44 protein-coding genes are annotated in these 49162 nt (G+C 45.8%); 24 read left to right on the top strand and 20 right to left on the bottom strand.

The genetic code is table 11. From position 1 onward, the window contains the following. A partial coding sequence (locus IEW88_RS13240; RefSeq protein WP_188713510.1) for a transposase domain-containing protein occupies nt 1-390 on the bottom strand: 390 nt, incomplete at its 3' end. A gap of 234 nt (nt 391-624) precedes the next feature. Between IEW88_RS13240 and IEW88_RS13235 the strand changes: the two genes are divergently transcribed. Both IEW88_RS13235 and IEW88_RS13230 read left to right on the top strand, forming a co-directional pair. Then, nucleotides 625-1164 carry a cytochrome b gene (locus tag IEW88_RS13235; protein WP_147905451.1) on the top strand — a complete coding sequence of 180 codons (540 nt, stop codon included), beginning with the start codon at nt 625-627 and terminating at the stop codon, nt 1162-1164. Between the two features lie 17 nt (nt 1165-1181). Then, a complete protein-coding gene (locus IEW88_RS13230; protein ID WP_147905452.1) occupies nt 1182-1757 on the top strand; it encodes a YceI family protein in 576 nt (191 codons plus the stop codon). A gap of 48 nt (nt 1758-1805) precedes the next feature. Here IEW88_RS13230 and yfaE read toward each other — a convergent pair whose 3' ends face one another. From yfaE to ubiG, 5 genes are all read right to left on the bottom strand, one after another. Next, nucleotides 1806-2060 carry a class I ribonucleotide reductase maintenance protein YfaE gene (yfaE, locus tag IEW88_RS13225; protein ID WP_053425898.1) on the bottom strand — a complete coding sequence of 85 codons (255 nt, stop codon included), beginning with the start codon at nt 2058-2060 and terminating at the stop codon, nt 1806-1808. Nucleotides 2061-2075: 15 nt separating this feature from the next. Beyond that, nucleotides 2076-3206, bottom strand: a complete 1131-nt coding sequence (nrdB, locus tag IEW88_RS13220; protein ID WP_053425905.1) for a class Ia ribonucleoside-diphosphate reductase subunit beta — start codon at nt 3204-3206, stop codon at nt 2076-2078. Between the two features lie 63 nt (nt 3207-3269). Next, nucleotides 3270-5555 (bottom strand): class 1a ribonucleoside-diphosphate reductase subunit alpha, encoded by a 2286-nt coding sequence (gene nrdA, locus IEW88_RS13215; RefSeq protein WP_147905453.1) that lies wholly within the window; start codon nt 5553-5555, stop codon nt 3270-3272. A 370-nt stretch (nt 5556-5925) separates the two neighbouring features. Continuing rightward, nucleotides 5926-6594: an HAD-IA family hydrolase gene (locus tag IEW88_RS13210; protein WP_147905454.1), complete on the bottom strand. Its 669-nt coding sequence runs from the start codon at nt 6592-6594 to the stop codon at nt 5926-5928. Beyond that, entirely contained in the window at nt 6591-7301 is a 711-nt protein-coding gene (gene ubiG, locus IEW88_RS13205) for a bifunctional 2-polyprenyl-6-hydroxyphenol methylase/3-demethylubiquinol 3-O-methyltransferase UbiG (RefSeq protein ID WP_147905455.1), read from the bottom strand. The genes IEW88_RS13210 and ubiG overlap by 4 nt, the downstream gene beginning before the upstream one ends. A 177-nt stretch (nt 7302-7478) precedes the next feature. Here ubiG and gyrA point away from each other — a divergent pair, with 177 nt between their 5' ends. The 11 genes from gyrA to IEW88_RS13150 all read left to right on the top strand — a co-directional run bounded on the left by gyrA (nt 7479) and on the right by IEW88_RS13150 (nt 20739). Next, on the top strand, nt 7479-10103 hold the full coding sequence (gene gyrA / locus IEW88_RS13200) for a DNA topoisomerase (ATP-hydrolyzing) subunit A (protein ID WP_147905456.1): 2625 nt from the start codon (nt 7479-7481) through the stop codon (nt 10101-10103). 236 nt (nt 10104-10339) lie between these two features. Beyond that, on the top strand, nt 10340-11419 hold the full coding sequence (gene serC / locus IEW88_RS13195) for a 3-phosphoserine/phosphohydroxythreonine transaminase (protein WP_147905457.1): 1080 nt from the start codon (nt 10340-10342) through the stop codon (nt 11417-11419). Beyond that, entirely contained in the window at nt 11419-12705 is a 1287-nt protein-coding gene (aroA, locus tag IEW88_RS13190) for a 3-phosphoshikimate 1-carboxyvinyltransferase (protein ID WP_147905458.1), read from the top strand. The genes serC and aroA overlap by 1 nt, the downstream gene beginning before the upstream one ends. A gap of 115 nt (nt 12706-12820) precedes the next feature. After that, entirely contained in the window at nt 12821-13501 is a 681-nt protein-coding gene (gene cmk, locus IEW88_RS13185) for a (d)CMP kinase (protein WP_147905459.1), read from the top strand. Nucleotides 13502-13602: 101 nt separating this feature from the next. Then, a complete protein-coding gene (gene rpsA / locus IEW88_RS13180; protein WP_147905460.1) occupies nt 13603-15279 on the top strand; it encodes a 30S ribosomal protein S1 in 1677 nt (558 codons plus the stop codon). Nucleotides 15280-15347: 68 nt separating this feature from the next. Continuing rightward, nucleotides 15348-15632: an integration host factor subunit beta gene (gene ihfB / locus IEW88_RS13175; RefSeq protein WP_008899011.1), complete on the top strand. Its 285-nt coding sequence runs from the start codon at nt 15348-15350 to the stop codon at nt 15630-15632. Between the two features lie 35 nt (nt 15633-15667). Then, nucleotides 15668-15910 (top strand): LapA family protein, encoded by a 243-nt coding sequence (locus tag IEW88_RS13170; RefSeq protein WP_147905461.1) that lies wholly within the window; start codon nt 15668-15670, stop codon nt 15908-15910. Nucleotides 15911-15915: 5 nt separating this feature from the next. Further along, nucleotides 15916-17046 carry a tetratricopeptide repeat protein gene (locus tag IEW88_RS13165; RefSeq protein WP_147905462.1) on the top strand — a complete coding sequence of 377 codons (1131 nt, stop codon included), beginning with the start codon at nt 15916-15918 and terminating at the stop codon, nt 17044-17046. 21 nt (nt 17047-17067) lie between these two features. Further along, the gene (gene pyrF / locus IEW88_RS13160; protein WP_147905463.1) at nt 17068-17775 is read left to right on the top strand and encodes an orotidine-5'-phosphate decarboxylase; all 708 of its coding nucleotides are present in this window, start codon (nt 17068-17070) and stop codon (nt 17773-17775) included. 27 nt (nt 17776-17802) lie between these two features. Beyond that, entirely contained in the window at nt 17803-19515 is a 1713-nt protein-coding gene (locus IEW88_RS13155; RefSeq protein ID WP_229670501.1) for a potassium/proton antiporter, read from the top strand. A 468-nt stretch (nt 19516-19983) separates the two neighbouring features. After that, nucleotides 19984-20739, top strand: a complete 756-nt coding sequence (locus IEW88_RS13150; protein ID WP_147905465.1) for a hypothetical protein — start codon at nt 19984-19986, stop codon at nt 20737-20739. Between the two features lie 124 nt (nt 20740-20863). On the opposite strand, the gene IEW88_RS13145 is transcribed toward IEW88_RS13150, so the two are convergent. From IEW88_RS13145 to IEW88_RS13135, 3 genes are all read right to left on the bottom strand, one after another. Further along, the gene (locus tag IEW88_RS13145) at nt 20864-21445 is read right to left on the bottom strand and encodes a hypothetical protein (protein ID WP_147905466.1); all 582 of its coding nucleotides are present in this window, start codon (nt 21443-21445) and stop codon (nt 20864-20866) included. 159 nt (nt 21446-21604) lie between these two features. Beyond that, nucleotides 21605-23293, bottom strand: coding sequence for an NAD-dependent malic enzyme (locus IEW88_RS13140; protein WP_053425877.1), 1689 nt, complete (start codon nt 23291-23293; stop codon nt 21605-21607). A gap of 144 nt (nt 23294-23437) precedes the next feature. Further along, nucleotides 23438-23866: an Lrp/AsnC family transcriptional regulator gene (locus IEW88_RS13135; protein WP_147905467.1), complete on the bottom strand. Its 429-nt coding sequence runs from the start codon at nt 23864-23866 to the stop codon at nt 23438-23440. Between the two features lie 154 nt (nt 23867-24020). Between IEW88_RS13135 and IEW88_RS13130 the strand changes: the two genes are divergently transcribed. The 4 genes from IEW88_RS13130 (at nt 24021) to IEW88_RS13115 (ending at nt 28723) form a co-directional block, all read left to right on the top strand. Further along, complete coding sequence (locus IEW88_RS13130) at nt 24021-25226, top strand: aspartate aminotransferase family protein (protein WP_147905468.1); 1206 nt, start codon at nt 24021-24023, stop codon at nt 25224-25226. Between the two features lie 84 nt (nt 25227-25310). Continuing rightward, nucleotides 25311-26342 (top strand): arginine N-succinyltransferase, encoded by a 1032-nt coding sequence (astA, locus tag IEW88_RS13125; RefSeq protein ID WP_147905469.1) that lies wholly within the window; start codon nt 25311-25313, stop codon nt 26340-26342. Further along, on the top strand, nt 26339-27835 hold the full coding sequence (gene astD / locus IEW88_RS13120; RefSeq protein ID WP_147905470.1) for a succinylglutamate-semialdehyde dehydrogenase: 1497 nt from the start codon (nt 26339-26341) through the stop codon (nt 27833-27835). Before astA ends, astD begins: the two co-directional genes overlap by 4 nt. Nucleotides 27836-27919: 84 nt before the next feature. Then, nucleotides 27920-28723: a DUF1338 domain-containing protein gene (locus IEW88_RS13115; protein ID WP_147905471.1), complete on the top strand. Its 804-nt coding sequence runs from the start codon at nt 27920-27922 to the stop codon at nt 28721-28723. A gap of 23 nt (nt 28724-28746) precedes the next feature. Here IEW88_RS13115 and IEW88_RS13110 read toward each other — a convergent pair whose 3' ends face one another. Next, nucleotides 28747-29301 (bottom strand): dienelactone hydrolase family protein, encoded by a 555-nt coding sequence (locus IEW88_RS13110; protein ID WP_147905472.1) that lies wholly within the window; start codon nt 29299-29301, stop codon nt 28747-28749. 11 nt (nt 29302-29312) lie between these two features. Further along, a complete protein-coding gene (locus tag IEW88_RS13105) occupies nt 29313-30179 on the bottom strand; it encodes an MBL fold metallo-hydrolase (RefSeq protein WP_147905473.1) in 867 nt (288 codons plus the stop codon). 204 nt (nt 30180-30383) lie between these two features. Here IEW88_RS13105 and IEW88_RS13100 point away from each other — a divergent pair, with 204 nt between their 5' ends. Beyond that, nucleotides 30384-32690, top strand: a complete 2307-nt coding sequence (locus IEW88_RS13100) for a methyl-accepting chemotaxis protein (protein WP_147905474.1) — start codon at nt 30384-30386, stop codon at nt 32688-32690. 56 nt (nt 32691-32746) lie between these two features. Here the strand turns inward: IEW88_RS13100 and IEW88_RS13095 are convergent, their stop codons facing one another. The 5 genes from IEW88_RS13095 to IEW88_RS13075 all read right to left on the bottom strand — a co-directional run bounded on the left by IEW88_RS13095 (nt 32747) and on the right by IEW88_RS13075 (nt 38869). Beyond that, nucleotides 32747-34057: a hemolysin family protein gene (locus IEW88_RS13095; protein ID WP_147905475.1), complete on the bottom strand. Its 1311-nt coding sequence runs from the start codon at nt 34055-34057 to the stop codon at nt 32747-32749. A gap of 220 nt (nt 34058-34277) precedes the next feature. After that, nucleotides 34278-35162, bottom strand: a complete 885-nt coding sequence (gene htpX, locus IEW88_RS13090; RefSeq protein WP_147905476.1) for a protease HtpX — start codon at nt 35160-35162, stop codon at nt 34278-34280. Between the two features lie 351 nt (nt 35163-35513). Next, nucleotides 35514-35981 (bottom strand): Dps family protein, encoded by a 468-nt coding sequence (locus tag IEW88_RS13085; RefSeq protein ID WP_147905477.1) that lies wholly within the window; start codon nt 35979-35981, stop codon nt 35514-35516. Nucleotides 35982-36199: 218 nt separating this feature from the next. Further along, nucleotides 36200-37813, bottom strand: a complete 1614-nt coding sequence (locus IEW88_RS13080) for an ABC-F family ATPase (protein ID WP_147905478.1) — start codon at nt 37811-37813, stop codon at nt 36200-36202. Nucleotides 37814-37960: 147 nt separating this feature from the next. After that, nucleotides 37961-38869 carry a DMT family transporter gene (locus IEW88_RS13075; protein WP_147905479.1) on the bottom strand — a complete coding sequence of 303 codons (909 nt, stop codon included), beginning with the start codon at nt 38867-38869 and terminating at the stop codon, nt 37961-37963. Between the two features lie 121 nt (nt 38870-38990). Between IEW88_RS13075 and IEW88_RS13070 the strand changes: the two genes are divergently transcribed. The 6 genes from IEW88_RS13070 (at nt 38991) to IEW88_RS13045 (ending at nt 46970) form a co-directional block, all read left to right on the top strand. Then, nucleotides 38991-40433 carry an aminotransferase-like domain-containing protein gene (locus tag IEW88_RS13070; protein ID WP_147905480.1) on the top strand — a complete coding sequence of 481 codons (1443 nt, stop codon included), beginning with the start codon at nt 38991-38993 and terminating at the stop codon, nt 40431-40433. 53 nt (nt 40434-40486) lie between these two features. Beyond that, nucleotides 40487-42349: a GNAT family N-acetyltransferase gene (locus IEW88_RS13065; RefSeq protein WP_053425863.1), complete on the top strand. Its 1863-nt coding sequence runs from the start codon at nt 40487-40489 to the stop codon at nt 42347-42349. A gap of 3 nt (nt 42350-42352) precedes the next feature. Continuing rightward, entirely contained in the window at nt 42353-43270 is a 918-nt protein-coding gene (locus IEW88_RS13060) for a histone deacetylase family protein (protein WP_053425862.1), read from the top strand. Nucleotides 43271-43493: 223 nt separating this feature from the next. Then, entirely contained in the window at nt 43494-44978 is a 1485-nt protein-coding gene (locus IEW88_RS13055) for a TrkH family potassium uptake protein (RefSeq protein WP_147905481.1), read from the top strand. A gap of 1 nt (nt 44979) precedes the next feature. Beyond that, nucleotides 44980-46287, top strand: a complete 1308-nt coding sequence (locus IEW88_RS13050) for a sensor histidine kinase (RefSeq protein WP_147905482.1) — start codon at nt 44980-44982, stop codon at nt 46285-46287. Further along, nucleotides 46281-46970, top strand: a complete 690-nt coding sequence (locus tag IEW88_RS13045; RefSeq protein ID WP_147905483.1) for a response regulator transcription factor — start codon at nt 46281-46283, stop codon at nt 46968-46970. The genes IEW88_RS13050 and IEW88_RS13045 overlap by 7 nt, the downstream gene beginning before the upstream one ends. Nucleotides 46971-46996: 26 nt before the next feature. On the opposite strand, the gene IEW88_RS13040 is transcribed toward IEW88_RS13045, so the two are convergent. The 4 genes from IEW88_RS13040 to IEW88_RS13025 all read right to left on the bottom strand — a co-directional run bounded on the left by IEW88_RS13040 (nt 46997) and on the right by IEW88_RS13025 (nt 49017). Further along, nucleotides 46997-47308, bottom strand: a complete 312-nt coding sequence (locus tag IEW88_RS13040; protein WP_185148661.1) for a hypothetical protein — start codon at nt 47306-47308, stop codon at nt 46997-46999. Nucleotides 47309-47552: 244 nt separating this feature from the next. Next, nucleotides 47553-47942 (bottom strand): hypothetical protein, encoded by a 390-nt coding sequence (locus tag IEW88_RS13035; protein ID WP_147905485.1) that lies wholly within the window; start codon nt 47940-47942, stop codon nt 47553-47555. Between the two features lie 282 nt (nt 47943-48224). Next, complete coding sequence (locus IEW88_RS13030) at nt 48225-48476, bottom strand: hypothetical protein (RefSeq protein ID WP_147905486.1); 252 nt, start codon at nt 48474-48476, stop codon at nt 48225-48227. Nucleotides 48477-48591: 115 nt separating this feature from the next. Beyond that, on the bottom strand, nt 48592-49017 hold the full coding sequence (locus tag IEW88_RS13025) for a hypothetical protein (RefSeq protein WP_147905487.1): 426 nt from the start codon (nt 49015-49017) through the stop codon (nt 48592-48594). Nucleotides 49018-49162 lie beyond the last annotated feature (145 nt).

The raw sequence follows: 49162 nt of genomic DNA, 5'->3' as shown, positions 1-49162 counted from the left end.
AAGCAACTGTAAACCGCACCAACGTGGGTGCTCTGCAGCTTGATGCCATAGCTGTTGAGTCTGTAAAAAGACCTGCTGAATAGCCTCATCACCCAAGCGTTGACGTCCCTGATGGACAGCGCTGGGAGCCGTTAATACTCGCTTTCCTGGCAGGGCCAGCTGCATGGTGTTGGCTATCGACCAGACATCCATTTTGCGATAAAGCGCCATGCCAATCAGTAGCATGACTAAAGACTTGAGCGGTAAACGCCGCCGACGAATAGTCGTGACTCCGGCTTGTTCAAGACATTGTCCAAGGAATTCAGGGGGAAGCAATTGAGCTAAAGTGCCGGAGCCAACAACGTGTGGAGCGTGACGATTGGCAAGGGTTAAAGCGGTGACTAACTGCATAGAAAAAGGCCTGCGACATCTCTGTTGCAGGCCTTTATACATCAACCACTGGATCGGTCAACCGATCTGAAAAATGCTTATCTGATCGGCATTAGCCTTCATGGCTCTTTTTTTATGTCTGAAGTTCGCAGTTAAATGGACTAACCTTCTATTAAATAGAACAAAATGTGCTTATTTTTGTTATTTTAAACTATCTTCTGGAAAGATAAGCTGTTTCTATTAAGAGGAGAACCTATGGCAACAGAAAATAGCGGATACAGTTGGACCAGTATAGTGCTGCACTGGCTGGTCGCTGTGGTGGTGATCGGACTTTTTGCATCAGGCTTTTGGATGGTGGATTTAAGCTACTACAGTAGCTGGTATAAAACTGCACCTTTTTGGCATAAGAGTGTCGGAGTGTTATTGCTATTGATGATGGGCTACAGAGTGTTGTGGCGTGTGTTAAATGGAACTGCCACACCTTTAGCCAGTCACAGTAAAGCCGTACAAAGAGCGAGTCATTTCACACACCTGACATTGTACGCACTTATATTTTTGATTATTTGCAGTGGTTACCTGATTTCTACTGCGGATGGCCGGCCAATAGAGGTATTTGGGCTGTTTGATTTACCTTCGGCAGGTGAGTTGTTTGCTGAACAAGCAGATAAAGCAGGTTTGGTACATAAATTTGCGGCTTATGGCCTGATTACGCTGGTGGTATTACATGCCTTCGCTGCATTGAAACATCACTTTTTCGATAAAGACAATACGTTAAAACGCATGCTTAAACCTTAATTTAAAAGGAGATTGGAATGAAGAAGTTATTAGTAGCCAGTTTGATGGCATCTATGTTAGCAGCGCCGGCGTTACAAGCTGCTGAATACGAGATTGACACCCAAGGCGCGCACGCTTTTGTTCAATTTAAGATCAGCCACTTAGGCTACAGCTGGTTATATGGCCGCTTTAATACCTTTAAAGGTAACTTCAGCTATGACGCTGCCAAGTTAGCAGACTCTAAAATCCAGCTGGAGATCGATACTAAAAGTATCGATTCTAACCATGCTGAGCGCGACAAGCACTTACGCAGCCCGGATTTCCTCAACGTAGACAAAAACAGCAAAGCTACTTTTGTTAGTACAAAGATAGTACCAAAAGCAGGTGCTGATTTTGATGTAGTAGGTAACTTCACCTTAAACGGTGTGACGAAAGAAATCGTGATTAACGCCACTAAGCTGGGTGAAGGTGCTGATCCATGGGGTGGCTACCGCGCTGGTTTTGCTGGCACAACCAGCATTAACTTAGAAGATTTCGCTATTAAAAACATTCTTGGCCCAGCATCTGCCACTGTGCATCTGGATCTGAGCGTGGAAGGCATCAAGAAGTCTTAATGTAACACCTGGCCTCTAAGAAATTGCCCTGTAGTATCCTTGCGATACTCAGGGCAATTCTATTTCTATATCTGTGATGGGAATACTGCAGCAGGGTAAAATTTCGCCTTTGCGGACAAAAGCCAAGGGTTCATTCAGATAACTAACAGAACCAGACAACAACTTACAACGACAAGCGCCACAATACCCTTCACGACATTGATAGTTCACTTGCTGTTGTTTCGCCTCCAATGCATCAAGCAGGGTGCGTTGCTCAGGCTCAAACTCAAGACTGAGCACATCCTTCACCACTACTTTTACCATATCAGTAGTCGCAGCTTAGAGATCAAAATCGCCGAAGTCAGCGCCATCCATTTCGTTGTCGATTTGACCGACTAAATAAGAGCTGATTTCAGATTCCTGCGGAGCTACCTGCACATTATCAGACACCAACCAGGCATTGATCCATGGAATAGGATTTTGTGTTGTGCCAAAAATTGGTTTTAAGCCCACAGCCTGCATTCTGTTATTGGTAATGTATTCAACGTACTGGCACAAAATATCTTTATTTAAACCAATCATCGAACCATCTTTAAACAAGAACTCAGCCCAGTCTTTTTCTTGCTCAGCTGCTTTGCGGAATATGGCGTAGGCTTCGTCTTCGCACTCTTTCGCTATCTCCGCCATTTCCGGGTCGTCTTCACCTGCGGCCATAATATTCAACATATGCTGAGTGCCTGTTAAATGCAGAGCTTCATCGCGGGCGATCAGTTTGATAATTTTTGCATTGCCTTCCATCAGCTCACGCTCAGCAAAGGCAAAACTACAGGCAAAGCTGACATAGAAACGAATAGCTTCGAGCACGTTGACTGACAAAATACAGACATAAAGCTTACGTTTCAGATCGCGTAAGCTGATAGTGTGGGTTTGACCATCGACCACATGAGTGCCTTCACCACATAAGTGATAGAGGTTCACTGAATGAATTAAGTCGTCATAGTAACGCGTAACATCATCAGCGCGCTCAATGATGCGTTCATTGAGCAATATATCGTCAAATACTTTGTGCGGTTCATTGGTAATGTTACGCACAATATGAGTGTAGCTACGGCTATGGATGGTCTCACTAAAGGCCCAGGTTTCAATCCAGGTTTCCAGCTCTGGCAAAGAGACGATAGGTAGCAAAGCTACGTTCGGGGAGCGGCCTTGCACTGAATCAAGTAAAGTTTGATACTTTAAGTTACTGATAAAAATATGCTTTTCATGTTCGGGCAGCTGCTGAAAATCGATACGATCTTTACTGACATCTACTTCTTCAGGGCGCCAGAAAAAGCTCAATTGTTTTTCAATCAGTTTTTCAAAGATACCGTATTTTTGTTGATCATAGCGGGACACGTTCACCGGGTTGCCGAAAAACATCGGCTCTTTCATTTGATCATTGTTCGTACGGCTAAAGGTGGTGTAACTCATCAGCAACATCCAGTTTATTGTTTGTTATGCATACAAAAAGAGGGCTGCAATGCAGCCCCTGACTTAAATTTTACAGGCGCCACCGGCACAACCATCGTCTTCCGGCGTCGCTTTGATGTCTTCTTGTATATCAGAAGCGCCATCACGGGTGTTGTGGTAGTACATGGTTTTAACACCCAGCTTATAAGCCGTCAGTAAGTCTTTTAACAAGATCTTCATTGGCACTTTGCCGCCTTCGAACTTGCCTGGATCGTAGTTGGTATTGGCAGAAATCGTCTGATCAACAAACTTCTGCATAATAGCCACTAAGCTGATATAACCGTCGTTGTTAGGCATATCCCATAACAACTCATACTGGTTTTTCAGGCGCTCATACTCAGGCACAACCTGCTTTAAAATGCCGTCTTTACTCGCCTTTATACTGATGTGACCACGTGGTGGTTCAATACCATTAGTCGCATTTGAAATTTGCGAAGAGGTCTCAGATGGCATCAGGGCAGATAAAGTGGAGTTACGTAAACCGTGCTCAACCACATCTTTACGCAGCTGGTCCCAGTCATAATGCAATGGTTCAGCACAAACTTTATCCAGATCCTTTTTATAGGTATCAATAGGCATAATGCCTTCTGAATAGGTGGTTTCGTTAAATTTAGGGCAAGGACCAAATTCCTGAGCCAGCTTGTTCGAGGCTTTCATCAGGTAATATTGAATAGCTTCAAAAGTACGGTGTGTTAAGCCATTGGCAGAACCATCGGAGTACTTGACGCCATTTTTCGCCAGGTAATACGCATAGTTAATCACGCCTATACCCAAAGTACGGCGGTTCATACTGGCATGGTAAGCAGCAAGAATAGGGTAGTCCTGATAATCCAGTAAGCTATCTAAAGCACGTACTGCCAGTTCAGCTAATTCTTCCAGCTCATCTAAATGTTCAATAGCACCTAAGTTAAAGGCCGACAGTGTACAAAGAGCTATTTCACCGTTTGGATCGTTGATGTCATTCAATGGCTTAGTTGGCAGCGCAATTTCTAAACACAAGTTACTCTGACGCACTGCAGCAAACTTCGGATTAAACGGGCTATGTGTATTGCAATGATCAACGTTCTGTAAATAGATACGACCTGTGCTGGCACGTTCCTGCATAAAGAGGGTAAACAGCTCAACCGCTTTAATACGCTTTTTACGGATAGAAGCATCTGCTTCGTATTGAACATAGAGCGCTTCAAACTTTTCCTGATCTTCAAAGAATGCGTCATACAAGCCTGGTACGTCAGAAGGACTGAACAAGGTGATCATTTCATCTTTAATCAGGCGTGTGTACATCAGGCGGTTAAACTGCACACCGTAATCTAAGTGACGTACACGGTTTTCTTCCACACCCCTGTTGTTTTTCAGCACCAGTAAGGATTCCACTTCTAAATGCCACAGCGGATAAAACAATGTTGCTGCGCCACCACGAACACCACCTTGAGAGCAGCTTTTTACTGCAGTCTGGAAGTGCTTGTAAAAAGGAATACACCCTGTATGGAAAGCTTCACCGTTACGGATAGGACTACCCAAAGCACGAATACGGCCTGCATTAATACCGATACCGGCACGTTGACTGACATATTTCACGATCGCGCTGCTGGTCGCATTAATAGAATCTAAGCTGTCACCACACTCAATCAACACACAAGAGCTGAACTGACGGGTTGGGGTACGTACACCGGACATAATAGGTGTAGGTAACGAAATCTTAAACATAGATACAGCATCGTAAAAACGACGCACGTAGCTCAAGCGGCTATCTTTTGGATAATTCGCAAATAAACAGGCTGCAACCAATATGTAAAGGAACTGGGCGCTTTCGTAAATCTGACCTGTCACCCGGTTTTGTACCAGGTATTTACCTTCTAACTGTTTAACCGCAGCGTAACTGAAATCTAAATCGCGGCTGTGGACGATGAAACTATCTAACTGCTCTAATTCTTCTTTACTGTAGTCAGCCAGAATATGAGCGTCATAACGCTTTTCTTCCACCATTTTGACCACATGATCATACAGCTTTGGTGGCTCGAACTGACCATAGGCTTTTTTACGTAAATGAAATACAGCCAAGCGAGCAGCCATATATTGATAATCCGGCGTCTCTTTTGAGATTAAATCGGCAGCGGCTTTGATGATGGTTTCATGGATGTCGGCGGTCTTGATGCCGTCGTAAAACTGAATGTGCGAACGTAACTCAACCTGAGACACTGATACGTTTTGTAACCCCTCAGCAGCCCAATCTATCACACGGTGGATTTTGTCTAAGTCTAATGGTTCGCGCTGACCATCTCTTTTGGTTACGTATAATGTTTGAGTCATATTTTTCCGCCGAAAATTCCATCTCAATTGTTATTATTGTGTGCACAGAATTTCTGCTGTGCAGCGAATTCACCCGCCTTTGGCTTCATTAGGTCGAACTCAACAGAGCGACACAACATCTAGGGGTGAAAGAAGAACGGATCACAAGATAGAGTGGATCAATAGCAATTGCAACCCCTGCCAGCGGGCGAAAAAAACAGCATGTTAGTGTCCGCTAACGTGCGAAATAGGCGTTTAAAAACCTCTGCAGGGAAGCAATAGTTTTTCAGTAAAAAATCTATTTTGTCTGTTCGGCTAAAATTTAAGTCACTAAAAAAAATCACCTGCAAAGAGGTGATTTTTAATTGAACAAAATATGAAAAAACTGAACTTAATCGAGGTATTGGATCAGGTCTGTGAAGTGGGATATATGTAAATCTGCGCCCCAGAGTTCAGTTTTATCATCTGGCCCAATATAGCCAAAATCGCACATCACGGTTTGCATGCCTGCCCGACGTCCTGCTTCTATATCTCGTTCTGCATCTCCTATATACCAACACTGGTTTGCAGGAACCTGCATAGAGTGAGCAGTCATCCATAAAGGAGTCGGGTCGGGTTTACGTTGTGCCAGACTGTCGCCGCCTACTAACAAACGGCTTTTAAGTAAAGCGGGTAACTGACGTTGTACTTTGGCCGCCAGCTTATAAGGTTTATTGGTTACTATGGCCCAAGGGATGTTGCGTGCCTGAAGTGCCGCGAATAACTCTTCAGCGCCTGGAAACAAGCAACTGTGCACACCGCTGTGCTCGTGGTAATAATCCAGCAGGCTTTGGCGTGCTTTGCCAAAATCAATCTCTTTTATCGCTTCACCAAAACCAAGTTGGAGCAAACCTTTAGCACCATGAGAGGCCATAGGGCGATATTCTTCATAGCTTTTTTCAGCCATACCATGCTGTCGCAGCACAAAATTCAGTGCTGCACCTAAATCCTCTGCGGTATCCACTAGAGTGCCGTCTAAATCAAATAAAACAGCAGCAGGCTTGGTTAGTATCTTATTCATACCGGCTTTTTCGCTACCACAAAATAATTCACATCCAGCCCAGGGCCAGTGCGGAAAGACTGATTAATAGGGTTATAGTGGAGGCCTGTGGCATCGACTAGCTGTAAACCTGCATCATCAATAAAACGCATCAGATCAGAAGGGCGGATAAATTTCTCAAATTCGTGCGTACCTTTAGGCACTAGTTTGAGGACTTGCTCAGCGCCAACTATGGCCATCAGATAAGCTTTCCAGGTTTTATTTAAGGTCGAAAACACCAGTGTCGCGCCTGGTTTGGCTAAATCAGCACAAGCCTTCACTACAAAAGCTGGCTCTGGCACATGCTCCAGCATTTCCATACAGGTCACTAAATCGAAGCTGCCTTGATTGGCAGCAGCAAAATCTTCCGCTGTGCTTTGTTGATACTGAACTGAGACCTTAGACTCCAATGCATGTAATTTAGCCACTGTTAAAGCTTCATCGGCCATATCAATGCCTGTAACTTCTGCACCAGCTTTCGCCATCGCCTCAGCCAGAATACCGCCACCGCAGCCAACATCGACGGCTTTTTTACCAAATAAGCCTTGCACCTGATCGCTGATAAAGGCCAGACGACAAGGGTTTAATTGGTGTAATGGTTTGAATTCGCCAGTTGGATCCCACCAGCGGGACGCGATTTCATTAAACTTGGCAATTTCGGCCGGATCAACATTGGAAGCAGGGTTCATAAGCATATCCATTTAAAATTTTGGCTATTATAAGGCCTTGATCTGTTTGAGCAATGCTGTACAAAGCACAACAGAACTGGCAAGGTATTTTTTCTGTGGTAGAATCCGCCTTTGTCCCGCGACCCATTACAGTAAAAAACGCGGGTATCTTGTTGATTTAAGGGAAAAAAGCTTTTTATGACAAATTTGGCCAAAGAAATTGTTCCCATTAATATCGAAGAAGAATTAAAGAATTCTTATCTCGATTATGCAATGAGCGTTATTGTGGGACGTGCCTTACCGGACGTAAGGGACGGTTTAAAGCCAGTTCACCGTCGCGTGTTGTTTGCGATGAAAGAGTTAGGCAACGACTGGAACAAAGCCTACAAAAAATCTGCCCGTGTTGTCGGTGACGTGATAGGTAAATACCATCCGCACGGCGACAGCGCTGTGTACGATACCATAGTTCGTATGGCCCAGCCTTTCTCCTTACGCTACATGCTGGTCGACGGTCAGGGTAACTTCGGTTCAGTCGACGGCGACTCTGCAGCAGCAATGCGTTATACCGAAGTGCGTATGTCGCGCATTGCCGGTGAGCTGTTAGCCGATCTGGACAAAGAAACAGTCGATTATGTGCCTAACTATGACGGCACCGAGATGATCCCGGCTGTATTACCAACGAAGATCCCAAACCTGCTGGTCAACGGCTCTTCTGGTATTGCAGTAGGTATGGCGACCAATATTCCGCCCCACAATTTAAATGAAGTGATTGATGCCTGTCTGGCCTTGATTGCTAATCCGGATATCAGCATTCCTGAGTTAATGGAACTGATGCCAGGACCAGATTTCCCGACTGCCGCTATTATCAATGGCCGTCGTGGCATTGAAGAAGCTTACCGTACTGGTCGGGGCAAGGTGTATATCCGCGCCAGAACTCATATCGAAACCGACGAAAAAACCGGTCGTGAGACTATTGTTGTCGATGAAATTCCTTATCAGGTCAACAAAGCCCGTTTGATTGAAAAAATCGCCGAGCTGGTCAAAGAAAAACGCATCGAAGGTATTTCAGCATTACGCGACGAGTCTGATAAAGACGGTATGCGTATTGTCATTGAAGTCAAACGCGGCGAATCGTCAGACGTTTTAATCAACCACTTGTATACCCAAACTCAGATGCAAACTGTGTTTGGTATCAACATGGTAGCTCTGGATCAGGGCCAGCCGAAGTTGATGGGCTTAAAACATATGCTGCAATGTTTTGTGTTGCACCGCCGTGAAGTGGTGACACGCAGAACAGTCTATGATTTACGTAAAGCCCGTGACCGCGCTCATATCTTAGAAGGTTTGGCCATCGCTCTTGCCAACATTGATGAAATTATTGATTTAATCAAAAACTCATCAAGCCCGGCCGATGCAAAACAAGGTTTAGTTGCGCGTGGCTGGCAGTTAGGTGATGTTAGCGCCATGTTAGAGCGTGCCGGTGAAAACGCCGCCCGTCCTGAGTGGCTGGAAGAACATTTTGGTATCCGTAATGGCGAGTATTTCCTGACTGAACAACAAGCTCAGGCCATCCTTGATTTACGTTTACACAAACTGACGGGTCTGGAACATGAAAAGATTCTGGACGAGTACAAAGAGTTATTAGTGCTGATTGCTGAACTGTTACACATTCTGGGGAGCCCGGAGCGTTTAATGGAAGTGATCTGTGAAGAGTTAGAAGCTGCCAAAGCCCAATATGGTGATGCCCGTCGTACCGAAATTCAGGATAACGCGATGGATATCAACATGGAAGACTTGATCACCGAAGAAGACGTCGTCGTGACTTTATCGCATTTAGGCTACGCCAAGTACCAGGCTCTGTCTGACTATGAAGCTCAGCGTCGTGGTGGTCGTGGTAAAGCGGCAACTACAGTCAAAGATGAAGACTTTGTTGACCAGTTGCTGATCGCAAGCACCCACGATACGATTCTGTGTTTCTCTAACCGTGGTCGTCTGTACTGGATGAAGGTGTATCAATTACCGCTGGCCTCCCGTCAGGCGCGTGGTAAGCCGATAGTGAACTTACTGCCACTGGAAGAAAACGAGCGTATCACCGCTATTCTGCCGGTTCGTGAATACGAAGAAGGCAAGTATGTGTTTATGGCGACAGCTAACGGTACTGTGAAGAAAACCTCACTGACTGAATACTCTCGTCCACGTAGCAACGGTATTATCGCTGTGAACCTGAACGAAGGCGATCAGCTGATTGGTGTCGATATCACAGACGGCAACAGCCAGATCATGTTGTTCTCGGACGACGGTAAAGTAGTGCGCTTTAAAGAAGATCAGGTCCGTCCAATGGGTCGTGGAGCTACAGGTGTTCGTGGTATTAAATTACGCGAAAACGGCTCTGTGGTGTCCTTGATTGTTCCGAAGAGCGAAGGCGCTATTCTGACGGTGACTGAAAACGGCTACGGTAAACGTACCGCATTGCAGGAATACCCAGAGAAGAGCCGTGCGACTCAAGGTGTGGTCTCGATTAAAGTCTCCGAACGTAATGGTCTGGTGGTAGGTGCAGTCCAAGTGAATGCGCTGGATGAAATCATGCTGATTTCTGACAAAGGCACACTGGTCCGGACCCGCGTCAGCGAAGTTTCACAAGTAGGCCGTAACACTGCTGGTGTTATTTTGATCCGCACCATCGAAGGTGAAAAAGTAGTAGGTGTACAACGCATCGACGAAATTCAGGATCAGGAAGAAGTAGCAGCCGCAGAAGCGGAAGCTGCAGCATTAGCCGCACAAAATCCGACTGAGGATACTGTAGCGGACGGCGAAGAAGAGTAAGACTGTTAAGAAGGGGCCAGATCACATTACTTAAAAAATAATGTGATCTGGCCCCTTTTTTATTTCTGTCTTTTGCAAAGTGCGCTAAAGTAGCGACTGTTTAGAAAGAGCCGTCCAGACGTCGACCTTTTCAATAAACAACCCAAGGCCACAACAATCAAGATCATCCAAAGATGACCAAAATCAGTTTTCTAATTTATTTTTCATTCGATAATGCGTTGTAACAGGAGCAAGAGATGACCACCTATAACTTTTGTGCTGGCCCGGCTATGTTGCCGGTGGAAGTAATGCAACAGGCACAGGAAGAGTTGATCAACTGGCATGGTCGCGGCTGCTCCATTATGGAGATGAGTCACAGAGGCAAAGATTTTATGCAGGTTGCGGCTCAGGCAGAGCAGGACCTGCGCGATTTACTGAGCATACCGGCAAACTACAAAGTGCTGTTTATGCACGGTGGCGGCCGGGGTCAGTTTTCCGCTGTGCCACTTAATTTAGCCAAAACCGGTGTCAGTGCAGATTATATAGTCTCAGGCGCCTGGTCTAAGGCTGCGGTTGAAGAAGCTGAAAAATTCACCGCGTTAAAAGCTCAGACTATTCAGTTTAAGCAAGATGGTCTTCGTACTTTAGTGCCAGCTTCAGATTGGCAGCTCAATGACAACGCCAGCTTTGTGCATTTTTGCCCGAACGAAACTGTGGATGGCATGGAGTTTATCGACTTACCCAGCACCAAAGCGCCTTTAGTGGCCGATCTGTCATCCACCATCTTATCGCGTCAGATTGATGTCAGCCGGTACGGTGTGATTTACGCCGGTGCCCAGAAGAATATTGGGCCTTCAGGTTTAACCCTTGCCATAGTGCGTGAAGACTTGTTACCCGCCAAAGGCAGTAGCATTCCGAGCGTTCTGGATTATCGTTTGGCTGCTGACAACGACAGTATGTTTAATACACCGCCTACTTATGCCTGGTATCTGGCAGGACTGGTGTTCCAGTGGCTGAAACGTCAGGGAGGTGTTGAGGCGATGCAACAGCGTAATGCCCTCAAAGCACAAACCTTGTATGGTTATATCGACCAAAGCGATTTTTATCGCAATGACGTGGCGCCACAGTTCCGTTCATCAATGAACGTGCCGTTTTTATTGGCTGACGAAACTCTGAACGACTTGTTTGTCAACGAAGCCGAAGCCAATGGTTTGTTGGCATTAAAAGGCCATCGTATGGTCGGCGGTATGCGCGCCAGTATCTACAATGCGATGCCATTAGAAGGCGTACAAACGTTAGTCACCTTTATGAAAGAATTTGAGCGGGTACACGGCTGATGAAAACTTTAACCTTAGAACCTATCGCTAAAGTGGAAGGCGTGGTGCATTTACCTGGTTCAAAAAGTATCTCCAATCGTGCTTTGTTGCTGGCCGCTTTAGCCAAAGGCACAACTCGTATTACCAATTTGCTCGATAGCGACGATGTCAGCCATATGCTCAATGCCTTAACAGCGCTTGGCGTACAGTTTTCGTTATCTGCTGATAAAACAGTGTGCGAAATCAAAGGTGTGGCGGGCGTATTTCAACACAAAGAACCTCTTGAGCTGTTTTTAGGCAATGCTGGCACAGCAATGCGGCCCTTAACTGCCGCTTTAGCTGTATCCAATGTCGATGTAACCTTAACAGGTGAACCTCGGATGTACGAACGTCCTATTGGTCATCTGGTGGATGCCTTGCTACAGTGGAACGCCGATATTGAGTACCTGCAGCACAAAGACTATCCGCCGCTTCGTATTCGCGGTAAAGCTCTGGCTGGCGGTAAAATCAGTATTGATGGCTCAGTCTCCAGTCAGTTTTTAACTGCTGTGCTGATGGCTGCACCTTTATTATCCGGTGACAGCGAAATTGTCATTAGCGGCGAATTGGTGTCTAAACCTTATATTGATATTACGTTGGCCTTGATGGCGCGTTTTGGCGTAGTGGTCGATAACAACAACTATCAAAGCTTTGTTGTCAAAGGCAATCAGCAGTATCAGTCACCAGGTGATTTTCTGGTGGAGGGAGACGCATCTTCTGCCTCTTATTTCCTCGCTGCTGCGGCTATCAAAGGCGGCACCATTAAAGTCACAGGCATTGGCAAAAATGCAGTGCAGGGTGATATTCACTTTGCCGACGCTTTAGAAGCCATGGGAGCGACAGTAGACTGGGGTTATGACTACATTTCGGTTACTCGTAACCAATTAAAAGGCATAGACCGTGATTACAACGCTATTCCTGATGCAGCCATGACCATTGCGACTACAGCTTTATTTGCACAAGGCCCAACGGCTATCCGCAATGTCTACAACTGGCGCGTCAAGGAAACCGACCGTCTGAATGCTATGGCGACAGAACTGCGTAAAGTAGGAGCTGAAGTGGAAGAAGGTGAAGATTACATTTTAATCACGCCACCAACGACACTGAAACATGCCAGTATAGCCACCTATAACGATCACCGTATGGCCATGTGTTTCTCTTTGGTTGCATTAAGTAACACTGCAGTAACTATTGAAGACCCGGATTGTACCCGCAAAACATTTCCTCAATACTTTGAAGTATTTAGCTCACTCAGCACTTTAGCTTAGAAAATCACGCGTAACCTAAGTGGTTACGCGATCCCTTTGATTAAACCGCGCTTTTTGTCATTTATTTCTGTATAATGCCGCATCTTTTTGTGTGTTCGACTGTTTTGGAGGCAGAATGCAACAAGCGCCGGTAATTACCATTGATGGACCAGGTGGCTCAGGGAAAGGCACGATTTGCCGTTTAGTTTCCCAAAAACTGGGCTGGCATCTGCTGGATAGCGGAGCGATTTATCGTGTGTTAGCGTTAGCTGCTATCCATCACCAGATTGCCCCTTCTGACGAAGAAGCCTTACAGCCATTGGCTGCTCACCTTGATGTACAGTTTACCTGCGACGAGCAAGGCAATACCCGCATTACGCTGGAAGGCGAAAATGTCACTCATACCATCCGTACTGAAGAAGTAGGGTCAGTGGCCTCTAAAATTGCCTCTTTACCACGGGTACGCGAAGCTTTGTTACGCCGTCAACGCGCCTTTAAAGAAGCGCCGGGTTTAGTGGCTGATGGCCGTGATATGGGCACTGTGGTGTTTCCACAGGCAGAAGTTAAAATCTTTTTAACGGCCGACGCGTCAGAGCGCGCCAGACGGCGTTATTTAGAGTTGAAAGAAAAGGGCCATGATGTTAACATCGGCGACCTTTTGAGCGAAATACAGGCCCGTGACGAACGGGATATGAATCGCGCGGTAGCGCCTTTAAAGCCTGCAAGCGATGCATACATGCTGGATTCGACCAATAAAACCATTGAACAAGTGTTGGACGAGGTTCTCAACGTCTGTAAAAAGTTGAACCAGGCCTAGACCTTCACGTTGGACAGCTTGTCGCAAGGATGATGACAAGTTAACTTAGCAACCCCATGACACAGGACTGTGCGTGGAGCACTTAAACTGAAAAAGTGAATATGACTGAAAATTTTGCACTACTGTTTGAGGAAAGCCTCAAGACTATCGAAACTCGCCCTGGTTCTATCGTTAAAGGAACCATCGTTGCTATTCATAAAGACGTAGTACTGGTTGACGCCGGTCTGAAATCTGAAGCAGCAATCCCGGTTGAACAATTCAAAAACCTGGCTGGCGAGATTGAAGTGAGCGTTGGTGACATCATCGACGTAGCTCTGGACGCGGTAGAAGACGGTTTCGGTGAAACCTTATTATCCCGTGAAAAAGCTAAACGCCATGAATCCTGGGTTCGCCTGGAAAAAGCTTGTGAAGATAAAGTTACTGTTATCGGTATCATCACTGGCAAAGTTAAAGGCGGTTTCACTGTCGAAGTTGATGGTATCCGTGCATTCCTGCCTGGTTCATTAGTTGACGTGCGTCCGGTACGTGACACATTACACTTAGAACACAAAGAACTTGAGTTCAAAGTAATCAAATTGGATCAGAAGCGCAACAACGTGGTTGTATCACGTCGTGCTGTGATCGAATCTGAAAGCAGTGCTGAGCGCGATACACTGTTACAAAACTTAGAAGAAGGCATGGAAGTTAAAGGTATCGTTAAGAACCTGACTGACTACGGTGCATTCGTAGATTTAGGTGGCGTTGACGGTTTACTGCACATCACTGACATGGCTTGGAAACGTGTTAAACACCCAAGCGAAATCGTCAATGTTGGCGACGAAATTCCAGTTAAGGTTCTGAAGTTTGACCGTGAGAAACAACGTGTTTCTTTAGGTCTGAAGCAAATGGGTGAAGATCCATGGGCCGCTATCGCTTCACGTTACCCAGAAGGTGCTCGCATCACTGGTCGCGTAACTAACCTGACTGATTACGGCTGCTTCGTAGAAATCGAAGAAGGCGTTGAAGGTTTAGTACACGTTTCAGAAATGGACTGGACTAACAAAAACATCCACCCATCTAAAGTTGTTAACTTAGGTGATTCAGTGGAAGTTATGGTTCTGGAAATCGACGAAGAACGTCGTCGTATTTCTTTAGGTCTGAAACAATGTAAAGCCAACCCATGGGAAGAGTTCGCTAAGGGCTTCAACAAGGGTGACCGCGTATCTGGTAAGATCAAGTCAATCACTGACTTCGGTATCTTCATCGGTTTAGACGGTGGCATCGACGGTTTAGTACACCTGTCAGACATCAGCTGGAATTCAACTGGCGAAGACGCTGTGCGTGAATTCAAGAAAGGCGACGAAGTCCACGCAGTTGTGTTACAAGTTGACCCAGAGCGCGAGCGTATCTCTTTAGGCATCAAGCAATTAGACGAAGACCCGTTCAACGGCTACCTTGCTGATAACAAAAAAGGTGCTATCGTTAAAGGCAACGTAACTGCAGTTGACGCGAAAGGCGCTACTGTAATGCTGGAAGGTGGTGTTGAAGGTTACGTTCGCGTATCTGACATCGCTCGTGAGCGTATCGAAGACGCTACTACAGTATTAAAAGTTGGTGAAGAAGTAGAAGCTCGCCTGATGGGTGTTGACCGCAAAAACCGCGTAATCAGCCTGTCAATCAAAGCGAAATTCGAAGCTGAAGAAAAAGAAGCTATGGACACTATCAAAAAGCAGGATGATGCTGACTTTGGTGGTAACGCTATGGCCGAAGCATTCAAAGCTGCTCAAAAAGCTGACTAATTGATGCTTGTATAGAAGGACCGGAGCTTTGCTCTGGTCCTTCATTCTACTGATACTGCGGAGGGTCCATGACCAAATCTGAATTGATCGAAAAACTGTCTACTGATTTTTCTCATGTCCAGGTGAAAGACATCGAATCTTCAGTCAAAGAAATTCTGGAACAAATGGCCACTTCACTGGCGAATAACGAGCGTATCGAAATTCGTGGTTTTGGTAGTTTTTCTCTGCATTACCGCGCACCTCGTGTAGGTCGCAATCCAAAAACCGGCGATAAAGTGGAATTAGACGGCAAATACGTGCCTCATTTCAAACCGGGTAAAGAATTACGTGACCGGGTGAAAACGAACACCTGATCTCTTTTCAGCTAAAAAACGGGGTTGACGGAGTTTTGACCAGATTTTTTTATGTTGTATTTATTATTGCCCTGATTATTTTCGGGCTTATTCTGGGTTCCCTCAATCAGCAAGTTGCTGAATTTGATTATCTTATTGCAAAAACAGAACTCAGAGTGGTGGATATCGCCGCTCTGTTTTTAGTCTCTGGTTTTCTGCTTGGCCTGAGTGTGTCTATGGCCTTTATCCTGAAGGCAAAAACCAAAGGTTGGTTTGCTAAATCTTCAGATAAAACCTGATCCCTATGCTGGAACTGTTATTTCTGTTACTTCCTGTCGCCGCCGCTTACGGTTGGTTTATGGGACGAAACAGCGAAAAACAAAAAGAGCTTAAGGGCAGGGCTTCTGTCACTAAAAACTTATCCTCTGGCTTAAATTTCCTGCTGACTGATCAAGAAGACAAAGCTATTGAGCAATTACTGCAATTGCTTGATGTCGAAGCCGCGACTATTGATACCTATCTGGCATTAGCCAACCTGTTCCGTCGCCGTGGTGATTGGGATAAAGCCATTCGTATCCATGAAAAATTGCATCAGCTCAAACTGCCAAAACAGCAGGCACAAAAAATACAGTTTGAGCTGGCCAAAGATTACTTTAGTGCGGGTTTATACGATAGAGCAGAACCTTTATTAAGCGCTTTGGTGCAGGCTGAAAGCATTCGCGAAGCTGTATTAAAACAACTATTTAGCTTATTTACCGCCACACACGAATGGCAAAAAGCCATGGATTTCCGTGCTGTAGTAGAGCAAACAGATTCTCGTTCCTTGCGTATTGGTGTGGCGAATTTTAGCTGTGAAGCCTGGCGTAAAGAGCCAGTGCCAAGCGACGCGTACCGGCAGCTAATCCAACGGTATCCGGTGTCTTTGCGGCCCAAGTACGAGCTGGCAAAAAAGCTGATTGCCGAAGAAGAATTTATCGAAGCCCGTGAGCTATTGCTGGCCATACTGCAGCAACGGCCACAATGGGCCGCTGAGTTGTTGCCTTTAGTGCAACAAACAAAGCCAGAACCGGCAGAGTGGCAAACACTACTGACGGAACTGAGCCGCAAACATAAAAACATCAGTGCTATCGCAGAGCTGGCACAATTTTATGCACAAGGCGAGAATCTGCAACAAGCTGAAAATTTACTAACAGATAAATTGAAGCAGCAGCCGAATATCCGCTTATTTTTAAAGTTTATTCAAATCAGACGGTTACAGAACCCGTCTGAGCCGCATTTGGCTGAAATAGAGCAGATGGTACAGGCTTATCTGGATACCAAAGTGCTGTATCATTGCCGCAATTGTGGCTTTAAAACCAAGCAACCTTATTGGCTCTGTCCGTCTTGTCAGCAGTGGGAAACGGTAGAGCCAATGACCGGCATAGACGGTCGCTGATCTGACAAAGAAGAGAACCTGATGAATAACACCAGTCCTATAGTGGTCGCCTTAGACTTTGAGCAAAAATCCGCAGCATTAAATTTAGTCAGCCAACTTGACCCGTCGTTGTGCCGTTTAAAAGTCGGTAAAGAGATGTTTACTCACTTTGGTCCGGACTTTGTCAAAGAGCTGCAGCAGCGCAAGTTTGATGTGTTTTTAGATCTGAAGTTTCACGATATTCCAAACACAGTCGCCAAAGCTGTCAAAGCATCGGCCGACTTAGGTGTCTGGATGGTAAACGTCCATGCCTGCGGCGGTAGCCGTATGATGATTGCTGCCCGCGAAGCCCTAGAAAGCTTTGGCAAAGAAAAACCACTGCTGATTGCTGTGACTGTATTGACCAGTATGGAGCAAAGTGATTTAGTGGAGCTGGGTATTAATTTAACTCCACAGCAGCAGGTACTAAGACTGGCTGGGCTGGTGGATAAGTCAGGTTTGGATGGCGTGGTTTGTTCTGCACAAGAAGCTGTTGAATTAAAACAGCAATTTGGTAAAGAATTCTGTTTAGTAACACCTGGTATTCGTCCATCTTTTGCTACTGCTGATGATCAAAAAAGGGTGATGACTCCAGCTGATGCGTTAAAGGCTGGTGTAGACTATATGGTGATAGGGCGCCCAATTACCAAAGCTGCCGATCCGTTATCCGCTTTACAACAAATCTACCGGGAGATTTACCCTGCGCATTAAGAAAAAAGGAGCTTTTATTTGGATGCAGTGAATTTAACAATCCTGGTTGCAGGGGCTCTGTTTTTCTCCAGTATCGTTGCTACTCTGATCTCGGCGCGCTTAGGTGCGCCTTTATTATTAATTTTCCTCGTTATTGGCATGCTGGCCGGTGAAGACGGTTTACTGGGCATCAAGTTTGGCAATCCTGATGTAGCGTTGCTGATTGGCTCTATAGCTCTGGTGATTATCCTGTTTGATGGTGGTATGCGCACTCATCCGGACAGGGTTCGTGTGGTATTGGCGCCAGCAGCTGTATTGGCTACATTGGGCGTTGTGCTGACCTGCGGCATTTTAGGTGTCGCAGCCTCTTATTTGTTTAATTTGACCTTGCTAGAAGGCTTACTGTTGGGCGCTATATTAAGCTCAACGGACGCCGCAGCTGTGTTTTCTATCTTTCAGTCCGCCGGCTTAAATATCAAAGAGCGGGTGGCATCCACATTGGAAATAGAGTCGGGTAGTAACGACCCTATGGCGGTGATGTTGACCTTCACTCTGGTTGGCGTCTTAGCCGGCCAAAGTGAATTAAACTGGTCCTTATCGACTGTATTCTTTCAACAGGCTGTGGTCGGTGCTGCAGTAGGCTATGGAGCAGGGCGCCTCTTTGTTTTGTTGTGTAGAAAACTGCCTTTAAGCGCCGCCTTTTTCCCTTTACTGGCCGTCTCTTATGCGCTTCTGATCTACGGCTTGACCAACCAATTTGGTGGCAGCGGCTTTCTGGCGGTGTATTTAATGGGCTTTTTAATTGGTAATGCCCGTTTACCACAAATTCAGCAAATATTGCGGATGCACGACGGTTTAGCCTGGCTCAGTCAAATCATTATGTTTTTGATGCTGGGTTTATTGGTAACGCCAAGCAAACTGATGGAATACGCAGTTCCGGCTTTAATTTTGGCCTTGGTGATGATTTTTATAGCCCGGCCTATAGCTGTGTTTTTAAGTCTGGTGCCATTTCATTTTCCAAAGAAAGATCAGGTATTTATCAGTTGGGTAGGGCTAAGAGGTGCAGTGCCTATTATTCTGGCTTTGTTCCCATGGTTAGCTGGTGTACCTAATAAAGACTTGTACTTTAACGTCGCATTTTTCGTGGTGATTGTATCCTTGCTTATCCAGGGCTGGTCTATAGCACCAGTCGCGCGCTGGCTAAAGCTTGAAGTACCACCAGAGCCAGGCCCGGATCATTCCATGCCACTCGATAGTGTGGCCAGTAATGATTTGCTGCAAGTCTTGTCCTTCAAAGTCGGCAAAGGTTCACCTATTGTCGACAGCGACTGGCAGCAACTGAATATGTCGCCGAATGTCAGCTACTTAGGTGTGCTGCGTAAAGGTGAATGGATCAAAGCCGAGCAAAGCCCAAGCTTTCAACTGAACGACATGCTGCTGGTATTAAGCAAAGCCAAAGATGTGAAAGCTGTCAGTGACAAAGTGTCCACCAGCGCAGAGCAAACCTCGTTGGATAAACTGGATTTCTTCGGTGACTTCGTATTAAACGGCGAAATCACCTTACACGAGCTGGATGGCTTCTACAGTATTCAATTCGCTGCAGATCAGGACCCAAGCCAAAGCCTGTCCGAATATATCACTGAAAAGTTCCACAGACGTGTGGTGGTTGGCGACCAGGTGCAGCTGGATCAGTTAGTACTGACAGTACGTCAAATAGACGACCACGACCAAATACTGCAGGTGGGTATTAAGTCGGCTTAATCTATAGAAGTAAGCCTTACGCCGGATAAATGAGTTGAAACCGACGTAAGGCTCTTAATGCTGTTTGAATATCTGGATTGCGGGAGAAGTGAAGTTGTTTACTCAACCTTATAGACATCTATAATTAATTTAACATAATAATCATTATGTGATACTTTGTGCATTGGAGTTAAAGGGGATATCTCCATATTTATCAAACAGATATCTGGTCTTTGTCCAGTGTTCTCAGCTAGTGTTGATAAAGCATTTTGTGTGAGTTTACCTAGTACGCCCATTTCCTTATTCCAGAAAAACAGCGCCTTGCTGGTAAATTCTGTTCTATTGTCGCAGATAACCTTTGCACATATCGCACGTTTTGTACTTTTGCAATTTCCCTAAAAACATCGTATTTTACATGTGCTTACGTTCTAAACATCATGGAAGTAACCACCTCTTGTATTTATATTGATTTTAAAAAAGGATTTTGAGTTGGAAGAGTTCGCTCAACAATTTATTAATAGGATTAAAAGCCCAATTTTTGGCTATTTCCTTGTTTCATTTATCGCTATAAATTGGGATCCAATTTTCTACTTGTTTTTTCATACTGCGAGCGTCCCACTACGTATTAATTATTTCAAGGAATCTGTAGATTTTTACTCAGCTTTTGCCTTTCCATTTCTGATTTCTATTGTCTATTCAATTGCTTATCCTTGGATAAATTTCCTTATAGGATATGCTACAAATCAGGCTGTAGAGCTTAGAGATAACTTATCTATAGATGCAGATCACCGAACAACCATCAAGAAAAGAAACTTAGAGGAAGCGCGCTCAGAACTATTTAGGATTAAAGAAGAAATTATCTTGGAACGTGCTGCGGTAGACCAAAAGATAAATGAAATCGATGATGAAAACACCAGAGAAGAACTCAAAGTACAGCTAACAGAGATACGCAAACCGGACTCTAGTAAGCCGCTAAGTTCTAATATTCATTTTCCAGAGTTTGATACTGATCTTCAGTCCATCATAGGTCAACTTTTGGTCACTATGGCTGCCAACAAATCCGTTATGCTTAGAGACGATTTGAAATCAATTTTGGGATTTAGCGACGTTAAAAATGACGTATTAATTACTGAATTAATTAGGCACAAATATATCGATATAATCCAAGTTTCGCAAAATAATTTTAAATACTCGTTAACGTCGAGGGCTAAGAAGGTTTTGGTGGATAAAAAATTAATTAATTAATTGCTTGGGCTAAAATTTATTTTCTTGAAAATGTAGCGTTAAACTCGTTAATTAGAACACTTGCCTAAGCAAAACGGGAAAACCATACACATCAACGTATATGGTTTTCATATCAAGATGAAGATTAATTGCGTGAAATCAGTTTAATACCGCCATCGTAACATTCAGTTGTTTTGCCTGAATCGGACATCACCTGGATATGATCAAAACCACCAGCTGGCGCAGACTTCTCCAGCAAGTCGGTAAAATCATCGGCTATGTCGCTGATTTCATCTCCTTTTTGCTCTAAAGCTGCGAAATGTGGTCTGTGGCGTTCTGTGATTTCCTGAATTTCTTCGGCTAATTTATGCTGCTCAGCCATTTTGACTTTATCAATACGAATACTGTGTTCATCTTCCTGATGCACAAGATCCGAAAGTTCAGCCATTCGTTCGCTGTGCTGCTCCATTTCTGCTTCAAACGCTTTTAAAGGTAAATGCAGCTCTTCCATTTGTTGCTCAACAGCTTCTAAGCGTTGATAAGCTGCAAATTCATCTGTAGTCATAGCGCGCTGTTGTATAACTTTGCAGTTTTTAATAAACGCTATTTGTGCCGGCACTGCGGCTGGGTTAGCTACAGTAGTAGTTTCAGCCTGAGCTGTACAACCAGCAGTGATTGCAATAGCGGCGGATAACAAAGTGAAGGTCAAAGATTTTTGGAATTTCATAACAGGCTCCTATGGTTCAGTTATTAGTAAGTCGGAGCTGCTGAAGAAATAGTTGGAGGGAAAAACAAAAAAAGTTGGTTTAATTGCTAAAGTATTGATTAAACCAACTTTTTATTTAGCTGACTTGAACGAAAAACACAGAAAACTTAGTGGCCGACTTTAATGACCACTTACACGCTTGTATTCGCGGTATTCTGGTTTCCAGAAATTGCGTTCAATTTTTTGTAGTAATTCATCGTCACTGATCTCCAGCGCCAAGCCTTGCTTTTGTGCAATTTTAGCCACTTCGAAGGCGATTTTTTTACTTAGCTCAGATAGTTCAGACAAAGCCGGCAGTAAGGATCCCTGCCCTGTGTTGGCTAATGGCGACGCCGCAGCCAAGGTTTCGCTGGCAATACGTAACATGTCATCGCTAATGCGACTGGCTTTCACCGCAACCACGCCCAAACCAATACCTGGGAAAATGTACGAGTTATTACACTGCGCAATATGGTAGGTCTGGCCTTTGTAAGTTACAGGCTTAAAAGGACTGCCGGTCGCGATAATCACTTTACCCTCTGTCCACTTAATCACTTGTTCAGGCGTTGCTTCCACTTGTTTAGACGGATTGCTCAACGGGAAAATAATTGGCAGTTCGCAGTGTTTTTTCATCGCTGTGATCACTTGTTCAGTGAACAAACCTGGTTGGCCAGACACACCAATTAAGATATCCGGTTTAGCGCAATTCATCACATCCAATAAAGAAGCATAGTCTCCACTGTATGCCCAGTCTGCCAAATCTGATTTTTTCTGCATCAGAGCTTCTTGGAAATCACGTAAATCAGCCATGCCTTCGGTTAATAAACCAAAACGGTCAACCATGTAGACTTGTTTGCGGGCAGTTGCGTCATCCAAACCTTCGGTTTTCATTTGGCTGATAATTTGTTCTGCAATACCACAACCGGCTGAACCAGCCCCAACAAAGACCACTTTTTGTGATGACAGTTTTACACCTTTACTGCGACAAGCGGCTAATAAAGAGCCTACAGTCACGGCAGCTGTGCCCTGAATATCATCGTTAAAACAACAGTATTCTTCACGGTAGCGTTTTAAAATAGGCATAGCGTTAGGCTGAGCGAAGTCCTCAAATTGCACCAAAGCTTCAGGCCAACGGCGTTTTACCGCTTTCATAAACTGGTCGATAAAAGCATCGTACTCTTCGCCGGTAATACGTTTATGTTTAGATCCCATATAGACAGGGTCATTCAACAGTTTTTCGTTATTGGTACCCACATCCAACATCACTGGTAAGGTATAAGCTGGGCTGATACCACCACAGGCTGTATACAAAGATAACTTGCCGATGGAAATACCCATACCGCCAACGCCCTGGTCACCTAAACCCAGTACACGTTCGCCGTCTGTAACTACTATGACTTTGACTTTTTTCTTAGTGACGCTGCGCAGTATGTCATCCATATGCTCACGTTCGCTGTAGGAGACAAAAATACCACGGGCGCTGCGATAAATAGCCGAGAAGCGCTCACAGGCATCCCCTACTGTTGGCGTATAAATCACCGGGATCATTTCTTCCAGATGCTCTTTCACCAGACGATAAAACAACGTTTCGTTTTTATCGTGAATAGCACGCAGATAAATATGTTTGTTGATTGGTTCAGCGAAGCTGGAATACTGCATATAAGCACGGGCCAGTTGCTGTTCAATAGTTTCGTAACGTGGAGGCAATAAACCAATCAGGTTAAAGGCTATACGCTCTTCTCTGGTAAAAGCGCTGCCTTTATTTAACAAAGGAGTTTCTAATAAAGCTGGACCTGCGTAAGAGGTATAAAGAGGTTGTTTTGTACTCATGGGGATCTCTCGAGACTAGCCTGTTGGCTCAACTGCGGCCGATCATAGCAGGTCTGACTGATGCAGCAACCTCACAAAGGTCAAAGTGTTGTTAAATGACGATCATTTAATGCTGGTCAGACCTGAAAATGGCTCTTTCCAGCCTTATCTTTTGAATTTAGTCTCCAGAATGACCGAAGAGTTAGTGCGCTCTACCCCGTCCAGATTACCAATTTCATCCAAAATGTGACTCAACTGCTCTGTACTTTGCGCCTGAACTACCGCTATCAGATCGTACTCACCACTGATGGCATAGAGCTCAGAGATCTGGCTGATTTGCTTTAACTCTACATTGGTTTTTGTCGTCAACTTTTGTCGTACTTTAATAGCCACATGGGCTGAGACTAACTGGCTTAAAAATGCGCTACCGTATTCCAGCACATAACCTTTGACCACACCACTTTGTTCCAGTTTATGCAGGCGGTTTTGTACTGTGCTACGCGAGACATTTAAGGCTCTGGCTAAATCAGAAATACTGGCTCTGGCGTTACGCCGTAACATACCCAGTAGTTTTTCGTCATCAGAACTTATCATTATGCTCAATCACCTTATCAAAATGACAGAATTAACTGAAATATTGTTAATAATGCTACTGCATATTGGTAAGTCTGGCCAATATAATAAATGAAATTTCTTTTGTCCCCTGTGTTTCAGGGGCGTTAACACAAAGTATTAAGGTAGAATATCAATGCAAGTCAGCAGATCTTTATTCGATGAAGTCATGGTTCCTAACTACGCACCATCTGCAGTGATCCCGGTCAAAGGTTTGGGTTCCAGAGTATGGGATCAAAACGGCCGCGAGTTTATCGACTTCGCAGGCGGTATAGCTGTGAACTGTTTAGGTCATTGCCATCCTGCATTAGTGGGTGCTTTAAAAGAACAGGCTGACAAGTTATGGCATTTATCAAACGTGATGACTAACGAGCCAGCTCTTATTCTGGCGCAAAAACTGGTCAACGCTACTTTTGCTGAAAAAGTCTACTTTGCCAATTCAGGAGCTGAAGCGAACGAAGCTGCGTTAAAACTGGCTCGCCGCTTTGCTAAAAATGAGTTTGGCGATCATAAAACCCAAATTATCGCCTTCAAACAAGGTTTCCACGGCCGTACTTTCTTTACTGTAACTGTAGGTGGCCAACCTGCCTATTCAGACGGTTTTGGTCCTAAACCTGCCGATATAGTGCATGCTGAATACAACAACCTGGCAAGTCTTGAAGCACTGATTTCTGACAACACCTGCGCAGTAATGTTAGAGCCGTTGCAAGGTGAAGGCGGTATCATTACGCCAACCTCTGAATTTATTCAGGGTGTGGCTGCTTTATGTAAAAAGCACAATGCATTGATGATTTTTGACGAAGTACAATCTGGTGTAGGCCGTACCGGTCAGTTGTACGCTTACATGGGTTTAGGCGTAGTACCTGATATTCTGACCACGGCCAAAGCCTTAGGTGGCGGTTTCCCTATCGGCGCTATGCTGACCACCACCGCTATCGCAAAACATTTAGTCGTAGGTACACACGGTTCGACTTATGGTGGTAATCCACTGGCTTGTGCTGTAGGTATTGCTGCTTTTGATACGGTGAATACGCCTGAAGTATTAAATGGCGTAAAACAGCGCGAGCAATTGTTCCGTGAAGGTTTAGCAGCTATTAATGCTAAATACGATGTGTTCAGTGAAATTCGTGGTCAGGGCCTGTTATTAGGTGCGGCACTGAATGACAAGTATCAGGGTAAAGCCCGTGACTTTATGCTGGCTGCAGCTGATGAAGGTTTAATGATGTTAGTCGCAGGCTACAGTGTTATTCGTATGACTCCGTCACTAATCATTCCGGAAGCTGACATAGCTGAAGGTTTCAAACGTCTTGAAAAGGCTGTAGCTAAAATGGTACAGGCTTAAGCCTGGCGCGGGGAGCTGATTCAGTTCCCCGATTTTTGTCAAAAACTTTCATAAAAACAAGAACTACGCAGGAATACTGAATTTATGTTGTTGATCCGTCCTATCCGACAATCGGATTACCCTGTCCTGATGCAAATCGCGATTGAATCAGGTGCCGGTTTTACCTCTTTGCCGGTCAATGAGCAAAAATTGCAGGCGAAAATTGCCCGTTCAGAGCAAAGTTTCGCAACTGCCGTTGAGGCCATGGGCGATCAGGGTTATTTGTTTGTATTGGAAGATACCAGCACAGGTGAAATAGTTGGCACCTCAGGGATAGAAGCCTCAGTTGGTCTGGAAAATCCGTTGTACCATTTCCATAAAAGCACCGTAGTGCATCACTCCAAAGAGTTAGATGTATTTAAACAAGTTGAGGTACTGACCATGTGTAACGACTACACAGGGGTATCTGAGATTTGTACGCTGTTTTTACGCGAGCCTTATCGTCAGGGTTTAAACGGCCGCTTTTTATCCAAAGTGCGCTTTTTATTTATGGCTGAGCATCCAAAGCGTTTCTCCAAAATGGTGATCGCAGAAATGCGTGGTGTAGCAGATGAATCAGGCCTGCCCCCTTTTTGGAAATGGCTGCAGTCCTATTTTTTCAGTATCGACTTCCCTACTGCCGATTATATGATTGGTGTTGGTAACAAAGGCTTTATTGCCGATCTGATGCCGCGCCATCCAATTTATGTCAGCTTGTTGCCTGAATCTGCACAACAAGTGATAGGTGAAGTGCATGAAAACACTAAACCTGCGTTAGCTCTTCTGGAAAACGAAGGTTTTTTCCACCGTGGTTATGTTGATTTATTCGACGGTGGTCCAACGGTGGAATGTCAGTTAAAGCAAATTAAGTCAGTGCGTAACAGTCACAAAATGAAAGTACGGGTTGCACCTGTTGAAGGCAATGCGACCCTTGCCATTTGCAATACGCAGACGGCCAATTTTCGTGCTGTATTTAGTAAAAATGCTGCCCTGAATGACAATCACGAACTGGTGATCAGCCCTGAATTAGCGGAAGCTTTGATGGTCAGTAATGGCGATTCTGTGCGTTACCTCTCTTTAGAAAAGGCAGTGAAATGAACGAAGTAAATACAAAAGCAGCTTCAAAAGCAACAGTGCAGTTTATCGAAGGTCAATGGCAAGCCGGTTTTGGTTTAGCTTTTCAGTCTGTAAACCCGGCAACAGGTCAAGCCATTTGGCAAGGCAACAGTGCTGATGAAGCGCAGGTACATCAGGCTTTATTGGCAGCTCGTCAGGCTTTTTATCGTTGGTCGGCATTGTCTCTGGCTGAGCGTCTGGTTGTGATTGAAAAATTTGCAGCCTTGCTGCAAGAAAACACCGAAACCATGGCGCGGACCATTGCCGAAGAAACAGGCAAAGCCTTATGGGAAAGCCGTACAGAAGTGGCGGCCATGATAGGTAAAATCGCTATATCCAAGCGAGCCCATGAAGAGCGCACTGGCACGGTGGAAAACCCTATGCCTGGCGCAAAGGCCTTTATCCGCCATAAACCCCATGGAGTGGTTGCGGTATTTGGTCCTTATAATTTCCCCGGTCATTTACCAAACGGCCATATAGTTCCGGCTTTGATCGCAGGTAACGTAGTGGTATTTAAGCCCTCTGAGCTCACTCCAAAAGTAGCGGAATACACTGTGCAGTTATGGCAACAGGCAGGTTTACCTGCAGGCGTGCTGACCTTGTTGCAAGGTGAAGTCACTACAGGCAAGGCTCTGGCGGCGCATCCAGAGCTGGATGGCTTATTTTTTACCGGTAGTTCAGGCACAGGGCATTACCTGCATCAACAGTTTGCCGGTCAGCCAGGTAAAATCCTGGCATTGGAAATGGGTGGTAACAACCCACTGATTATCAAAGATGTTGCCAATATCAAAGCTGCGGTGCATGACATTATTCAGTCAGCTTTTATCAGCTCTGGTCAACGCTGCACCTGCGCCCGTCGCTTGTTTGTGCCCAACACCGCCAATGGTGATGCAATTTTGGCAGAGCTGGTTGCTGCAACGAAAAATATCAAAGTAGCTGATCCTTTTGCTGCAGAACAGCCTTTCTATGGCGCGATGATTTCTGCCAAAGTGGCACAAGACATGGCGAAAGCTCAGCAACAGCTATTTGAGATGGGCGCTAAAGTGTTAGTTGAACTGACGTTGCCTGAAGCTCATGGTGCTTATGTCACACCTGGTATTCTGGATGTGACAGGCGTAAACGGCATTCCGGATGAAGAACATTTTGGTCCGCTGTTAAAAGTCTATCGATACGATGATTTCGAACAGGCGATCCAGCAAGCAAATCACACCAAATATGGCTTGTCTGCAGGTTTACTGGCGGATTCTGCTGATGATTATCAGCTGTTTTTTAAGCAGATCCGTGCAGGCATAGTCAACTGGAACAAACCTATCACCGGAGCCTCCAGTGCGGCACCTTTCGGTGGTATAGGCGCCAGCGGCAATCACAGAGCCAGTGCTTATTACGCAGCTGATTATTGTGCCTACCCTGTCTCTTCAGTTGAAGCCGAACAGGTGGTATTGCCAGCAACCTTAAGTCCGGGTTTAGTGCTATAAAACTGAACCAGATCAAAACAATAAGCCGGTATAGTCATTACACTTGCCGGCGAGAACACCCTAATCAACAGAGCAGGACTCGTTATGCATACTGATGTGAAAGAACTGTTTAACCAACTGTGGGCGAACTATCTGGAAGTGACCCCATCGGCGAAAAAAATTCATGCCATTTTAGGCTCGTCACAACAAGACGACGTGATCAATGACCATATTGCACTTCGTACTTTTAACATCGAAAAAGTAGGTTTGGACAAGCTCGCAGCTCACCTGCTGGCTTTGGGCTATACCGAAGGTGGTGAATACCATTTTGAAGCGAAAAAACTCTATGCCAAACACTTTGAGCATAAAGATCCAACGCTGCCAAAAGTCTTTATCTCTGAATTGCTGTTAGAGAAGTGCTCTGAAAAGCTGCAAAGCATAGTGCGTACACTGGTTGATCAAATCCCTGAAGAAGCGATCACTGCTGATAACTTCCTGTATTCAGGCCGTCACTGGACTATTGATCAGCAAAGTTACGAAACCTTATTAGCTGAAAGTGAATATGCCGCCTGGATGTCAGTCTGGGGTTACCGTGCTAACCACTTTACTGTCAGCGTCAATGCACTGAAGAATTATGAGACCTTAGAGTCAGTGAATCAGGCACTAAAAAACGCGGGTTTCCCGTTAAACACCTCAGGTGGCGAAATCAAAGGCACACCAGAAGTCTTACTGGAACAGTCTTCAACTTTAGCAGACGAAGCACCGGTGCAATTTACTGATGGCACACGTAATATTCCAAGTTGCTTCTACGAATTTGCCCGTCGTTACCCTATGGCCAACGGCCAGTTGTACGGTGGTTTTGTCGCCGCTTCGGCCGATAAAATTTTCGAAAGCACCAACGTGCGTTAATAGCTAACCGTCTATTCTGACCACTAAAGGCTGGATAAATATCCGGCCTTTAATTTATTCCAATAGACCTGCGCTGCATCAGCATGATAGCCCTTAGACAACAGATTCATAAAACCATGTGAATAAGGTACAAGGCTTTGTTGCAGGTTCATTTTACCTGCTAAATCATCCATCACATCCAGCACGGAAAAATGTGTTTCTTCGGCAAATATCAGCTCTGTTGGGTAAAGCGGTTCTACATGCGTCATTTGACGAATTTGTCCGCCATAAAAACCAACACAATGTGCAATGGTGAAATGCTCTACGACCAGGTTCGCCCAGCAGGCTGCGGCACCAGCACTAAAACCTACTAAAAATACAGGTTCTGTCTGGGCTTGAAGCACGTCCCCTAGTTTGTTGCTGTAGGCCTCCAGTCCACCATACGTCAGAAAATACTGATAAGCTTCATGATCGTCGCTAAAAGATGGGGGCCGATGATCATAAGGTTGCACACAAAGATAATTCAAACCCAGCTGGTCAAATTGCAAAAGCACTTCAGGCTGAGCGCCAAAAATATCAGTCACTATCACCAGTGGCATACACTATATCCTTATCGAAACAAATTCACCGGGAGTTTTAAATACACAGTGCCGTTATCTTCGGCAGCCGGGAACTGCCCTGCCCGCACATTGACCTGTACCGATGGTAATATCAACTTTGGCATGCTCAGGGTTTTATCTCTTGCCCTGCGCATAGCTATAAACTCCTGTTCGCTGGTGCCTTGTTTTAAATGGACATTCAGCTTCTTTTGCGCCGCTATTGTGGTTTCACAAGCAAATTCATCCCGGCCGGGCGCTTTGTAATCATGGCATAAAAACATCCGGCTTTGCTCCGGCAGCTGATAGAGCCTTTGAACCGAGTTATATAAGGTTGCGGCATCGCCGCCCGGAAAATCGCAACGCGCGGAGCCATAATCTGGCATAAACAAAGTGTCACCGACAAAGACTGCATCCCCTATGCAATAACTGACACAGGCCGGTGTATGGCCTGGGGTGTGTAGCACAGAGCAGCGAATGGTTCCGAGTATAAATTCCTCGCCATCAGCAAATAGTTTATCAAAAACTGAGCCGTCAGGTTTTAAGTCTTTCAGGTTAAAGACCTGACTAAACAGCTGCTGTACTTCAGTAATACGCGAGCCTATCGCAATACAACCCCCCAGCTGTTGTTTCAGAAAAGCCACCGCAGACAGATGATCGGCATGCACATGAGTTTCCAGTAACCACTGTACTGTCAGGTTATGTTGTTTGACTTTAGCAATGATCTGCTCCGCAGAACCCGTACTGCTGGTTCCGGACGCTGCATCAAAATCCAACACCGGATCGATCACCGCAGCCTCTTTGCTTAGAGGATCCCACACCAAATAACTATAGGTGAAGCTTTGAGGCTCAAAAAAAGCATGGACAATAGGCTGCTGCATAAATCATCGCTACGGGTAGACTGAACAAAAGATTGTTTATCTTAGCAAAGCTTTTTCATTCCATAAAGGAATAAGCTTATTACTAAACTCTACTTGAAGAGCGATAATTCAGCAGCCGTGGTAACGGTTTCTGAATTGTCATAATTCTGCAACCAACCAACTCTACTCTGCCTGTGCCTGAAACCTTGTGGAGATAGCTGTTGTATGAATATCGCCAGAAAACTAACTATTGGAGCTGGTGTACTTACCATCATGGCCGTGATTTTATCTGCCAGTACCAGCGGATTATTAGCTTTACAAGACAGCTCGGACGCTGTCTATCAGAGTGCAGAACAACAATTTCAGGCTCTTGCCGCCAGCCGGCATACTATGCTGCAAACCCAACTTAACGGCCAGCAGCAGTTACTGAACGTATTGGCTCATAACCGACTGACGCAAGAAGCCATTTACAGCTTTAAAAACCCTTTTGTTTCCTACAGGTACGAAGTTTCAGCACCTAACCTGGATAGTCTGAAGCAGCAAATGAATGCCTGGTACAGCACTAAATACCAGCCCTACTACCAGACTCAGACCCAAGGCTTATCGATCAATACCAAAGATTGGCTTGAGAAAGCCAAATTTGAGACCTTGCTACTGCAAAAGTTTTATGTGGCCGAAAATCCTCAACCGTTAGGCAAACAGCAGTTGCTGGAAGATCGCAGCGATGGTTCCGTTTATGGTCAGCAGCACAAAAAATACCACAGCAGCTTTAAGGAAATAGTCGATCGTTATGGCTTTCAGGATTTACTGTTGATAGATGCCAACAGTCTGGACATTCTATACAACGTTAATAAAGGCCCGGTATTTGCCAGCAATTTACAAAATGGCGCTTTTGCCGACACTGAACTGGCAAAACTTGCCAAGAGCTTACAACAAAACCCTAAAGCAGGTCTGCAAATCTCCGCCATCAGCGCCTTTAATGGTTCTTTCCAACAACAAGTGCTGTTTTTTGGCGTACCCGTGTTTCATCCAAACAGCGGCGACACTCCGGTGGGCTTTTTAATAGCTCAGTACCCTGTCAGTCGTTTTACAGATTTGATAACCGGAAATCAAAAATGGCAGGATTTAGGGTTAGGCCAGACCGGTGATTTGTATCTGGTGGATGAAGAACACAGACTGGTGACTGAATTACGCCCCTATTTAACCGATAAAACCCGTTTCATTGCAGAGTATCCACAGTTTAAAGCCGGGCCTTATGGTTTAGGTGGTCAGGCTACACTTCGATTACCGCAAATTAAAGATGCTTTAGCAGGCCAGTCAGGTGTAGCCGAAGCTGAAGATTATCGAGGCATAGAGTCCCTGATCAGTTGGCGTCCTCTGCAAATTGGCCATCACCAGTATGCTCTTATTGTGCAGCAAGACTTATCAGAACGTATGGAAGCGGTCGGTACAATTCGAACTAATCTGATTTTAAGTACTCTTGTGGCTGTAGTGATTCTGGGTGTGCTGGTCGTAGCACTGGTGTATTTATTAGCCCAGCGCTTTGCTAAACCTATGCTGACTTTGCATCAGCGTATTGAACAATCCGCACAATTTCATGATTTATCTGCACGTTTTCATTTAAATACCCGAGATGAGCTATCAGATATTGGTGTTGCGCTGAATACGTTATTTGGCTCTTTTGGCACGCTAGTCGCCAAACTCACCAGTACATCCGAACAGAGCGCCTCTGCTGCAACTCAGAACTTGCAAATCAGTCTGGAATGCAAAAGTTCAGCTATGCAACAAGGTACTGCGATCAGCGACTTGCAACACCAATCACAGCAGCTGGATCTGCAGCTACAACAATCGGCAGAACAGCTACGCATCAGCGCTGAACAGGCGAATTATGCTAACCAGCAAGCTGATGCAGGTTTTCAGGCCGTGGATAAAGTGGCAAGCTCAATGCGTCATCTGGCCGACCAAGTCAGCTCTTCCAGCCACAGCATGGACCAACTGCGCTCTGCTGCTACAGACATAGTTACCGTGCTGGATACAATTCAAGGGATCTCAGAGCAGACCAACCTGCTGGCCCTGAATGCTGCCATTGAAGCAGCCAGAGCGGGAGAACACGGCCGCGGTTTTGCAGTCGTAGCTGATGAAGTACGGCGTTTATCAGGCAGCACCCGTCAGGCCACCATGGAAATTCAGCAAATGCTGAACCGTCTGATGAGCACAGTGGACGAAACCGCGCTGGATTTAGCCAAAGAACGACAAAGCGCAGAGCTTTGTGTCGTAGGCTCAGAGCAGGCACAGCAGTCGTTAAGTGAAATTAAACAACTGATTGCGCAGGTGAGCACTGCAACATCCACTATCGCCCTAGCCAGCGAGCACCAAGTGCAGCAGAATCGGCAAATGCGCGACGAGCTAAGTGCAGTACAAGCTTTGGCCGCTCATACCGAACAAGCGATGGCAGAGCTTCATATCACAGCAAAACAACAGGAATTACTTGCCGCTGAATTATTGAGTAATGCCAAAGTATTCAGAGTCTAAGGTTCTGAAACTAAAAAGCCCCTGTCAGGGGCTTTGCTTTATAACGGAAGTACTGGTTAATCCTGCAACTCGTCTTCGGATTCTTCGTACGGAATTTTTTGCGCCAGTACTTTATCCACTCGTTTGCCATCCATATCAACAATTTCCAGACGCCAGCCAGCAATCTCAACAATATCCGCAGTTTGTGGAATTTTACCCAACTCGTACATCAGCAAACCATTTAAGGTTTGATAGCGTCCTTCTTCCTCGTCCTGCAGTTTTCTGATATCCAACGCATCTTTTAAATCAATGATTGGAATTAAACCGTCGAGTAATAAAGAACCATCCTGACGACGGATCACCATCTGATCATCTTCATCATCCTGAGCAAACTCACCGGTTAAAGCGTCCATCATGTCCTGTAAGGTCACCATCCCTTTTAGATCGCCGTATTCGTCCACCACAAATACCATTTGCGAACCGCTGGTTCTGAAATGCTCCAGCAGCTCCATACCGGACAAACTATCAGGCACGTAGTTACAAGGTTTAACTAACGAGGCGATATGGATCTCTTTACCCGAGATAGATTGCGCCAGCAGCTGTTTGGCTGACACCACCCCTACTATATCGTCAAGATTATTACGACAAACCGGAAAACGTGAATGTGGCGCCTGCATCACGACCCGTAAATTGTCTTCCAGTGACTCACTGACATCTAAAAATACGATATCTGAACGTGGCACCATTAAAGAAGAAATAGAACGCTCGTCCAGACGGAATACGTTTTTCACCATGGCATGTTCGTTGTGTTCAATCACACCAGCGGAGGAACCTTCCTGCAGCATGGCCTGAATATCTTCATGAGTCACATTATCTTCCATCTGGTGATTAAAGCCCAATGCACGCATCAGACTATGGGTAGACCCCGATAACATCCAAACAAAAGGTTTAGTGGCAATAGCCAGTACAGTCATAGGTTTAGACACCAGACAGGCTATAGTTTCTGCGCTAATTTGGCCTATACGTTTAGGGACCAGCTCACCTATCACAATAGAGACATAAGTGACGATAATAACCACAAGTACAGTAGAGACCACGCTGGTGATCTCGGCTGAAATACCAAAACTCTGCAACCACAAGGATAAAGGCTCAGCCAGAATAGACTCACCAAAAATACCGTTGAGGATACCGATAGAGGTTATGCCTATTTGCACTGTTGATAAAAACTGGGTAGGGTCTTCTGCAAGTTTTAGTGCCGCTTTAGCCGTGCTGCTGCCACTATGTGCCATTGCCGTTAAGCGGGATTTACGCGCTGTAACAATAGCTATCTCTGACATCGCAAACAAACCATTGAGCACTATCAAACCCACAAGAATAAAAATTTCCATAAATCAGTATTAAGCTCCGGTTATTCCAAAAGTAGCGACAGTTGCCTTGTAACTAAGTAGCATCGGTGGATATGGCACTTATCTTAGTGATTTGCCCATAGTAGTAAAGTAACTTTTAGGTTTTGCCTTATCCGCGCAAAGATAAACCGTGCCCAAAAGAAAAACGACTCTGTAGTAAACCACAGAGCCGCTGTTCTGAACGGAAAATTAAACTTCGATGTTAGCCTTCAAATGAACGGCTTTGCAAAGCAGCAATACGTTTATCCAATGGCGGATGGCTCATAAATAGCTCTGAAGCTGCGGGTTTAGTGGCTAAACCAAAGGCGGTCATGGAGCCTTGTAACTGACTCTCATGGTTTCCTTTTAAACGCTGTAGCGCCGCAACCATGCTGGCTGAGCCAACTAAACTCGCAGCACCGGCATCTGCTTTGTATTCACGCTGACGGGAGAACCACATGACGATGATGCTCGCCAGCACACCAAAGATCATTTCCAGCACAAACACAGTGATCATATAACTCAGACCTCCTCCCTGGCTTTGTTCTTCGTCACTGGAACGGAAGAAGTTGTCGATAATACCAGCCACAACCCGGGCGAAGAAAATAACGAAGGTATTCACTACACCCTGGATCAGCGTCAGCGTTACCATATCGCCGTTGGCGACGTGAGATACTTCATGCGCCAGTACGGCCTCAGCCTCCTGTTGCGTCATCGCATGCAATAAACCAGTGCTAACAGCTACCAACGCATTATTACGGCTCATACCCGTAGCAAAGGCGTTAATTTCAGGCGAGTCGTAGATAGCCACTTCTGGCATAGCAATACCAGCTTGTTTCGCCTGACGCTGCACAGTGCTGACCAGCCAGTGCTCGGTCGCATTGGAAGGTTCTGTGATAACTACTGCACCAGTGGAGCGTTTTGCCATCCACTTGGACATAGCTAACGAGATAAAAGATCCACCAAAACCAAACACAGCAGCAAATATCAGCAAGCCACCCATGCTACGGTTATCTATACCAAAGACCTTAAACACAATACTTAAAACGATACTCAGCACTAACATCACAGCTAAGTTGGTGATTAAAAATAGCACTATACGTTTCATAACAACCTCTGCAATTCAGCTATCCCACTAAGTTCAATACTCTTGTTGCTAAAAAAGCCCCTGTTTCATTGCTGTAACAGGGGCAAGGGCGGATTTATATCACCACAACAAGTACGTATTGGTTCTGCCCAACCCAATAGTTGCTGCTCGGCTCTCTATCGGGTTATTCAGGGAACGCAGCCATCATAGGCTGGGGAGCTATATAAGGTAAAATCGAATATAACTGTCAAATACACAGTTTATAACTAACATTAATCAGTGGAAGATAACGAATAGTGAAATAAAAAGCCTGTCGGGAGTGAACCGGACAGGCTTTGATTTTATTCGAAACGATATGGACTCTATAAAGTGTTAACCTAACAAGCTTCTAAGCATCCAGGCATTTTTTTCATGCACCTGCATACGTTGAGTTAATAAATCCAGCGTTGGTTCGTCTGATGCTTTGTCCGCTACAGGCACTATAGAGCGCGCTGTTTTGGCCAAAGCTTCCTGACCTTTCACCAGATCTTTAATCATGTCTTGTGCCGATGGAATACCGTCAGCTTCCTGAATACTGGTCAGTTTGGCGAACTCTTTGTATGAACCAGGGGCGAACTCACCTAAGGCGCGAATACGCTCTGCAATTAAATCCACAGCAAGCGCCAGCTCTGTGTACTGAGTTTCGAATAAAACATGCAGGGTCTGGAACATAGGACCGGTCACGTTCCAGTGATAGTTGTGCGTCTTTAAATACAGAGTGTAAGTGTCAGCCAATAATGTCGCCAAACCATGTGCTATGGCTTTACGATCGTTTTCTTCAATGCCTATATTAATTTTCATAAGAAACTCCGTGTTGCGCTAAATAACTTAGTTACCCTATCACATCTGAAACAACTGGCTCAAATGTACAAAGGCTTATGCTGTTCTAGATCAATGGGATTACAAATTGGATAAAACAAGGCATTCAATGAAATTAGCCCATCACAAGACTAAAAAAAGACTCCTCGTCAGACACAAAAAAGCCGGCATCAGCCGGCTTTTTAACAATACAATTCAAATTAAGAGCGAGCAGCCAGTTCAGCTTGCTGTACTAAGTAATCTTCGTAAGTACCAGCGAAGTTACGTACGCCGCTGTCCGTCATTTCAACGATACGGGTCGCCAGTGACGACACAAATTCACGGTCGTGGCTGACAAAAATCAGTGTGCCTTTGTACATTTCCAGTGCCATGTTCAGGGATTCAATAGATTCCATATCCAAGTGGTTGGTCGGTTCGTCCATTACCAGAATATTTGGTCGTTGCAGCATCAGCTTACCAAATAACATCCGGCCTTTTTCCCCGCCTGATAACACCCGTGTTGGCTTGGCGATGTCATCCTGAGAAAACAATAAACGACCTAAAATGCCACGGATAGCTTGTTCATCGTCTGACGGCTGTTTCCACTGACTCATCCAGTCGAACAGAGTCATATCTTTTTTCTCGCCTTCAAACTCGTACTCATGGTCCTGAGCGTAATAACCAATATTGACGTTCTCAGACCATTTCACTATGCCTTTGTCAGCAGTTAAATCGCCGACTAAACATTTTAAGAAGGTGGTTTTACCTATACCGTTGGTACCAAGAATGGCGACCTTCTCCCCGACTTCAATGGTCAGATCAAGGTTTTTCAGAACGTGCAGATCATCAAAGCTCTTGTTTAACTCTGTCACTTCTAAGGCTAAACGGTACAGCTGCTTTTGCTGATCAAAACGGATAAATGGGTTCACTCGGCTGGAGGCTTTGACTTCAGCCAGCTGAATTTTATCAATTTGTTTAGCACGTGAAGTAGCCTGACGTGCCTTCGAGGCGTTGGCAGAGAAACGACTGACGAAGGTTTGCAGTTCGGCTATCTGAGCTTTTTTCTTGGCGTTATCAGACAATAAGCGTTCACGCGCCTGAGTGGCCGCTGTCATGTATTCGTCGTAGTTACCCGGGTAAACACGCAGCTCGCCGTAGTCTAAGTCAGCCATATGAGTACAAACGCTGTTTAAGAAATGACGGTCGTGCGAAATAATAACCATGGTGCTGTTACGTTCAGCCAGGACTTCTTCTAACCAACGGATAGTGTTGATATCTAAGTTGTTGGTCGGTTCGTCCAGTAACATGATTTCAGGGTCAGCAAATAACACCTGAGCCAATAACACCCGCAATTTCCAGCCCGGAGCAACAGAAGACATCAGGCCAAAATGCTGTTCAACCGGGATACCCACGCCTATCAATAATTCGCCAGCACGGGATTCAGCGCTGTAGCCGTCCATTTCACCAAAAGCGACTTCCAAGTCGGCGACACGCATACCGTCTTCTTCACTCATATTTGGATCAGCATAGATACGGTCACGCTCTTCTTTTACTTTCCACAATTCAGCATGACCCATGATCACTGTGTCTATCACAGTGTATTGCTCGAAAGCGAACTGATCCTGGTGCAACTTAGCTACGCGGTGATTCGGTTCAACAAAAACGTTGCCCGAGCTCGGATCTAACTCTTTGCTGAGGATCTTCATAAAGGTTGATTTACCGCAGCCGTTGGCGCCAATCAAACCATAGCGGTTGCCGTCGCCGAATTTAACGGAGATATTTTCAAAAAGCGGCTTAGCGCCAAATTGCATCGTAATATTTGCGGTAGAAATCACAGTGTTTTTGATCCAACAAAGAGTCATATACAAGCTATGCTGTTGGTATCAAACCTTCCAGCACAGCCCCAAAAATAGCGCGCCACTATACGCTTTTTTAACGCTAAACTCAAAGTATCTCTGGTTTATATGACTGTTTTACTACACTCAGCCAAAACGTCGGCCTAAAGCTATGCATCCCACCACAGTCAACGCCAATATCCAGTGGATCCATTGCAGTGGTTCCGCCAGTAATAGCGCAGACAAGACCAGTCCGCTAAAAGGCGATAACAGCTGCAATTGACTGACTTTCGCAATGCCGCCGATAGCTAAGCCTTTGTACCAACAGAAAAAGCCGATAAACATGGTAAAGACCGACAGATAGCCCAGCGCCAGCCAGGATTGCAAAGATACAGCAGCATAATCAGGCTGATAAGCCCAGACCCAGGGCAGCAGAACTGGAATGGACATCACCAGTGCCCAGCAGATCACCTGCCAGCTGCCGAGTTCTTTGGATAAAATAGCCCCTTTGGCATAACTAAAACCGCATAAAAAACTCGCTAACACCAGATAACCATCAGCGAGCTGAAAAGGGCCAGTGCTGTGCTGTAACGCATAAAGCGCAACACAAGCAGCCCCCAGCAGTGCAAACAGCCAAAAGCCAATGCGTGGCCATTGTTTAGTTAAATAGGCGCCAAAAAAGGCGGTAAAAAGTGGCATCACACTGGTCACCAGAATGCCGTGGCTGGCTCCTACCTGTTGCAACGCCAAAGCAGATAACACCGGATAAGCAAAAACAGAACCCAAAGCCACCAATGACAGCCCATACCACTGTTTTGCGCTAGGTAATTTTTGTCTGGTCACCAGCAGCAGTATCAAAGCCAAAAGTGCTGCTATTAAAGCCCTGCCCGCGCCAACAAAAACCGGCGGCATATCAAGCACGGCCATCCGGGTGGCAGGTAAACCTGCAGAGAACATCAGCATGCCTAAACTGCCAAACCACAAGCCTTGCATCAATGGCTTTTGCCAAAACGACAAGCTGCTTTGATCTTGTGGTGAAGCAGAGACTACGGACATGACAAATACTCCTAGAAGCGGCTGGACAGTCAGCCAACTTCAGTTAGTATACAAAGCTTACAACCATGACAATCAGGACAGTTGGCATTAAAGCTTACTTGACTGTACAGGTAAAAACTCCATGACAATTGCATTAGCGCAGTGGCAACTGGATAAAGCCAGCAAAGAAAGTTTTAGCAGTCAGTTGTATCTACAGGCACAGCAGGCTATTCAATCTGGCCGCTGGGCAGCAGGTGCAAGGCTGCCTTCCATCCGGCTTTTAGCTGCGCATTTAGCGATCAGTAAATTTACTGTGGCAGAACTCTATGAAAAGCTATCTGCCGCTGGTTTAGTCCGCTCTCAGCCCGGCAGTGGCGTTTACGTCAGCCGGTTAACCGAACAACAGCAACAACAACTGGAATCCAGTGCCAGCCAAAGTAGCAGACAGCAGGATGTCGCCCTGATGCGCCAGACTTTGCTGCGTGAACCTCACTGGATCAAAGCATCAGCGGGTTGGTTATCACCGGAGTGGATGCCGGATCAGGAAATACGCCAGGCAATGCGTGAATTGGCGCGCCAGCCTCAGTCTTTAACCGACTATGGTCCGGCTCAGGGCTATTTTCCGTTGCGTCAGTATTTCACTCAGCGTTTAGCTCAGCTATCTATTGCCACTGAACCGGCACACATTCTGCTGACCTACAGCGCCTCTCATGCGCTTGACTTGGTGTTTCGTTTGCATCTGAAACCAGGCGATTGGGTGATGGTGGACGACCCAGGCTTTTATAACTTCTTTGCTTTGTTGCGTTTGCATCAGGTGCAGCTGCTGGTGGTGCCCCGCGCTAAAGAAGGGCCAGATTTAGTTGTCATGCAGCGCCTGGTGCAGCAATTTAAACCCAGGGCCTATTTAACCAATTCAGTGCTGTCGAACCCTGTGTCTTTAAGTATCCAGCCGGCCCGTGCTTTTGCCGTGTTGCAACTGCTGCAACAGCATCAGTGTTTATTGATTGAAGACGATATTTACGCTGATTTTGAAACCCAGCCGGTATCGCGTTACACCTCAATGGCGGGGTTCCAATCGAACAATGGCTTTGAAATCATCTATGTGGGTAGTATGTCGAAAACATTGTCTGCTGATGTGCGGGTAGGTTTTATTGCTGCAGCGCCCGCTACTATTGCTGCCCTGACTGATTTAAAACTCATCAGCGGCATATCCACCTCTACTACCATGGAGCGTTTGGTGCACGTACTGCTAACAGGTGGCGGTTATCGCCGTCATCTGGAACAGTTAAAACGTCGCTTGCAGCAGGCTCGCAGTCTGGTATTTTCGAAATTAAAACAATTGGAGTGTCAGTTATGGGCAGAGCCATCGGCAGGTTTTTTGTGTTGGGTCAAACTGCCAGCAGGCGTTAGTAGTAGTCTATTGTCTGAACGCTTACAGCAACGTCAGGTAGTATTGGCACCGGGCTCACAGTTCAGCACCCTGCCCGATGCTGATCAGTACACGCGGCTTAATGTGGCACAGTGTCTGGATGAAGAATTTTGGCGGATATTGGCAGAGGAATTGCGCCAGGCAAAATCGACTTAAGTCGCACTGACAAATCAGTTGTATTCTGACAAGCTGAAGAAAAAGGATGCCGTATGGCCAAAACATCAGATAAATCGCCGGCAAAATCGCTGGACTGGAGTGCACTGCTGCAATCCGGTAATCGTATTTTTATTGGCTCCCACGCCGCCGCGCCTCAGGCATTGCTCGCCGATTTAATGGCGCGCAGTAAAAACCTGCATGATATAGAGCTGGTGCAACTGATGGTGCTGGCGGATAACTGCTGGGCAGAACAACGATACAGCGATTTATTTAAAATCAATGCGTTATTTATTGCCGGTGACAAAGTCCGCAGTGCTGTCGCTGAAGGGCGAGCTGACTACACCCCTTGTTTTTTATCTGAAGTCCCGGCGCTTTTTAAAAATGAAATTCTGCCGTTAGATGCGGCTTTGGTGATGGTGAGCCCGCCCGATGCGTTTGGTTATTGCTCCTTGGGCGTCTCTGTAGATGCCGTATCCGCTGCTGTGCGTTCAGCGAAAACAGTGATAGCGCAAATTAACCCTAAGATGCCGCGCACCAATGGCTACACTTTTATTCATCAAAGCCAAATTCACGCCTTTATTGAACAAGCCGAAGATTTGCCTGAATTACCGGCGCCACAACTGGATGAAGTCACAGAACGTATTGGTCAGTATGTATCGATGCTGATTGAAGATGGCGCGACCTTGCAACTCGGCATAGGTAAAATTCCTGAGGCTGTTTTACGTTATCTCGGTAACCACAAAGATTTAGGTGTGCACTCTGAAGTGATTTCAGACGGAGTGATGGAATTGATCACTAAAGGCGTGATCAACAACAGAAAGAAAACCTTTCACCCAGGCAAAACCGTCACTAGTTTTTGTATGGGCAGCAAAGCCTTGTACGACTTTGTTGATGGCAACCCTCATGTCGAGTTTTACCCCAGCGAATATGTTAATTCACCAACCAATATTGCCCGTAACGACGCCATGATTGCGATTAACAGCGCCATAGAAGTCGACTTAACAGGCCAGGTGGTGTCGGATTCGATTGGTCACAAATTTTACAGCGGCATTGGTGGTCAGGTTGATTTCAGCCGCGGAGCCTCAATGAGTAAAGGTGGCAAACCTATTATTGCGCTGCCTTCTACGGCTAAAAACGGCACAGTCTCACGCATAGTCGCCACTATCACCGAAGGTGGCGGCGTGGTTACCTCTCGTGGCCATGTGCATTATGTGGTGACTGAATTTGGCGTCGCCTCACTGCGAGGTAAAAGTATCCGCGAACGCGCGCTGGAACTAATTCGTGTTGCTCATCCTAAGTTTCGTAAACAACTGCTGGATGAGGTGCGAACCCGTTACTGGGTACCACATTATCAAAAAGACTACCCTAAAGATGTGGTCGAGCTTGGCAAAGTAGGCGTAAAAACCTTAACCATAGCCGGGGAGCAGTTTGATTTGCGAGCCTTAAACCCTGCTGACGAACGCCGTTTGCAGGAGTTTTTTTACTCCCATACTAAAGAAACCTTGCTTTTGCGGTACAACCACCATCCCAAACAAATGAGCCGGGAGAAGTCCTGTACTTTAGTCAGTGTCGATCAGTCCCGCGATTTGGCGCTTTGTATTGTCAAACAACAAGGCTCAGTGCTGGAAATTCAGGCTGTAGGCCGTTATTACCTGAATGAAACCGACAATAGCGCTGAAGTGGCTTTTGTAACCCGGGAAAAACAACACGGCAAAGGCATGGCTAAACGTCTGCTGGAAGAAATGATCAAAATAGCCAGAATGCGCGAACTCAACCGCATGCTGGCTTATGTAAGAGCCGACAACAAACCGATGCAAAAGGTGTTTGAAAAAGCCGGTTTTAAGCGTATCGCCAGTGGCGACCCGGATGAAGTTTATTTAGAGCTGCTATTAAAAGTGGCTGAACCAGAGAAGTAGCCAATGAGTTTAGTCATCTTCAGCCATGGCCGTTGTTTGTCCTACGACGTAGGCCACGATCATCCGGAAGCCGCATCCCGTATTCACGCCGTACAAGATCAGCTGTTAAGTTCCGGTCTGGAATTTGTGGTGCAACAACGCGACGCCAGTCCAGCCACTCGTGAGCAGTTATGTTTAGCCCATTGCCCTGCTTATGTTGATCATGTTTTTGATGCAGTGCCAGATACTGGCCATATCTGGCTGGATGATGACACACAGGCCAATGCAAAATCACTCAACGCCGCTTTGTATTCAGCAGGTTCTGGCATTAATGCAGTAGATGCGGTGATGCAACAGCAAGACACTCAGGCCTTTTGTTTAATACGACCGCCTGGTCATCACGCGGAATACAAAGCCGCCAAAGGCTTTTGTATGTTTAATAATATCGCCATAGCCGCTGCTTATGCCATGCAGCAGTATCAGTTGCAGCGCGTGCTGATTGTCGATTTTGATGTGCACCATGGCAATGGCACTGAAGATATTTTTCAGCAGGAGCCCAGAGTCAAATTTTTTTCCTCTTTTCAGCACCCGTTTTACCCCTACACTGACCCTGTCAGTCATTCACCCTCTATTGTCAAAATGCCTTTGGCCGCTGGCACTACTGGCGTTTTGTATCAACAGCGTTTTACGCAGGAATGGCTGCCTTTGATGCACGAGTTTCAGCCAGAGTTGGTATTGGTGTCCGCTGGTTTTGATGCGCATATGGAAGATGATATGGGCCAGATGAAACTAACAGAACTGGATTATTTATGGTTAGGCCAGCAGTTGAAACAGATTGCAGACCAGCATTGCAGTGGCCGCTTAGTCTCTATGCTCGAAGGTGGGTATGAACATAGCCCGCTGGCGCGTAGTGTTGTGGCCTACTTAAAGGGGCAGTTGTAACAATCTGCGGGCGTGGATAAACCTTTTCAGGTTTGGGTGTCGGGCCATGGCTTGTCCCGACCCATCCATCTGCACCAGGGTATCATGAGACTATTTCCAGTTTCCCTAAGTAATTGGAGTTGCAGCTTTAAGTACGCCGGGATAAATCCTTATACAATCTTTATAACCTGCCCTGAGCCAAAGCATTAAAATTCAATGGTTGTTTCAAGCCGGATAAAATTTTATGGCCGCCACTTTGGTGCTGGGTTCTGCAGTAAAAAGCTCAAGTCGTTACCTGATGTACAGAGTTTTAGGGCATTTGTTGCTGATGTTATCTGCGGTCAAGCTGGTCGCTATGGCGGTATCCATTATTTATAACGAAAGCAGCTTTTGGGTGTTTTTGGGCTCTGCTGTTTTTACCGCATCTCTGGGTTATACATTGGTGTACAAAGGCCGAGATGCCAAAGATATTAAACACCGGCAATTGTTTTTACTGACGACCTTAAGCTGGCTGGCGCTTTGCGTGTTTTCGGCCATTCCGTTATGGCTTATCGTACCCAACTGTACTTTAACAGACGCAGTGTTTGAAACCGTCTCCGCTGTCACCACCACAGGCTCCACCGTATTTGCCGGGTTAGATAACATGCCCAAAGGTGTTTTATTCTGGCGCGCTGTACTGAACTGGATGGGAGGTATAGGTATTATTGTGATGGCGATTGCCATTTTACCTGCGCTGAAAATTGGCGGCATGCGGTTATTTAAAACCGAAAACTCGGATACTTCAGATAAAATTTTACCGCGTAGCTCTACCCTGTCCGCCGCTATTGGCTTTGTCTATCTGGTTCTGACCGCTTGCACTATGACCACCTATTATCTGGCTGGAATGACTGGCTTTGACGCTATTACTCATGCCATGACAACTGTAGCTACAGGTGGTTTTGCCAACTACGATTCCTCTTTTGGCATTTACAAGGATTCGCCGCAAATTTTCTGGTTTAGCAGTTTCTTTATGATGCTGGCTGCTATGCCTTTTGTGCTTTTTGTAAGTTTAGCCAAAGGCGATAAAACCTCTTTGTGGCGCGATCCTCAGGTACGGACCTTTGTTGCCATAGTGTTGTTTTGCAGTGTGCTGCTGACTGTCTATCAGGTGGTGCATAACGACAGAGCCGTATTTGATGCCCTCACCCATAGCCTGTTTAATGTAGTCTCCATTATCACCACCTGCGGTTATGCCTCAGAGGACTACACGGTCTGGGGCAATATGGCCATTATGCTGTTTTTTTACTTAACTTTTGCTGGCGCTTGTTCGGGTTCTACGTCCGGTGGTTTGAAAATATTCCGTATTCAATTAGCTGCTATGTTACTGATTAAACAATTAAAATTGCTGGTGCATCCCAAAGCTGTCTGGAGCCAAAGTTATGGTGGTAAAAAAGTGGATGACCAGTTGTTAGGTAACGTTTTAGCCTTTTGTTTTATCTATTTTGCTACCATAGCCTTCATCGCTATGGCGTTATCCTTTTGTGAGCTGGACTTAGTTACCGCAGTGACGGGAGCTGCAACGGCTGTGGCCAACGTCGGCCCTGGCCTTGGCAGCATTATTGGCCCTGCTGGTAATTTTTCGACTTTGCCGGATGCGGCCAAGTGGTGGTTGTGTTTAGGCATGTTAATGGGACGACTGGAAATTTTGACCTTACTCATTTTGTTTACTCCTTCCTATTGGCGGTACTAAGATGGCCAAATTATGGACACTGCGTTACGTGCAAGAGCTGGCCGGAACTTTTCTACTTCCACTCGTCATCATACTGCTGTGTTTACCGCTGCGTGACTGGATAAGCCCAACAGATGTCGCCATGCTGCAATTGTTGTGGGTAGCCTGGCAGGCGCAACAATACGGCTGGCGCTGGGCCAGTTTAACCACCTTAGTGTCAGTGCTTGTGCTGAACTGGTGTTTTGTGCCGCCCTATTACACTTTTGATGTACACGATGCCAGTTTCTTGATCAGTTTTGTGGTGATGGTGTTGCTGGGTTTGCTGATAAGTCTGCTGTCTGACCGCTCAAAACAACAAGTCAAACGCTTGCGTTATGCCATGTCTCAAACCCGTGGCATGTTTATGCTGGCCAAAGGTTTAGGGCAAAGGCAGGACTGGCAAAAACAATGCGCTTACACAGCCAAATTATTAAGTCGTCGTTTAGGGGCCTCAGTGCAACTTGTTGCGGGGCCACAGCCGCAAGTAACCACTGAGCAAGCGTTGCTTGCGGTGGGTTCTCCGGCTGTAGCCTGGATTGTAGTGCCAGAGTGTTTTTTATCCAGCCACCCAACTTTATTGCATACAGCACAGTCGTTATTGGCGCAAAGTTATGCCAGGCTGGAACTGAGTGAAAAAGCGCAGCAGGACAGAGTCAAAGCTCAGCTGGAACAACAAAAAGCTATGTTGTTACGCTCGTTATCCCACGATTTACGCACCCCTTTGGCCACCATTATGGGCGCGTCCAGTATGCTGGCCGATCCACAGTTGCAACTGAGTACAGAACAACGTCAGCAGCAAGCGCAGAATATTTACCAGCAAAGCCAGATTTTAAATCAGCATTTTGAAAAGGTACTGGAGCTCAGCAAAGCCCAACTGAGCACTCATCGTATTCAGCACTGCGATTTCAGTTCCGACGATTTAGTGGCTGGCGCTTTGGCCAGGCGTGGCGACCAAGCAGCAGAACTCAGCACTTATTTAATGTGTAACGCAGCGACACCTTTAAAAGGTGATTTAGAGCTGCTGGAAATAGCCTTAGCCAATATGCTGGAAAATGCCTTGCGTTACGGTGCTGCACCTTTTGAGTTAACTATCGGACAAACCGCCTCGCACTGTTTTGTCCGGTTAAGTAACGGCCTCAAGTCTGTTGCCCCCGCAGCCCGTGATAAAGGCCATGGTTTAGGGCTTAATATTTGTCAGGCAGTGGCTGCTTTGCATCAAGGCAAATTTGAATTACACACTGACTCAACATCAGAAAAAGTAACGGCAGTGTTGGAGTGGCCACTATGCTAAATACCACAACCAATACCGTACGTTTATTGGTGCTTGAAGACGACCCAGGCTTACAAAGCTTTTTACAGACGCTGCTGCAAAGTCAGGGTTATCAATGCCAGCTTCATGCCGAAGGCCAACACGGCTTCGAGCTTTTAAAAGAACATAGTTTTGATTTAATTCTGTTGGATTTAGGCTTGGCCGATATGGATGGCATTGAGTGGTTACAACAACTGCGCAGCTGGTCCGAAGTGCCGGTGATAGTCATCTCTGCCCGGGGTAAAGAGCAGGACAAAGTGCGGGCGTTAGACTCCGGCGCGAATGACTATGTCACCAAACCTTTTAGTTCAGCTGAATTGCTAGCCCGGGTTCGGGCCGCATTACGACAACAACAAAAAACCGCTAAGCCTTTAGCTTTTGCCGATATTAAGCTGGATCCGGTGCAACGTGTCGTCACCAAAGCGGGTGAACAAGTGCACCTGACCAAAACCGAATACGATATTTTATTGTTGCTGGTGCGCCACTTAGGTTCAGCTTTGACACATAATCAGATTTTGCAGCAGGTTTGGGGCGAACATTACCAGGACAGGCCCGAATACATTCGCGTACATATGGCGCAGCTAAGGCAAAAACTGGAAGACAATCCGTCGGCGCCACGGCATCTGAAAACTGAAGCCGGGGTTGGTTACCGGCTTTGCGAGTAGTCAGCTCCTGAGCCCTCTTCGCAGGGCTACGTGGCTTTAGTGTGATCGGAATGTTGTTGTTTGTATTGATCAAGCAAAGCCTTAGCATCCATCACATCCAAACCTGTCTCCTGACGTATCAGCCAAATCCCTTCTCTTTCTTTCACCTGAAGCAATTGTTGACGCAACTTTTCCGGTAACTGCTCTAGCCAGTCAAACTTCAGTCCTTGCTGGTTAAGTAATAAATCAAGTTTGGCCTGCAGCATAAACAATTGCTTTTTATGCTCAAAATGTAACGCCAACACATAAAGGCAAAGCGCCACCAACATGATAAACATCAGTTCTATACTGTCTTCCACCATCAGCTCCTTGCAGGTTTAACAAAAGCTGATCTCAGTATAGAAAAAAGCACGAAAGATGCTACACATCATTAACAGTAAAATAACTTTTACCGCATTTCACTTTTTTACTGTCAGCTTCTGGTTAAGCATGATGAAACAACAGCATCAACAACCTGTTGGATTCAGGTGTGGTCACTGGCGCTACTGCCAGGCCCTAAGAGCTGTGCCGCGCACCATGAATACGCTGGGCAGCTCACCTTTACTATAATGTACCTTTTGTATACTTCCCTTGCATAAGCCCACAGCTGGATTCGAGCCCTGCCGCTTCATCAGCCGATCGTTTATAGTAAAAAAAGACAGTTTGTGCGGTGTTTGAATGATCACATTTCGCCTGAAAAGGCACAGGACAGCTGGATAAATAACTAATCTTGGCCGCTGGCCCACCCATAGAAACCACAGCTTGCGACAAGCCCTCACATTGAGCCTTAAAATCACCAGCCGCCATACCTGCATTTTGTATGCAGTCTTTAATATCCAGCTTTACCCCCATAAAATCCGCATTGGTCTCAAGCAAGCAGGCTTCATTAGCTAAGGCGTGAGTGCCCGATAATAAGAGCGCAAAGATTGAGCTTATCAATAGACTTTTTGGCATAGTAAACCTCATCAATAGGGTATGTTGACTAGTGTTCTTTGCACATACAGCTTTGCATAAGAGTGCGAACTGACTTTGAACGCCTGTAGCGTCAGTCCTTGTCTTGCGCCTAAAATACCAGGCTGATTCAGCTTCTATGAGTTTGAGGAAAAAGACCAGAAAATTTAGCGGAAAATAGCTCGAATAATGGGACGCGGGGCAAGACTTAACCCCGTTGGTTCTTCTGAAATATCGGGGCAAGGGGCAAGACTTGACCCCATTGGTTGTGACCATTGGTTTGTTTTATTCACGACTGCTACGATCAATGTAACTGGCAAATAGATAAACAGATATGCCTCCAAAAATAGCGATACAGCCCCAATACCAATAAGGATCATCCTGAGGAGTAAAGCCGCCACTTCTGCCAAAGGTTTGTTCCGTTAACAGCATATAAACTGTTAGCGCTGCAAATATCATAGAAGTATTGAGGCATCGCCCTGCAGACCACGGTTTATCCTCTTGGTCCGGCAACTCCTCATGTTTTTTCTCGCTCATTATTGACTGCTCCGAAAACTAACGCCGCCAGCAGCGGCAAAAACTTGATGGCACTTTTATTGCGCCGTTTGCAAAAAAAGTGACAGCGAGGTTTTGTCCGATTTGACTGGCCTTGTTAGCCGCGACCTTTTTCATCATCAATAAATGGCTGCCCTGGCAACTTGTTTCCGCACCATGGACAAAAGCTAAAAAACTCAAAACCAAATTCCCTATCTGGTTGGTCAATCATCCACAATCGCTCATCTCGAAAGTGACGTGATATGAGGTGTATACCATCTTCCTTTGGTTCTTCAACAGCAACAAACATCTGCGGGCAGCAATACCGAGTTAACCGCTCCATTCGCTCTCTATCTTCAGCACTAGTTAGATCACGAATCCAAGATTTACACTTCATGCATGTTTGGATGTGTTCTACAGCTTCTTGTCCGTCCTTTGTTCCATCATTCGGAAATCCATCTGAGCCAAATAAAATCATGGGGGCTAGATGATCTATAACTCCCCAATCCAAAATGTATGTTCGTGACTTTGTGCAAGTATTCATGGTTCTCCGTGGGACGGCTAACTTTTTAGCGTCTTATCCGGCGTTCACGACGGATAAGCGTCTGTTGAACGGTGGGCGCGCCCTTCATTGGTACATTTGATGCTAATGGAATTTGTATATTTAGGGAACAGCTGCTTGCAAGATT

It is taken from the genome of Rheinheimera tangshanensis, assembly GCF_014645135.1.
Taxonomy (GTDB): Bacteria; Pseudomonadota; Gammaproteobacteria; order Enterobacterales; family Alteromonadaceae; genus Pararheinheimera; species Pararheinheimera tangshanensis.
The sequence above is the reverse complement of the archived record's forward strand: the minus strand, read 5'-3'. Positions and strand labels throughout refer to the sequence as shown.

Bases quoted from the DNA above. Each gene is read 5' to 3' on its own strand.
- IEW88_RS13235 (WP_147905451.1), top strand. From the start codon at position 625: ATGGCAACAGAAAATAGCGGATACAGTTGGACCAGTATAGTGCTGCAC.
- IEW88_RS13230 (WP_147905452.1), top strand. From the start codon at position 1,182: ATGAAGAAGTTATTAGTAGCCAGTTTGATGGCATCTATGTTAGCAGCG.
- yfaE (WP_053425898.1), bottom strand. From the start codon at position 2,060: ATGGTAAAAGTAGTGGTGAAGGATGTGCTCAGTCTTGAGTTTGAGCCT.
- nrdB (WP_053425905.1), bottom strand. From the start codon at position 3,206: ATGAGTTACACCACCTTTAGCCGTACGAACAATGATCAAATGAAAGAG.
- nrdA (WP_147905453.1), bottom strand. From the start codon at position 5,555: ATGACTCAAACATTATACGTAACCAAAAGAGATGGTCAGCGCGAACCA.
- IEW88_RS13210 (WP_147905454.1), bottom strand. From the start codon at position 6,594: ATGAATAAGATACTAACCAAGCCTGCTGCTGTTTTATTTGATTTAGAC.
- ubiG (WP_147905455.1), bottom strand. From the start codon at position 7,301: ATGAACCCTGCTTCCAATGTTGATCCGGCCGAAATTGCCAAGTTTAAT.
- gyrA (WP_147905456.1), top strand. From the start codon at position 7,479: ATGACAAATTTGGCCAAAGAAATTGTTCCCATTAATATCGAAGAAGAA.
- serC (WP_147905457.1), top strand. From the start codon at position 10,340: ATGACCACCTATAACTTTTGTGCTGGCCCGGCTATGTTGCCGGTGGAA.
- aroA (WP_147905458.1), top strand. From the start codon at position 11,419: ATGAAAACTTTAACCTTAGAACCTATCGCTAAAGTGGAAGGCGTGGTG.
- cmk (WP_147905459.1), top strand. From the start codon at position 12,821: ATGCAACAAGCGCCGGTAATTACCATTGATGGACCAGGTGGCTCAGGG.
- rpsA (WP_147905460.1), top strand. From the start codon at position 13,603: ATGACTGAAAATTTTGCACTACTGTTTGAGGAAAGCCTCAAGACTATC.
- ihfB (WP_008899011.1), top strand. From the start codon at position 15,348: ATGACCAAATCTGAATTGATCGAAAAACTGTCTACTGATTTTTCTCAT.
- IEW88_RS13165 (WP_147905462.1), top strand. From the start codon at position 15,916: ATGCTGGAACTGTTATTTCTGTTACTTCCTGTCGCCGCCGCTTACGGT.
- pyrF (WP_147905463.1), top strand. From the start codon at position 17,068: ATGAATAACACCAGTCCTATAGTGGTCGCCTTAGACTTTGAGCAAAAA.
- IEW88_RS13145 (WP_147905466.1), bottom strand. From the start codon at position 21,445: ATGAAATTCCAAAAATCTTTGACCTTCACTTTGTTATCCGCCGCTATT.
- IEW88_RS13140 (WP_053425877.1), bottom strand. From the start codon at position 23,293: ATGAGTACAAAACAACCTCTTTATACCTCTTACGCAGGTCCAGCTTTA.
- IEW88_RS13135 (WP_147905467.1), bottom strand. From the start codon at position 23,866: ATGATAAGTTCTGATGACGAAAAACTACTGGGTATGTTACGGCGTAAC.
- IEW88_RS13130 (WP_147905468.1), top strand. From the start codon at position 24,021: ATGCAAGTCAGCAGATCTTTATTCGATGAAGTCATGGTTCCTAACTAC.
- astA (WP_147905469.1), top strand. From the start codon at position 25,311: ATGTTGTTGATCCGTCCTATCCGACAATCGGATTACCCTGTCCTGATG.
- astD (WP_147905470.1), top strand. From the start codon at position 26,339: ATGAACGAAGTAAATACAAAAGCAGCTTCAAAAGCAACAGTGCAGTTT.
- IEW88_RS13115 (WP_147905471.1), top strand. From the start codon at position 27,920: ATGCATACTGATGTGAAAGAACTGTTTAACCAACTGTGGGCGAACTAT.
- IEW88_RS13110 (WP_147905472.1), bottom strand. From the start codon at position 29,301: ATGCCACTGGTGATAGTGACTGATATTTTTGGCGCTCAGCCTGAAGTG.
- IEW88_RS13105 (WP_147905473.1), bottom strand. From the start codon at position 30,179: ATGCAGCAGCCTATTGTCCATGCTTTTTTTGAGCCTCAAAGCTTCACC.
- IEW88_RS13100 (WP_147905474.1), top strand. From the start codon at position 30,384: ATGAATATCGCCAGAAAACTAACTATTGGAGCTGGTGTACTTACCATC.
- IEW88_RS13095 (WP_147905475.1), bottom strand. From the start codon at position 34,057: ATGGAAATTTTTATTCTTGTGGGTTTGATAGTGCTCAATGGTTTGTTT.
- htpX (WP_147905476.1), bottom strand. From the start codon at position 35,162: ATGAAACGTATAGTGCTATTTTTAATCACCAACTTAGCTGTGATGTTA.
- IEW88_RS13085 (WP_147905477.1), bottom strand. From the start codon at position 35,981: ATGAAAATTAATATAGGCATTGAAGAAAACGATCGTAAAGCCATAGCA.
- IEW88_RS13075 (WP_147905479.1), bottom strand. From the start codon at position 38,869: ATGTCCGTAGTCTCTGCTTCACCACAAGATCAAAGCAGCTTGTCGTTT.
- IEW88_RS13070 (WP_147905480.1), top strand. From the start codon at position 38,991: ATGACAATTGCATTAGCGCAGTGGCAACTGGATAAAGCCAGCAAAGAA.
- IEW88_RS13065 (WP_053425863.1), top strand. From the start codon at position 40,487: ATGGCCAAAACATCAGATAAATCGCCGGCAAAATCGCTGGACTGGAGT.
- IEW88_RS13060 (WP_053425862.1), top strand. From the start codon at position 42,353: ATGAGTTTAGTCATCTTCAGCCATGGCCGTTGTTTGTCCTACGACGTA.
- IEW88_RS13055 (WP_147905481.1), top strand. From the start codon at position 43,494: ATGGCCGCCACTTTGGTGCTGGGTTCTGCAGTAAAAAGCTCAAGTCGT.
- IEW88_RS13050 (WP_147905482.1), top strand. From the start codon at position 44,980: ATGGCCAAATTATGGACACTGCGTTACGTGCAAGAGCTGGCCGGAACT.
- IEW88_RS13045 (WP_147905483.1), top strand. From the start codon at position 46,281: ATGCTAAATACCACAACCAATACCGTACGTTTATTGGTGCTTGAAGAC.
- IEW88_RS13035 (WP_147905485.1), bottom strand. From the start codon at position 47,942: ATGCCAAAAAGTCTATTGATAAGCTCAATCTTTGCGCTCTTATTATCG.
- IEW88_RS13030 (WP_147905486.1), bottom strand. From the start codon at position 48,476: ATGAGCGAGAAAAAACATGAGGAGTTGCCGGACCAAGAGGATAAACCG.
- IEW88_RS13025 (WP_147905487.1), bottom strand. From the start codon at position 49,017: ATGAATACTTGCACAAAGTCACGAACATACATTTTGGATTGGGGAGTT.